58 protein-coding genes (1 of these 58 running past the window's edge) are annotated in these 57,671 nt (G+C 40.8%); 39 read left to right on the top strand and 19 right to left on the bottom strand.

Translation table 11 applies throughout. The annotated features are described in order from the left end of the window. Together abc-f and LQ216_RS07245 are read left to right on the top strand one after the other, a co-directional pair. On the top strand, nucleotides 1-1,445 hold the 3' portion of the coding sequence (gene abc-f / locus LQ216_RS07250) for a ribosomal protection-like ABC-F family protein (RefSeq protein WP_230128406.1). Its footprint begins 442 nt before the window's first position; the window shows 1,445 of its 1,887 coding nt (coding positions 443-1,887); its start codon lies off the left edge, out of view; the stop codon is at nucleotides 1,443-1,445. Between the two features lie 114 nt (nucleotides 1,446-1,559). Then, nucleotides 1,560-2,738, top strand: coding sequence for an LL-diaminopimelate aminotransferase (locus LQ216_RS07245; protein ID WP_230128404.1), 1,179 nt, complete (start codon nucleotides 1,560-1,562; stop codon nucleotides 2,736-2,738). 34 nt (nucleotides 2,739-2,772) lie between these two features. Here the strand turns inward: LQ216_RS07245 and LQ216_RS07240 are convergent, their stop codons facing one another. After that, a complete protein-coding gene (locus tag LQ216_RS07240) occupies nucleotides 2,773-3,042 on the bottom strand; it encodes a hypothetical protein (RefSeq protein WP_230128402.1) in 270 nt (89 codons plus the stop codon). A 178-nt stretch (nucleotides 3,043-3,220) separates the two neighbouring features. Between LQ216_RS07240 and LQ216_RS07235 the strand changes: the two genes are divergently transcribed. Continuing rightward, on the top strand, nucleotides 3,221-4,405 hold the full coding sequence (locus LQ216_RS07235; protein WP_230128400.1) for an oligoribonuclease: 1,185 nt from the start codon (nucleotides 3,221-3,223) through the stop codon (nucleotides 4,403-4,405). Nucleotides 4,406-4,498: 93 nt separating this feature from the next. Here the strand turns inward: LQ216_RS07235 and LQ216_RS07230 are convergent, their stop codons facing one another. The 8 genes from LQ216_RS07230 to LQ216_RS07195 all read right to left on the bottom strand — a co-directional run bounded on the left by LQ216_RS07230 (nucleotide 4,499) and on the right by LQ216_RS07195 (nucleotide 12,250). Beyond that, nucleotides 4,499-5,356, bottom strand: a complete 858-nt coding sequence (locus LQ216_RS07230; protein WP_230128398.1) for a YihY/virulence factor BrkB family protein — start codon at nucleotides 5,354-5,356, stop codon at nucleotides 4,499-4,501. A gap of 164 nt (nucleotides 5,357-5,520) precedes the next feature. Continuing rightward, nucleotides 5,521-6,744: a cation:proton antiporter gene (locus LQ216_RS07225; RefSeq protein ID WP_230128396.1), complete on the bottom strand. Its 1,224-nt coding sequence runs from the start codon at nucleotides 6,742-6,744 to the stop codon at nucleotides 5,521-5,523. 2 nt (nucleotides 6,745-6,746) lie between these two features. Then, nucleotides 6,747-7,247: a cation:proton antiporter regulatory subunit gene (locus LQ216_RS07220; RefSeq protein WP_230128394.1), complete on the bottom strand. Its 501-nt coding sequence runs from the start codon at nucleotides 7,245-7,247 to the stop codon at nucleotides 6,747-6,749. A 56-nt stretch (nucleotides 7,248-7,303) separates the two neighbouring features. Continuing rightward, nucleotides 7,304-7,870: a tyrosine-type recombinase/integrase gene (locus tag LQ216_RS07215; protein ID WP_230128392.1), complete on the bottom strand. Its 567-nt coding sequence runs from the start codon at nucleotides 7,868-7,870 to the stop codon at nucleotides 7,304-7,306. A 194-nt stretch (nucleotides 7,871-8,064) separates the two neighbouring features. Beyond that, nucleotides 8,065-8,619, bottom strand: a complete 555-nt coding sequence (locus tag LQ216_RS07210) for a thioredoxin family protein (RefSeq protein WP_230128390.1) — start codon at nucleotides 8,617-8,619, stop codon at nucleotides 8,065-8,067. A gap of 158 nt (nucleotides 8,620-8,777) precedes the next feature. Then, nucleotides 8,778-9,785 (bottom strand): rod-share determining protein MreBH, encoded by a 1,008-nt coding sequence (mreBH, locus tag LQ216_RS07205; protein ID WP_230128387.1) that lies wholly within the window; start codon nucleotides 9,783-9,785, stop codon nucleotides 8,778-8,780. 169 nt (nucleotides 9,786-9,954) lie between these two features. Further along, a complete protein-coding gene (locus LQ216_RS07200) occupies nucleotides 9,955-11,220 on the bottom strand; it encodes an MFS transporter (protein ID WP_230128385.1) in 1,266 nt (421 codons plus the stop codon). Between the two features lie 145 nt (nucleotides 11,221-11,365). Beyond that, nucleotides 11,366-12,250, bottom strand: a complete 885-nt coding sequence (locus tag LQ216_RS07195) for a GNAT family N-acetyltransferase (RefSeq protein WP_230128383.1) — start codon at nucleotides 12,248-12,250, stop codon at nucleotides 11,366-11,368. A gap of 140 nt (nucleotides 12,251-12,390) precedes the next feature. Here LQ216_RS07195 and LQ216_RS07190 point away from each other — a divergent pair, with 140 nt between their 5' ends. Continuing rightward, nucleotides 12,391-14,037, top strand: a complete 1,647-nt coding sequence (locus LQ216_RS07190) for a M20/M25/M40 family metallo-hydrolase (protein WP_230128382.1) — start codon at nucleotides 12,391-12,393, stop codon at nucleotides 14,035-14,037. 50 nt (nucleotides 14,038-14,087) lie between these two features. On the opposite strand, the gene pflA is transcribed toward LQ216_RS07190, so the two are convergent. The 3 genes from pflA to LQ216_RS07175 all read right to left on the bottom strand — a co-directional run bounded on the left by pflA (nucleotide 14,088) and on the right by LQ216_RS07175 (nucleotide 17,544). Then, the gene (gene pflA / locus LQ216_RS07185; protein ID WP_230128380.1) at nucleotides 14,088-14,819 is read right to left on the bottom strand and encodes a pyruvate formate-lyase-activating protein; all 732 of its coding nucleotides are present in this window, start codon (nucleotides 14,817-14,819) and stop codon (nucleotides 14,088-14,090) included. A 50-nt stretch (nucleotides 14,820-14,869) separates the two neighbouring features. Next, entirely contained in the window at nucleotides 14,870-17,095 is a 2,226-nt protein-coding gene (gene pflB, locus LQ216_RS07180; RefSeq protein WP_230128378.1) for a formate C-acetyltransferase, read from the bottom strand. 296 nt (nucleotides 17,096-17,391) lie between these two features. Continuing rightward, the gene (locus LQ216_RS07175; RefSeq protein ID WP_230128376.1) at nucleotides 17,392-17,544 is read right to left on the bottom strand and encodes a hypothetical protein; all 153 of its coding nucleotides are present in this window, start codon (nucleotides 17,542-17,544) and stop codon (nucleotides 17,392-17,394) included. Between the two features lie 278 nt (nucleotides 17,545-17,822). On the opposite strand from LQ216_RS07175, the gene motA reads away from it, so the two are divergent. From motA to map, 6 genes are all read left to right on the top strand, one after another. Next, the gene (gene motA / locus LQ216_RS07170; protein ID WP_230128374.1) at nucleotides 17,823-18,614 is read left to right on the top strand and encodes a flagellar motor stator protein MotA; all 792 of its coding nucleotides are present in this window, start codon (nucleotides 17,823-17,825) and stop codon (nucleotides 18,612-18,614) included. Then, nucleotides 18,607-19,377 (top strand): flagellar motor protein MotB, encoded by a 771-nt coding sequence (gene motB / locus LQ216_RS07165; RefSeq protein ID WP_230128372.1) that lies wholly within the window; start codon nucleotides 18,607-18,609, stop codon nucleotides 19,375-19,377. Before motA ends, motB begins: the two co-directional genes overlap by 8 nt. A 48-nt stretch (nucleotides 19,378-19,425) precedes the next feature. Next, complete coding sequence (locus LQ216_RS07160) at nucleotides 19,426-19,707, top strand: late competence development ComFB family protein (protein ID WP_230128370.1); 282 nt, start codon at nucleotides 19,426-19,428, stop codon at nucleotides 19,705-19,707. 82 nt (nucleotides 19,708-19,789) lie between these two features. Continuing rightward, nucleotides 19,790-20,752: a spore coat protein gene (locus LQ216_RS07155; RefSeq protein ID WP_230128369.1), complete on the top strand. Its 963-nt coding sequence runs from the start codon at nucleotides 19,790-19,792 to the stop codon at nucleotides 20,750-20,752. Between the two features lie 203 nt (nucleotides 20,753-20,955). Continuing rightward, the gene (locus LQ216_RS07150; RefSeq protein ID WP_230128367.1) at nucleotides 20,956-21,471 is read left to right on the top strand and encodes a type 1 glutamine amidotransferase domain-containing protein; all 516 of its coding nucleotides are present in this window, start codon (nucleotides 20,956-20,958) and stop codon (nucleotides 21,469-21,471) included. 209 nt (nucleotides 21,472-21,680) lie between these two features. Continuing rightward, nucleotides 21,681-22,427, top strand: a complete 747-nt coding sequence (gene map / locus LQ216_RS07145; RefSeq protein ID WP_230128365.1) for a type I methionyl aminopeptidase — start codon at nucleotides 21,681-21,683, stop codon at nucleotides 22,425-22,427. Nucleotides 22,428-22,587: 160 nt separating this feature from the next. Here map and LQ216_RS07140 read toward each other — a convergent pair whose 3' ends face one another. The 4 genes from LQ216_RS07140 to LQ216_RS07125 form a co-directional block, all read right to left on the bottom strand. Then, a complete protein-coding gene (locus LQ216_RS07140) occupies nucleotides 22,588-22,830 on the bottom strand; it encodes a DUF2164 domain-containing protein (protein WP_230128363.1) in 243 nt (80 codons plus the stop codon). A gap of 16 nt (nucleotides 22,831-22,846) precedes the next feature. Further along, nucleotides 22,847-23,368, bottom strand: a complete 522-nt coding sequence (mobB, locus tag LQ216_RS07135) for a molybdopterin-guanine dinucleotide biosynthesis protein B (protein ID WP_230128804.1) — start codon at nucleotides 23,366-23,368, stop codon at nucleotides 22,847-22,849. After that, nucleotides 23,362-24,627: a gephyrin-like molybdotransferase Glp gene (glp, locus tag LQ216_RS07130; RefSeq protein ID WP_230128361.1), complete on the bottom strand. Its 1,266-nt coding sequence runs from the start codon at nucleotides 24,625-24,627 to the stop codon at nucleotides 23,362-23,364. Before glp ends, mobB begins: the two co-directional genes overlap by 7 nt. Before the next feature lie 161 nt (nucleotides 24,628-24,788). Continuing rightward, on the bottom strand, nucleotides 24,789-25,013 hold the full coding sequence (locus LQ216_RS07125; RefSeq protein ID WP_230128359.1) for a DUF1128 domain-containing protein: 225 nt from the start codon (nucleotides 25,011-25,013) through the stop codon (nucleotides 24,789-24,791). A gap of 225 nt (nucleotides 25,014-25,238) precedes the next feature. Here LQ216_RS07125 and LQ216_RS07120 point away from each other — a divergent pair, with 225 nt between their 5' ends. After that, nucleotides 25,239-25,652, top strand: a complete 414-nt coding sequence (locus LQ216_RS07120; protein ID WP_230128357.1) for a YtxH domain-containing protein — start codon at nucleotides 25,239-25,241, stop codon at nucleotides 25,650-25,652. Nucleotides 25,653-25,703: 51 nt separating this feature from the next. Then, nucleotides 25,704-26,540, top strand: a complete 837-nt coding sequence (locus LQ216_RS07115; protein ID WP_230128356.1) for a YihY/virulence factor BrkB family protein — start codon at nucleotides 25,704-25,706, stop codon at nucleotides 26,538-26,540. A gap of 222 nt (nucleotides 26,541-26,762) precedes the next feature. Here LQ216_RS07115 and LQ216_RS07110 read toward each other — a convergent pair whose 3' ends face one another. Next, on the bottom strand, nucleotides 26,763-28,685 hold the full coding sequence (locus tag LQ216_RS07110) for a heavy metal translocating P-type ATPase (RefSeq protein WP_230128354.1): 1,923 nt from the start codon (nucleotides 28,683-28,685) through the stop codon (nucleotides 26,763-26,765). Between the two features lie 257 nt (nucleotides 28,686-28,942). Beyond that, on the bottom strand, nucleotides 28,943-30,130 hold the full coding sequence (locus tag LQ216_RS07105) for an MFS transporter (protein ID WP_230128352.1): 1,188 nt from the start codon (nucleotides 30,128-30,130) through the stop codon (nucleotides 28,943-28,945). A 260-nt stretch (nucleotides 30,131-30,390) separates the two neighbouring features. On the opposite strand from LQ216_RS07105, the gene cax reads away from it, so the two are divergent. Together cax and LQ216_RS07095 are read left to right on the top strand one after the other, a co-directional pair. Beyond that, the gene (gene cax, locus LQ216_RS07100) at nucleotides 30,391-31,455 is read left to right on the top strand and encodes a calcium/proton exchanger (protein WP_230128350.1); all 1,065 of its coding nucleotides are present in this window, start codon (nucleotides 30,391-30,393) and stop codon (nucleotides 31,453-31,455) included. A 510-nt stretch (nucleotides 31,456-31,965) separates the two neighbouring features. Next, a complete protein-coding gene (locus tag LQ216_RS07095) occupies nucleotides 31,966-32,784 on the top strand; it encodes a YfkD famly protein (protein WP_230128348.1) in 819 nt (272 codons plus the stop codon). Nucleotides 32,785-32,983: 199 nt separating this feature from the next. Here LQ216_RS07095 and yfkAB read toward each other — a convergent pair whose 3' ends face one another. Further along, nucleotides 32,984-34,111 (bottom strand): radical SAM/CxCxxxxC motif protein YfkAB, encoded by a 1,128-nt coding sequence (gene yfkAB, locus LQ216_RS07090; RefSeq protein ID WP_230128346.1) that lies wholly within the window; start codon nucleotides 34,109-34,111, stop codon nucleotides 32,984-32,986. A gap of 152 nt (nucleotides 34,112-34,263) precedes the next feature. Between yfkAB and LQ216_RS07085 the strand changes: the two genes are divergently transcribed. The 25 genes from LQ216_RS07085 to LQ216_RS06970 form a co-directional block, all read left to right on the top strand. Then, entirely contained in the window at nucleotides 34,264-34,452 is a 189-nt protein-coding gene (locus LQ216_RS07085; protein WP_230128344.1) for an SE1561 family protein, read from the top strand. A gap of 205 nt (nucleotides 34,453-34,657) precedes the next feature. Continuing rightward, nucleotides 34,658-36,232, top strand: a complete 1,575-nt coding sequence (locus LQ216_RS07080) for a fumarate hydratase (protein ID WP_290369240.1) — start codon at nucleotides 34,658-34,660, stop codon at nucleotides 36,230-36,232. Between the two features lie 368 nt (nucleotides 36,233-36,600). Continuing rightward, nucleotides 36,601-38,268, top strand: a complete 1,668-nt coding sequence (locus LQ216_RS07075; protein WP_230128342.1) for a propanediol/glycerol family dehydratase large subunit — start codon at nucleotides 36,601-36,603, stop codon at nucleotides 38,266-38,268. Nucleotides 38,269-38,280: 12 nt separating this feature from the next. After that, a complete protein-coding gene (locus tag LQ216_RS07070; RefSeq protein ID WP_290369239.1) occupies nucleotides 38,281-38,859 on the top strand; it encodes a propanediol/glycerol family dehydratase medium subunit in 579 nt (192 codons plus the stop codon). 12 nt (nucleotides 38,860-38,871) lie between these two features. Beyond that, complete coding sequence (locus LQ216_RS07065; RefSeq protein WP_230128340.1) at nucleotides 38,872-39,306, top strand: diol dehydratase small subunit; 435 nt, start codon at nucleotides 38,872-38,874, stop codon at nucleotides 39,304-39,306. A 4-nt stretch (nucleotides 39,307-39,310) separates the two neighbouring features. Further along, nucleotides 39,311-41,149, top strand: coding sequence for a diol dehydratase reactivase subunit alpha (locus LQ216_RS07060; RefSeq protein ID WP_230128338.1), 1,839 nt, complete (start codon nucleotides 39,311-39,313; stop codon nucleotides 41,147-41,149). Then, nucleotides 41,146-41,478 carry a glycerol dehydratase reactivase beta/small subunit family protein gene (locus tag LQ216_RS07055; RefSeq protein WP_230128337.1) on the top strand — a complete coding sequence of 111 codons (333 nt, stop codon included), beginning with the start codon at nucleotides 41,146-41,148 and terminating at the stop codon, nucleotides 41,476-41,478. The genes LQ216_RS07060 and LQ216_RS07055 overlap by 4 nt, the downstream gene beginning before the upstream one ends. A gap of 18 nt (nucleotides 41,479-41,496) precedes the next feature. After that, a complete protein-coding gene (locus LQ216_RS07050) occupies nucleotides 41,497-41,934 on the top strand; it encodes a heme-binding protein (protein ID WP_230128336.1) in 438 nt (145 codons plus the stop codon). Nucleotides 41,935-42,076: 142 nt separating this feature from the next. Then, nucleotides 42,077-42,631 (top strand): cob(I)yrinic acid a,c-diamide adenosyltransferase, encoded by a 555-nt coding sequence (locus LQ216_RS07045; RefSeq protein WP_230128335.1) that lies wholly within the window; start codon nucleotides 42,077-42,079, stop codon nucleotides 42,629-42,631. A gap of 206 nt (nucleotides 42,632-42,837) precedes the next feature. After that, the gene (locus LQ216_RS07040) at nucleotides 42,838-44,079 is read left to right on the top strand and encodes a PocR ligand-binding domain-containing protein (protein WP_230128334.1); all 1,242 of its coding nucleotides are present in this window, start codon (nucleotides 42,838-42,840) and stop codon (nucleotides 44,077-44,079) included. 5 nt (nucleotides 44,080-44,084) lie between these two features. Continuing rightward, a complete protein-coding gene (locus tag LQ216_RS07035; RefSeq protein WP_230128799.1) occupies nucleotides 44,085-44,840 on the top strand; it encodes a response regulator in 756 nt (251 codons plus the stop codon). A gap of 157 nt (nucleotides 44,841-44,997) precedes the next feature. Continuing rightward, nucleotides 44,998-45,210 carry a hypothetical protein gene (locus LQ216_RS07030; RefSeq protein WP_230128333.1) on the top strand — a complete coding sequence of 71 codons (213 nt, stop codon included), beginning with the start codon at nucleotides 44,998-45,000 and terminating at the stop codon, nucleotides 45,208-45,210. A 110-nt stretch (nucleotides 45,211-45,320) separates the two neighbouring features. Continuing rightward, entirely contained in the window at nucleotides 45,321-46,106 is a 786-nt protein-coding gene (gene pdaA, locus LQ216_RS07025) for a delta-lactam-biosynthetic de-N-acetylase (protein WP_230128332.1), read from the top strand. Nucleotides 46,107-46,209: 103 nt separating this feature from the next. Continuing rightward, a complete protein-coding gene (locus tag LQ216_RS07020) occupies nucleotides 46,210-47,118 on the top strand; it encodes a DNA-3-methyladenine glycosylase (RefSeq protein ID WP_230128331.1) in 909 nt (302 codons plus the stop codon). After that, complete coding sequence (gene rlmD / locus LQ216_RS07015; RefSeq protein ID WP_230128797.1) at nucleotides 47,081-48,481, top strand: 23S rRNA (uracil(1939)-C(5))-methyltransferase RlmD; 1,401 nt, start codon at nucleotides 47,081-47,083, stop codon at nucleotides 48,479-48,481. Before LQ216_RS07020 ends, rlmD begins: the two co-directional genes overlap by 38 nt. Nucleotides 48,482-48,937: 456 nt before the next feature. Continuing rightward, nucleotides 48,938-49,294 (top strand): hypothetical protein, encoded by a 357-nt coding sequence (locus tag LQ216_RS07010; protein ID WP_230128329.1) that lies wholly within the window; start codon nucleotides 48,938-48,940, stop codon nucleotides 49,292-49,294. A 407-nt stretch (nucleotides 49,295-49,701) separates the two neighbouring features. Next, entirely contained in the window at nucleotides 49,702-50,340 is a 639-nt protein-coding gene (locus tag LQ216_RS07005; RefSeq protein ID WP_230128327.1) for a hypothetical protein, read from the top strand. Nucleotides 50,341-50,461: 121 nt separating this feature from the next. Further along, a complete protein-coding gene (locus LQ216_RS20480; protein WP_354958623.1) occupies nucleotides 50,462-50,740 on the top strand; it encodes a hypothetical protein in 279 nt (92 codons plus the stop codon). Further along, nucleotides 50,689-51,282: a hypothetical protein gene (locus tag LQ216_RS07000; RefSeq protein WP_354958621.1), complete on the top strand. Its 594-nt coding sequence runs from the start codon at nucleotides 50,689-50,691 to the stop codon at nucleotides 51,280-51,282. The genes LQ216_RS20480 and LQ216_RS07000 overlap by 52 nt, the downstream gene beginning before the upstream one ends. Nucleotides 51,283-51,515: 233 nt before the next feature. Continuing rightward, on the top strand, nucleotides 51,516-51,980 hold the full coding sequence (locus LQ216_RS06995) for a hypothetical protein (protein ID WP_230128325.1): 465 nt from the start codon (nucleotides 51,516-51,518) through the stop codon (nucleotides 51,978-51,980). A 526-nt stretch (nucleotides 51,981-52,506) separates the two neighbouring features. After that, entirely contained in the window at nucleotides 52,507-54,378 is a 1,872-nt protein-coding gene (locus tag LQ216_RS06990) for a P-loop NTPase fold protein (protein WP_230128323.1), read from the top strand. A 3-nt stretch (nucleotides 54,379-54,381) separates the two neighbouring features. After that, complete coding sequence (locus tag LQ216_RS06985; RefSeq protein ID WP_230128321.1) at nucleotides 54,382-55,101, top strand: hypothetical protein; 720 nt, start codon at nucleotides 54,382-54,384, stop codon at nucleotides 55,099-55,101. Continuing rightward, nucleotides 55,094-56,524, top strand: a complete 1,431-nt coding sequence (gene qatC, locus LQ216_RS06980) for a Qat anti-phage system QueC-like protein QatC (protein WP_230128319.1) — start codon at nucleotides 55,094-55,096, stop codon at nucleotides 56,522-56,524. The genes LQ216_RS06985 and qatC overlap by 8 nt, the downstream gene beginning before the upstream one ends. Then, complete coding sequence (locus tag LQ216_RS06975; RefSeq protein WP_230128317.1) at nucleotides 56,517-57,260, top strand: TatD family hydrolase; 744 nt, start codon at nucleotides 56,517-56,519, stop codon at nucleotides 57,258-57,260. The genes qatC and LQ216_RS06975 overlap by 8 nt, the downstream gene beginning before the upstream one ends. A 306-nt stretch (nucleotides 57,261-57,566) precedes the next feature. After that, on the top strand, nucleotides 57,567-57,671 hold a 105-nt coding region (locus LQ216_RS06970; protein WP_230128795.1), incomplete at its 3' end, for a transposase.

The raw sequence follows: 57,671 nt of genomic DNA, 5'->3' as shown, positions 1-57,671 counted from the left end.
ATGGGCTAAAAATAACAGCATTGCTGGAGGCACCTTTTATAAGTATGAGCGGAGGGGAGCAGACAAAGCTTTGTTTAGGGCTTATTCTGCTGCAGCAGCCTGATCTACTTTTATTGGATGAACCGACAAACCATCTCGATATCTCGGCAGTTGAATGGTTGGAACAATTCATAAAAGAATACGCGGGAACGGTGGTCACCATCTCGCATGACCGTTACTTTCTCGATGAAATAGCAACGAAAATCATTGATTTAGAGGATGGAGAAGTGACCATCTATCATGAAAATTATTCCGGGTTTGTGAAGGAAAAGGAAAAGCGGCTTCTGGAGGAATTTCAGGCTTACCAGGAGCAACAAAAGAGAATCAAAAAAATGAAAGAAGCAATTAGACGACTCCGAGAATGGGCTAATCAGGCCAATCCGCCAAATGAAGGCCTCCATAAGCGGGCGAGGAATATGGAACGCGCGCTGGAGAGAATAGAAAAGTTAAAACGGCCGATTTTAGAGAGAAAGAAAATGGGCTTGGAATTTGATGCAGCTGATAGAAGCGGGAAAGATGTCATAGTAGTGAAAGATGCGGCAAAATCGTTCGGCGGAAAACCGCTTTTCCATGATGCAAGCCTTCATCTTCAATATAAGGAACGAGCCGCGATCGTCGGGGATAACGGGACAGGCAAATCCACCCTCTTAAAGATGATCCGCGGTGAAATGACAGCGGACGTTGGGGAAATTCGGGTGGGAAGCAATGTAAAGGCGGGTTATTTGTCACAGCATCTTTATACAGCTAATGGTAACATGACTGTACTTGAAGCATTTCGGGACGAAGCGTTAGTCCCTGAAGGTGAAGCAAGGCATATTCTTGCCGGTTTTTTATTTTATGGTCCCGCGGTTTTTCGAAAGGTGGGGCAGCTAAGCGGCGGGGAACGGATGAGACTCCGTCTGGCCCAATTAATGCATCAGGATATTAACCTATTGATCCTTGATGAACCGACGAACCACCTTGATATCGATTCGCGCGAGGTGCTTGAGGATGCTCTGGAAACGTTTCAAGGCACCATCCTGGCGGTATCGCATGACAGGTATTTATTGAATAAGCTTTTTGATAAAACGTATTGGATAGAAGATGAAAAGCTCCATTATTTCACGGGGAATTACAGCTGGGCAAGGAAAAAGCTGAATGAAATAAAAGCAAAACAAGAAAGCGGCCAGGAATCGGTTAAACCTATTAAAAAGGAGCCTAAGGCGAAGCCTTCGTCATCGACTATTGAAAAAGAAATGGAGAGGCTGGAGGGTCAGCTGGAGGAAACCGAGAGAATCTTAGCGGAATTGAACGGAAAAATGGAAAAGGAAGATTCAATAAAAAAGTTGCAGAGCTGTTTTGAACAGCAGGAATCGATCGAACAAAGACGAGATGAGATTTATCGGGAGCTGGAAAAGTATCTGTGAATAAGTACCAGAAGAGGGATTTACCTCTCCGGTTTTAATAATCATGGTGTAATTTGGAATATTTATATAAAATGAGAGATGTAGGATATATGTTTTAGAGTTAGGAGAATGGTTATGAAAATCACTCCATCGGAAAAAATGCAGAAATTTACAACGGGTATTTTCACGGAGTTGGCTAATCGAAAACATGAGGCAATCAAAAGGGGAATAGACATAATCGATTTAAGTGTAGGTAGCCCTGATTTGCCGCCGCCTACAATCGTTGTGGATACTCTGGTCAAACACGCTAAAGACATAACCAAATACGGTTATACATTAAAGGGAACACCTGAGTTTCATGAGGCGGTTTGTTATTTTTACAAGCAACGTTATGCGGTAGATCTTGATCCGGGAGAGGAAGTGCTACAGTTAATGGGTTCGCAGGACGGGCTTGCCCATTTAGCAACAGCAATTGTGAATCCGGGAGAATATGTTTTGGTGCCGGATCCTGGTTATCCGATCTATGAAGCGAGTGTTTCCCTAGCAGGCGGAATCATCTATCCGATGCCTTTAACGGTCGAGAATAATTTTTTGCCAGACCTCGACCAAATTCCACTGGATGTTGTAAGGAAAGCAAAAATGATGATTATCAGTTATCCAGGCAACCCGGTAGCCGCCTTAGCGGATCAAACTTTTTTTGAAAAGGTAGTCAAGTTTGCCAAGCAACATAATATTTTGGTCATTCATGACTTCGCCTATTCCGAATTGATATTCGATGGTCATCCCCAAATCAGCTTTCTGTCGATTCCTGGTGCGAAGGAGGTTGGAGTTGAATTCAATTCTCTGTCCAAAACATTCAATATGGCGGGCAGCCGGATTGGCTATGTTGTGGGCAATGTTGAAGTGCTGAAGATCTTGGGTACTTTGAAATCACATATTGACTATGGGGTTTTTTATCCAATCCAAAAGGCCGCGGAAATGGCACTTACTTCCGATTTCTCGATACTTAATGATCAGGTGAAGGAGTATGAAGTTCGTCGGGATGCTTTGGTGGCAGGACTGGAGAAAGTCGGATGGCATGTTCCTAGGTCGTCTGCGACCATGTTTATTTGGGCTAAGATTCCTGATGGTTGGAGGTCGCGTGAATTTGCCTTTCAATTGATTGAACAAGCAGGAGTAGCAGTCGTTCCTGGAGATGCTTTTGGGAAACAAGGCAAAGGCTATGTCCGAATAGCGTTGGTTCAGCCTGCTGAACGTCTTAGTGAAGCTGCTGAGAGAATTCAGGGATTTTTTCAGAAAAACGAGAAACTTTGAAAAACCGGCAGGGAATTTCCTGCCGGTTTCACTTTTAGCTATACGATTCAATCGCCTGGTCAATCGCCCGGTATGCTTGACCAAACGCGCTGGAGGAAGCTACATCGCCGCTAATGTCCAGCTCCCGCTGAGCATTCTGTGCCTGTGTAACCGACCTGATTATATTTTCCAGCATTTCTTTTTTTGTACCGGCGGTCTCCTTTGCTTCCTCGAGGACCTCGATGCACCTGGCCAGATCATTGGAACTGGGATGATCGTATGTGTATTCCAGTATTTCTTTAGCCTGCTGTAAAAGCTCTTTCATAAACTACCTCTCTTTTCTTTTCTTCAGTAATAGTCGTCATTATTGTGGACATCTTCATGCTGTTTATTCGAAATCTCCAACAATTTCCCTTAAAATAGAGCGGAGAATAACTTTGACAAGTTAAATAAAGCTTTACAGGGAATATTACTATATATTCGTGATTGTAGGGGGAATTCATATGTACCGACTTTTATCTCATAATGATTTGGACGGAGTGAGCTGTGGTATCCTGGCAAAATTGGCGCTAAAGGATAAGGTGAATGTCAGTTATCATTCCATATCAGGACTTAATCACCAGGTCGAAGTATTTTTTGAGAAGGGAAATCAAGACATAGAGCTGTATATTACCGATATATCCGTTGATGAAGATAATGAAAAAAGGATTTCTGAATTTGTTACAGCGGGTGGAAAGGTGAAGTTAATTGATCATCACAAATCGGCAGAACACCTTAATCAATACCAATGGGCTTCGATAACAGTCATGCAATCTGATGGAAAACAAGCTTCGGCGACATCGCTTTTTTATGAATATTTGCTTCAAAACAACCTACTTGTCCGTTCTTCGATTTTGGATGATTTTGTCGAGCATGTCAGACAATATGATACTTGGGATTGGGATAAAAACGATAATTTTACCGCTAAGCGGCTAAATGACCTTTTCTCGATGATTTCCATTGATGAATTTGAGGCCAAACTAATTAAAAAACTTACAGAGAATACAGTATTCTCATTTGATGAGATTGAACAAAAGCTTCTGGAAGTCGAAGAAGACCGCGTCGAAAGATATATCCACAGAAAGAAAAGAGAGGTTTATCAAATGAGCATAGGCAATCATTTGGCTGGAATCGTCCATGCGGAATCCTATCACTCTGAGCTTGGAAATGAACTTTCCAAAGAGTTTCCATACCTTGATTATATAGCCATGGTCATGGTCGGGAGCAAGCGCATTTCACTCCGGACTATCCATGACGAAGTGGATGTATCCGAGGTTGCTGCGAATTATGATGGGGGAGGCCATCAAAAAGCATCCGGCTGTAATTTAACACCGAAAGCCTTTGGGCAATTCGTGGAGAAACCCTTCCATTCCGAACCGTTGAAACGGGATGCTTTTAACAATAGATATAATCTGAAGGGGTCTGAACAAGGCTGTTTATACAAAGGGAAGCATGACGAGAATATCTTTGTTTATCATGAGGCAGACAAGGGCTGGTTTATTGAAATGAATGAAAAGAAGGAAAATCGGATGTACTCCTCTTTCGCAGATATCGAAAAACAGATCAAGCGAAAATACTTCGCCTATCTGGTCAGGGATGATAAATTTGTCGATTATTTATTGAAGCATTTTAGTAAGGTGAAGAAATAACAAGAATGAAGAGAGAAAGCTGGCGTGTTTCACCTACTGTAATTTCAGCTGCTTCCATAAGAAAACCCGGCGATCGCCGGGTTTTCTCTTTACTTAAGTCGATATGGTTGGCGTCTTTCTGCTCGTTCTCGTGGTCGGGGTGGATTGTCTGTGGACAATCGCGTTAATTTCTCCACCAATGACGAGTGCCAGCCCGGTTAAATATAACCAGAGCATCAGTACAATGACGCCTCCCAAGCTTCCATAAGTGGAAGAATAATTTCCGAAATTAGTAATATAAAAGGAAAATCCCAATGAAATCAACTGCCAGATGACGGTTGCTACAATTGCCCCCGGAATGACCTGTTTAAACGGATAATGCTTGTTTGGGGCATAACGGTACATCACAGCCAGGACAAGAGAGATGACGACGATGGCAATGACCCAACGCAAGATGCTGAACAGGATTTCCATACTGTCGGGTACCGGGATGATCATTTTTACATAGTCTAAAATGACTTTTCCGAAAACCGGGAGCAAGAGCGCTACAACAAACGCCACGGTTAAACCAAGCGTTAGTAAAATGGACAGCAATCTTGCTTTAATAAAGCTTCTTGTTTCTTCCACATCAAAAGCGACATTCATCGAGTGGATAAATGCGTTGATCCCATTAGAAGCAGACCAGAGGGTACCAAGGATACCAAAAGTCAGCAAGCCACCGTTCTGTTCACTGACAAGCTTGATAATATCCTCCCTGAATACTTCAGTCGTTTCAGAAGGCATGATATTCTCCAAAAAGTCCAGTGCTTCCTGAGGTTGGATTGACAAATAAGGCAGGATAGAAAGCAAGAGAATTAGCATTGGAAAAAGTGCGAGTATATAATAATAAGCCTGCTCAGCCGCCAACCCCGTGGCTCGGTCCTCTTTTATCTCCCTGCCCAGCTGTTTACCTATTGATATCAATTTATTCATCTTTTAGCATCAACTCCTGAGTAATTACTATGTACCCACTCTTTTCCCATAAGCTTGTCACGTTAACCCTATGTTTAATCAATTCCTTTAATTACCCAAGATTATTCTTAAAATGATAAAAGGGACTGAAGCCCGAAAACTATACGGGCCAGTCCCTTAGAAAATCAGCCGGATGCTCTTTCTTTAACCTTGGCTGGTTTATTGCTCCATTTAAAAATTTTATCCAAGTATTTATAGATGGTCTTTGATTCCCTTGTTAAAAGCGGGCCTAGAATGGCAAGGATTAATACGTAAAGAGCGGAAAATGGTTTCAATACAGGCATTAAACCGCCGGCGATGCCCAGGTTGGCCATAATAATTGAAAACTCGCCCCTTGAGACAATCGTCAATCCGATATTGGTGGATGCTTTATGGGATAAGCCTGCCCGGCGGCCCGCAATCAAACCTGCGGTAAAGTTGCCAATAATCGTCAATATCACCGCTCCTACTGTCAACCAGACTGCACCGCCAAGCGAAAATGGATCAATGCTCAGGCCAAAGCTGAAGAAGAAGATGGCGCCAAAGAAGTCCCTGAAAGGGATGACCAACCGCTCGATTCTGTCGCTGTGTTCCGTTTCGGAAAAGACTAAACCGAGAAGCAGAGCACCGATTGCTTCAGCGACATGTATCGTTTCTGAAAAACCGGCAATAAAGAACAGCGAGGCAAAAACGACAAGGATAAAAATCTCATTTGAAGAAATATCCAATAGTTTATTTAAAATAGGGGTAGCAAATCTTGCAACGATGAAGAACAAAAGCATATATCCGAGAGCAATAAGGATAGAGATAATCGCCCCGCCCAGAGTGGCAGCTTCGCCAAGGACCAATCCTGAAACGACAGAAAGGTAAACGGCAAGGAAGATATCTTCAAACATAATAATCCCAAGGATCAGTTCGGTTTCTTTATTACCCGTTCTTCTCAAGTCGACAAGAACTTTGGCGACGATAGCGCTGGAAGAAATCGTAATGATTCCGGCAACGATTAATATTTCAAAAAGGGGAAAGCCCATTAGATAAGCATATAGGAGACCGAGGCCGAAATTGATTAAAATGTAAATGGTTCCTCCGGTAACAATGGATCGGCCTGATTTAATCAGTTTTTTGATGGAAAATTCTAATCCGAGATAAAAGAGGAGGAATAACACACCGATTCGGCCAAGAAAAGCAATGATTTCTTCGCTTTCAATGAATCGAAGGTCGATTATCCCAAATGTTGGCGCGTGAGGACCTACGAGCATCCCGAGAATAATCAGAAACGGGATAATCGAAAAATTGAGCTTTCCGGCGAGTACTGCCGCGATTGCTACCAATACTAACGCTGTACCGACTTCAAGAACTAAGTGATCCAATCCTAATCACCTCTTTCATTGGTGAGCAACTCTTTTATTAATTTTTTCAATTCCTTTCGCTCGCCTGAAATCACCATTGTATCACCCGTATCAATAAAGGATTCCGGTCCAGGACTGAACTGCTGCTTTTTCGTATTTTTCTTTATGATGGCAATTACGGTCACATTATAATTGTTTCGGATATCGATATCACCAATCGTCTGGCCGACGGCTTTAGCACCCGGTTCAACTTTAAACCACTCAATCGCAAGTCCTTCCAAAGCCATTTCAATCGTTTCCAGGGCTTGCGGCTTATAGACCATCCCGCCTAATATCGCCGCCACTTGACGTGATTCAGAATCATTAAAAACAACGCTGGAGATGCTTTCCTCCTGATCGGAATCGAAATGGTATATTTCTCTTCGGCCGTCATCATGAATAACAATGACAACCTTTTCTTTACTTCGAGTGGTGATTTCAAACTTTTGGCCAATGCCGGGAAGCTCGCTTTCTCTAATATTCACTATAATTCCTCCTTGAAAATATATTTTTGGAATGGGAGTAGAGCTTTTTGGATTTTCTACAAATTCACATCAATAATCGTCTGGATGCCTTCATCTTTTGAAATTCCAAGATATTTTAATGTTTCTGACGGGGTTGAGTGATGGTAGTATTTTTGAATCAGGGAGAGGGCAACACCTTGTTTATAGGCATGAAAACCGAATGTTTTCCGCATCGAGCTCGCGCCGAACCTCCCGTCGATTCCTAATGCGTCAACAGCCTGGTGAATGATTCGATGCGCCTGCTGGCGCGTTATCGGTTTTTTGGTCTTGGCGGAAACGAATAAATAATCTTCCCTTTGAAGTTTGGACGTTTCAAGGTAATGAGAAAGAGCACTTTTCGCTTTTGCATTCAGGTAGACCAGCTTTTCGGGATGATGGTCATAAGCGGGTAAGCTGAAAAAGTTTTTAATACTTCCTTTCTCATCGAGAACATCGCATACTTTCATTTCTAATAGTTCATTTATTCTCAGACCGGTATTGATGCCGATTACAAAAAAGAGGAGGTCTCTTTCCGAATGATTCTTTAAATACTTTTTTATCGCGTTTATTTGCTTGATGTCTCTGAAGGCTTCGACATAATCCAAAGAAAATCACTCCCATGACAAATGTTACATAATTCAAGTATAACATATATTTATGTAACATCAAACAACAAGAACCTTATTATTCATTATTTAGAATTAACCATGCTAATTTAGCATCCGCCAAAGCTTCGAAAATATTTATGAACAAAAAAAGAGTTCTATCATAACGATAGACCCTCTTTTAAAAAATACTCTTACCCGATGGAGTGGATGATATCTTTTTTGATATGATCCCATAACGCTTCGTCTTCAGTAAAGCGGCTAGTGAGCGACTCAACGAATAACTTAAAAGCTGCATCATGGCTCGGATCTTCTTTTGCCGGCATATTGCTGCGCAATCCATCAACAAATGATTGGACTTCTGGAGCCCGTGGTCCCCATTTTGCAACTTCTTTCCCATCCTGATCTATAAAGATGAAAATAGGGATCGAACGGGCCTTCCCATTCGTTAAATACTGATCCATTAATTCAAGATTTTCATCGCGAATCAAATAACGGATCTCCATATCGGCTTCCTCGCCAATCCTCATCAAGATAGGCAGATTAACCATAGCATCCCCGCACCAGTCTGCAGTAAGGACGATGGCGCGCAGGTTTTTCTGCTTTAAAGAAGCAAGCTCGGCTTTATCCCGTTCGTTCAGCTGGAATCTATCATAAATCAATTCCAGGCTTTCTTTGTGGGTTTTCATTTCGTTAATATAAAGATCCTTTGTCATGCCTTTATCAAACCAGTTGTTAAGTGAACTCATTGCGCATTCCTCCGTGAAATCTTTTTTCTCATCACTATCATAACTTGAGCTGGCACAGCCTTGAAAGCTTTTTGCCTTAAAGATATCCTGTTCTTGCAGAATTTAAAAAGACTTTCGCCACTTGGGCGAAAGCCTTTTTAATTTTCTCTATCTCTATTTTACTTAGCAGCCTTCTGTAATTTGTGAATAACCTGCAGGGAACGTCCGGTTCCGATGGCAACGGATTCTAGCGGCGATGGAGCGATGTGGACCGGTACAACGATTTCATTGATTAGCCAATCCTGGATACCGTTCAAAAGCGCTCCGCCTCCTGTCAGTACAACGCCATGATCAACGATATCACCGCTCAGTTCGGGAGGAGAATCCTCCAGTGTAGACCGGATTGCTTCAAGAATGTGAAGCAACGATTCTCGGATCGCTTCTTGAATTTCATCAGAATGAAGCTCCACCGTCTTTGGAAGTCCGGTCACTAAGTCACGGCCCCTAACTTCCATAGACTGCCGAGGATGATCAATTAAAGCATAACCGATTTCCATTTTAATCTTTTCAGCTGTCCGTTCACCGATAAGGAGATTATATTTTTTTCTAACGAACTGGATGATATCTTCATCCAATTGATCTCCGCCAATACGGATCGAGTTGCAGGAAACAACTCCTCCAAATGAAATGATGGCTACTTCCGTTGTGCCTCCGCCAATGTCTACAATAACATTTGCAATCGGCTCATCAACAGGCAAATCGGCACCAATCGCCGCCGCAATAGGTTCTTCGATTAAGTGAACGTGCTTTGCTCCGAAATTTCTGACCGCGTCAAGGATAGCGCGTCGTTCAACCGAAGTCGATCCTGATGGTGTGCAGACAACGACGGTTGGCTTCCGAATTGAAAAACCAAGCTTTTTGCTGGCCTTCTTCATGATTTGTTTGAGCATCTGGGTTGTAATATCATAGTCGGCAATTACGCCATCCTTTAATGGGCGGACTGCCACGATATTTCCCGGCGTTTTGCCGATCATGCTTTTTGCCTCGGCGCCGACTGCCAAAACTTTTTTTGTTTCAGTATCAATGGCCACAACCGATGGCTCATTTAAAACAATTCCTTTGTTTTTACTGTATACAAGTGTATTGGCAGTACCTAGATCAATTCCTATTTCTGTATTTGATAACATGTATTGTCACTCCTTCGTCAGGTTTGACCCCCATATTAAGTATTCTACATAAACTTGTCGATTTGTGGGGGTAGGAATTTGTGGAAATTCCCCACTTGTTGAAAAATTTCTCAGGAACGACTGAATCAATTAACAAAGAGAATTTAAATGATTCAAACCATTTATGCCATTATACGGCCTGATTTATCTCAAACCTCTTGAACATAACAGCAAAAAGAACCGAGCTCAAGCAGGCAAGAACACAGAGAGTGACAAAGGTCGAAAAGTAGCCCATCCATTCTGACATAGGTATGGCTAATGGGGCAACCATTCTTCCTATCGTATAACGCAAGCTTGCCGCTGCGAAGTATTGTCCGCGCATGTTATCCGGGGCCAGTTTGGAAATGAATCCCTGTTGTATGCCGGCTGTCATCAGTTCTGCAAAAGTGAAAACTGCCATCGCAAGGATAAGCCCCCAAATCCAACTGGTGAGCCCAAACATGAGCATGGATCCGCCATATATGAAAGAGGAGAGGACGAACACATTTTTTTCTTTATAGACGGACATCCATTTCGTGATGACAATGGTCAGTAGCGCAACCAGGAATCCGTTTTCGGCAATCAAAAACCCGAAAATTTGTTCTCCTTCCAAGTCCAACGACCAGTCAGCTATAGCAAAAAGGGTTTGTGGCTCAATGGTTTCCTTCACATAAACAGGAATCAGCAACTCAAGCTGCATAAAGGTTTGGGCAACTAAAACACCTGCCAAAATGAACAGCAAAAAGGTTTTATCCTGGAGAATGACCTTGTAATCCTGCAATTGGTGGAGCAGGAAACGAAGCCAGTTCATATTGTCTGCAGACACTGCATGTGCTTTATAGGCTGGCGATGTTTCTGAAATCCACTTATAAAGAACGAATCCTAATAATGCATTTAGAACACCGGCCGCCAACAGGAGTTCAAATCGATGATCCGCATAAAATATCCCGCCCAATATCGGTCCGATGACGACGGCAATATTGGTGGATGTGTAAAAAATAGCAAACACGCTGCTGCGGTCTTTTTCACTAACGACATCAGCAACCATTGCCTGGCTTGCGGGCCAATATAATGAGCCGAAGATGCTTACAGCGGTAAAACAAACAAAGCCAAGTAACGGGGAATTGTACCAGGGGGAGCTTGCATAAGCAAAAACCAAAAAGGATACACCCTGGCCGATTGACGAGATAACCATCATTTTTTTTCGTCCAAAGCGATCAGCAAAAAAACCTCCCAGCAAATTTGCTACAACTGAAAATACTTGTGAAAAAACAAGCAGCAAACCAGCCGTCGTCTTTCCGAAAGATTCCGTGAAAAAGATAGCCAGGAAGGGGAAAAACATCCAAAATGTGATGTTTACAAGCGATTCTCCACCTAGCCGGACTTTTAGATTATTGTCCCAGTCTTTAAGACGCATTATAATTCCTGCTTTCTTTTATTTTCCAAATAAATCATACCTTTATACATCCGTTTTAAACAAGACAATTTCATGAAAAAAGTTTGGAATTCAAGCGGAATGAAAACAGTGTCGGATTTACAAGATATTTCCCGGAGAATATCTATTAAAACTCTGCGGTTAATGGTAATTTAAAAGAGCCTCCAGCGAGTTCCATGCTGAAATCACCCCGTACCATTAATTTATTATTTGAAGTAAAGGGCTTTGCTTCTAAATCTAGACAGCCGAGCAAATCCGGTTGGAAATACAATTCAATCTCGGAGAACGTTTCCGGTATCCGTTGGACAATTTTATTAAGCTCAAGTCGTTTGCGGCTTATTATGTCATAGAGCTTTAATGCTTCTCCATTTATCTCGGCCACAATAACAGTCTCTAGCTCCTCACAGTAATAGAGTTTTTCATGGAAGTAAGGATTGTACATATTTAGGTAGAAAGAAGATTCGTATGACAACGGAAAAAATAGATGGCTAGTAGGCTCCCTTGTCTCAAAGAGGTTTCGTAAAACCTCTACATCATTTTCATCAAAAAAATTTAATTTTCGAAATGGACGCTCCTTTTTAACAGCAACGGTACTGGAAGCAGCAGTGAAATAATGCTCCTGAATGACCCGGAAACCAAATGGTGTATATAAATCAGGTTTGTCGGTATACAAAAAGGCGACTTGTGCCTGCTTATCCAAATCGGTAAGCATGAGTTGAAACAATTGCTTCATTAAGCCTCTGCCTCTGTATTCCGGATCTGTCATGACCGATTGGATGCCCGCGCCTTTTATCCTTTTTCCTTCGATCAATAAAGGCATAGCGAACATGGACACATTAGCGACAGCTTTATCACCATCAAAAAATGTGTAAGGAGTATAGTCCGGGTTCCAAAAGCCGCTTGCATAAAAATCTTCTAGAATGCCAGCCTCAATTCCAAAAACTTTCTCAAAAAGCAGGTATAACTTTTCTCTTGTTGAATCGTCAGTTGAGTAATACGTTAATAGATTCATGGTTTCTCCTTTGCGTTTCTTCATTTAAGTTTCATTATAAAATGAATGAAAAGAAAATTATATGTCTTTAAAAATGATTGTTTACAAATCTATTGATGTGTCACAATATATAGAAAAACGAGTTGCGGGGTGAACAAGAAATGGGGAAGGCTGCCCACTGGAATAATCGTGAAAATATCCTGTCATTAATTAAACGGCTTGTGAGAGTGCCAAGCATTTCCGGCACAACAGGGGAGAATCAAATGGCGGACGAGCTTGTTTCCATCTTGAAAGAAATTCCCTATTTTCAGGAAAACCCAGATTTGATTTTTGAGAAGAATATAACGGGAGATTCGTTGAATAGAAAATCCGTTGTTGCTTTACTGAAAGGGAAGAAAGGGAAATCTGCTAAAACTGTCGTATTATTGAGTCATTTTGATGTTGTTGGGGTGGATGATTACGGTCATTTGAAAGACTATGCTTTTGATCCCGATCAATATACGGAGAAATTAAAAGATACAATCCTTCCAGATGATATTCGGGAGGAACTGGATTCAGGAAACTGGCTGTTCGCCAGAGGGATTATGGATATGAAGGCGGGTCTTGCCCTGCAGATTGCGCTGCTGTCGGAATTAGGAGAGGATCAGAACTTTGAGGGTAATATCCTGCTTGTGTCGACTCCTGATGAGGAAAGGAATTCTGAAGGGATGTTTGCCGCAGTTGAATGCTTAAGCGAGCTGAAGGAGCAGCACGGTCTCGAATATAATCTATGCATTTGTTCAGAGCCCTCCTTCTCCAGTTATCCGGGGGATCAATCTAAATATATTTATCTCGGATCGGTAGGCAAGCTGCTGCCGCTTATATTCTGCAACGGCAGGGAAACACATGTTGGCGAGCCGCTTGAAGGTGTTAATGCCACGTGGATGGCTTCGGCATTCACAGCAAATATGGAGCTGTCGGAGCTGTTTCTCGAAGAGTCGGCCGGGGAGCAAAATCCGCCGCCGACCTGTCTGAAACTCACTGACTTAAAAGAGCATTACAATGCCCAGACTCCTACGCAGGCGTATGTGCTGTATAACGTGTTAACATTGCGGCAAACACCTGCGGAAATATTGGAGAAGCTGAAGTTGGTAGCGGAAGAAAGTTCGAAAACGATTCATTCAAAAATGAGCAGGATGTACAAAGATTCGAGGGGAGAACCAGTACGTGATTTAAAGCCAAAGGTCTTGACGTACTCGATGCTTTATAATCTTGGTAAAGAGCGCTTTGGAGAAGAGTTTGAGAGTGAGATGGCCGGTATACTCGAACAGGATACGAACGCTGAATTCGATTACCGCCAGCTGACTGTGGAAGTGGCGAAAACCATCAGCAGCTATTTTCAAGATATGGCGCCTTTTTATCTCATCATGTTTGCTCCGCCATATTACCCCCATGTTTCCTTGCAAAAGGACAGCGACAGGGATGAAAAGGTGCTATCAATCGCCGAGGCCATCATCGATGAGGCCAAGGATACGTACAATGAAGAGCTGAAGCTAAAACAGTTTTTCACCGGATTGTCTGATGTCAGCTACTGTAGGCTAATGGATGCCGATCGAGTCATCCCTTCGCTCGTTAGCGAAATGCCTTTGTATGGGAAAAAGTACAAATTGCCGCTTAAGGAAATAGAAGCATTGGATATCCCAACCATAAACCTGGGACCATACGGCAAGGATGCCCATAAAAGGACGGAGCGATTAGAGCTTACATTTTCAACCGAAACAGTGCCTGAATTGTTAAAGTATGCTCTGCGTACGGTGCTTGATTTTTGAATAATAACAAAAGGCCGTTCGAATATGAACGGCCTTTTGCGTTTTTATATTTAATTCGCTACATTCAGCAGTTGATAGGCTTTGGTAACCGCTTCTTCTGAAGGTGGTTCAACATCTTGAAGCGGATATTTTAGACCAAGTGCTTCCCATTTATATACACCAAGTTTATGGTATGGCAGGATTTCGACTTTCTCCACGTTCGTCAGCGTGTGGATGAATTGTCCGAGCTTCATCAGGTCTTCCTCACTGTCAGTGATACCAGGAACCAGCACATGGCGGACCCAGACAGGGATTTGCTTATTTGATAGATGCTTGGCAAATGTAAGGATATGGTCGTTATATTTGCCTGTCAGCTTACGGTGTTTTATCCGGTCAATATGCTTAAGATCGAGAAGAACAAGGTCAGTATATTTAAGCAGTCCATCAAGTTCTTGTAAAAATGCAGGGGTATCTGAAAAACAGCCGCCTGACGTATCCAGGGCAGTATGGATTCCAAGCTCTCTGCATTGCATAAAAAGCTCTTTTACAAACGGAATTTGCAGCAGTGGTTCGCCGCCGCTCACCGTGATTCCGCCGCCGGATGCCCGAATGAAAGGAAGGTACGCTCTCAAGTCATCGATCATTTCTTGCGGTGACATACTTTTTCCTTTTCCAATGCCCCATGTATCGGCGTTATGGCAATATTGGCAACGCAGGAGGCACCCCTGGGTAAAAACGATATAGCGAATGCCCGGTCCGTCAACTGTTCCGCATGTTTCTACTGAATGTATATTTCCGTTCATAATGATACCCCTCCCGCATCTCTCCCTGGAAAAGGCGGAAGAGATGTCTATTATAAGCTTTCATGGAATGTACGGTTGATTACGTCAATTTGTTGCTCCCGTGTCAGTTTAATAAAGTTTACCGCATAGCCGGAAACCCGGATGGTCAACTGAGGGTATTTTTCAGGATGATCCATTGCGTCCAGCAACGTTTCACGGTTGAAGACGTTTATGTTTAAGTGATGTCCTTTTTTCTCAGAATATCCGTCCAAGATAGCGGCAAGATTGTTTTGCTGAATTTCATCTTCTTTACCTAACGCTTTTGGAACCATAGAGAACGTATTGGAAATACCGTCCAGTGCATGCTTGTAAGGAAGCTTGGAAACGGATGCTAGAGAAGCGAGCGCTCCTTTCGTGTCTCTTCCATGCATCGGGTTTGCCCCTGGCGCGAATGGTTCACCGGCGCGGCGTCCATCGGGAGTGTTCCCTGTTTTCTTGCCATAAACGACGTTTGAAGTAATCGTTAGGACAGACATCGTATGAACGGAATTGCGATACGTAACATGTTTGCGAAGCTTTGTCATAAAGTGTTCGACAAGATCAACAGCGAGACTGTCCACTCGTTCATCGTTATTCCCGTATTTAGGGAAGTCGCCTTCTGTTTCAAAGTCGACGGCGATGCCGTTTTCATCGCGGATCGCTTTTACTTTTGCATATTTGATGGCGCTTAAGGAATCGGCCACAACGCTTAGCCCGGCGATGCCTGTAGCCATGGTGCGCAGAATCTCTGTATCATGCAGCGCCATTTCAATACGCTCGTAGCTGTATTTATCGTGCATAAAGTGAATGACATTCAATGTATTGATGTACAGCCCGGCTAGCCATTCCATCATCGTGTCGAATCGTTCCATCACTTCGTCAAAGTTAAGGTATTCGCCTGTGATAGGCGCAAGCTTCGGTCCAGCCTGGATTTTCTGCTTTTCATCGACCCCGCCATTGATCGCATAGAGCAATGCTTTCGCAAGGTTCGCGCGGGCTCCAAAGAACTGCATTTGTTTCCCTATCCTCATCGCGGATACACAGCAGGCGATTCCGTAATCATCGCCATATTCTTCAATCATGATATCGTCATTTTCATATTGGATTGAGCTTGTTTGGATCGACATTTTCGCACAATATTTCTTAAACTCATCAGGCATGTTCACGGACCATAAGACAGTCAGGTTCGGTTCCGGTGCCGGACCTAAGTTATCCAATGTGTGAAGGAAGCGGAACGAGTTTCTCGTAACCAATGTCCGACCATCAATCGCCATGCCTCCGATAGATTCGGTTACCCAAGTAGGGTCTCCGCTGAACAACTCATTGTAATCCGGTGTTCTTGCGAATTTTACTAAGCGGAGCTTCATGACGAAATGGTCTACCAGCTCCTGCACTTCTTTTTCGTTAAGTGTGCCTTCTTTAAGATCGCGTTCGATATAAATATCTAGGAAGCTGGATACCCGTCCAAGGCTCATCGCGGCTCCGTTTTGTTCCTTGATGGCAGCCAAATAGGCGAAATACAGCCACTGGAAAGCTTCGCTCGCGTTGGTTGCGGGTCCGGAAATGTCATATCCATAAGAAGCAGCCATTTTTTTCAATTCGTTAAGTGAACGGATTTGCTCCGACAACTCTTCTCTAAGACGAATCACATCTTCAGTCATCGTTTTAGAAGTGCTGGCTAACGCTTCTTTCTTTTCTTTAACGAGACGGTCAATCCCATAAAGCGCCACTCGGCGGTAATCGCCGATGATTCTGCCGCGGCCGTAGGCATCCGGAAGTCCGGTAATAATCCCGACCTTGCGCGCAAGCTTCATTTCTTCCGTATAAACATCAAAAACTCCCTGATTATGTGTTTTGCGGAATTCTGTAAAAATCCGTTCCACTTCTTTATCCAGTTCGTACCCATATGATTCCAGCGATTGCTGGGCCATTCGGATTCCGCCATATGGCTGTAATGAACGCTTGAACGGCTTGTCAGTTTGGACACCTACCACTGTTTCCATATCTTTGTTCAAATAGCCTGGGCCGTGGGAGGTAATGCTGGAAACAATTTCTGTATCCATATCCCAGACACCGCCATTTTCACGCTCTTGCATGGTCAAATTCATAACCTGCTTCCACAACCTGCTTGTCGCCTCTGTAGGGGCTTCCAAGAATGTGTCATTGCCGGAATATGGCGTAATATTCTTCAAAATGAAATCCCTTACGTTTACTTCTTTTTGCCAGTTTCCATCTAAAAAACCTCTCCATTGATTCATAATCCTTACCACCTTTTTAAATAAAAGTAATAAAACAGTTTCGGAAAATTCAATGTAACAGTTTACACTTTTATCATACTGCTTTTTAGAAATAGTGGGAAAGAAGATTGTGAAAATTTTGTGAAAATTGAATAGTACCAAGATTATTTAGAAGGTAAGTTGCCGTTTTATTTGGTGGAGAAGAACGTAGATGGAAGTTGAATTAGAGAACTGTACTACTATTTGTATTAGGAACTGTTACATCTCGCTCCTGTATTAAAACAAAATCCAGGACCTCGATTGTCCTGGATTTATTTCTATTCTTTAATCCTATTTTTAAATGCTTCCAGTGCAACCATATCTGGTTCTTCGTGTTCCCCGATATGGGCTTTCTTAGGTGACGTGCTGTTTTGCGGAAAATCTCCTGGATGCCCTTTTTTTCGGGAATTAAAATGCTTGCCTCTGCTCATGAAATCCTCTCCTTTAATAAGTTGATTTAATGTTAGTTTGGCTAATATGAAGACAGATTATGTTCATGAGGTCTCAACCAATTCGTGTTTATAAATTAAACAAATTATTTGAATAGCTTTCTTTTCAAAACATTCCAATCAGGGGATGTTTTTCTTTTGGTTCCTATGAACGGGCCAATTTTAAATTCTTTTGTTTAATTTATTGAAAAATCCTCATTTTTTTTCTTTTTCTTCCGATATAACAAAGAGATTAGAAAATTAATGAATGGGTGAGTTGTATGGATAAAGCATCGATAATTGGGGTTTTGCTTGGAGTGATTGCGGTTGGAGTGGGGATGGTTATAAAGGGTGTAAGTCTTTCATCACTCCTCAATCCTGCGGCGATATTAATTATCATTCTTGGAACAATAGCCGCTGTTACAACAGCCTTTCCAATGTCAGAGCTGAAAAAAGTTCCCAAGTTATTCAAGATTCTCTTTACAGAACGCAAGCTTACGACACCAGAGGAATTGATTAAAACCTTCTCTGAATGGGCAGTTGTCGCGAGAAAAGAAGGGTTACTTGCCTTAGAAGGCATAGCCGAACAAGTAGAGAACCAGTTTTTGAAGAATGGATTGAATCTGGCTGTTGAGGGCCAAAGCGCGGATTATATACGAGATATATTAACTGAAGAGATCGATTCAATGGAAGAAAGACATCGGTCAGGTGCTGCCATTTTTTCTCAGGCAGGTACATACGCACCGACATTGGGGGTATTGGGGGCCGTACTCGGACTGATTGCCGCCCTTAGCCATATGGATGACACCGCTGAACTTGGCAAAGCCATTTCCGCTGCATTCGTTGCAACATTATTAGGGATATATACGGGATATGTTTTGTGGCATCCATTTGCCAATAAGCTCAAGCGAAAGTCACAAGAAGAAATACTATTGAAGCAGATGATGATAGAGGGGATCCTTTCGATTATTGAAGGGGAAGCTCCACGGACAATTGAACAAAAATTAACTTCTTATTTGCCGGCTGAGCAACGGAAAAAATGGCTTGAAGGCAGCGTGAAGCAAGATGGCTAGGCGAAAGAAACAAAAACATCACGAAGAACATATGGATGAATCGTGGCTGGTGCCGTATGCGGACATCTTAACTCTTTTGCTGGCTCTGTTTATTGTTTTATTTGCCTCCAGCTCAGTGGATGCGAATAAGTTCAAGCAGATGTCTAATGTATTTAGTGAAATCTTCAGCAGTGGCACTGGGGTAATGGAAAATCAGAGCCCGGTTAGTAATGATAATCCGTCTACCTCAAAAGAAACAGAACAAGCTATAAACGAGCAAAGCGCAAATCTCGGAAAGCAAGAGGAAAAGGAATTAGCCAAAATTCAGCAAAGAGTGAATCAATATATTCAACAGAAACAGCTTCAAGACCGATTAGGCACATCATTAACCGGGGAAGGTTTGCTCGTTACCATCCGTGATAACGTCCTTTTTCAATCAGGAAGCGCTGATATTAGGCCAGAAGACAGAATCATTGCTCAAGAAATTTCTGAATTGCTGGTAATGGACCCGTCGAGAAGCATTGTCATTAGCGGTCACTCTGATAACATTCCTATTCAAACCAATCAATTTGATTCGAATTGGGATTTGAGCGTGATGCGTGCTCTCAATTTTATGAAAATCATGCTTGAGAATGAGAAACTTAAGCCGGAGTGGTTTAGTGCAAAGGGATATGGAGAATTTAAACCAGTAATTTCTAATGAGACCGATAAAGGGCGTGCGCAAAATCGCCGGGTAGAAATTCTAATAATGCCAAGAGGAGTAGATGACGGGCACCGTCCATAAAAGGATGGTGCCTGTTGGTATACTCTCCTGGATCTGGAAGTGAAGAAAATGCAGAGAACTAATATAAATGTGATGGAAGAAATCGTTGATACGCTCGTAAACGAGTTGATGTCAAGCGAAGAATACCAAATGTTCTGTAGCTGCGAGAAATGCATAAAAGATATTAGTGCATTAAGTTTGAATAATCTTCCAAATCAATATGTAACGACTGATGAAGGAAGAAAACGAATGAATGAACAGTTGAATACTGAGGAAAACAGAAAATGGATTAATAAACGAATCATTAATGCCATTCATGTAGTGGGCAAATATCCGCAGCATGATAGGTAATGTCTCGTTATTTTTGAATGTATAATTGACAGCCGCCGGGAAATATTACTCTTTGTTAATAAAAAAATAAGGAGTGATACACATGCCATACGGTGCTCACGAAACAATGGAAGTCCATGAAATATTAATGGAGAAAATTAATATGATCACGCACTTCAATTTTTATGCGACAGAAACACAGAATCAGCAATTGATTGATATGATCATTCGGCATCAGCAAGAAGAGATTCGTTCATATAATGAAATCGTCTCATACACGCATGATTACACAAGCTTTAAGCCAGTACCACCTAACACGAATATTAGAGAAATTCAACCACAGGAGATACGGTACGGTTTAAACAATCCCCCACAGGTTACACCTGAGGTTGATGCAATGTTGAAAGATTCGGAAATTGCAACAGCCATGCTCTGCTGCCATAAAAATGCAGCCAGGAACGGGATGTGGGCAACGCTCGAATGTGCCGATCCAAACCTAAGAAGCATGCTGTTGAACAGTGCTGCGAATTGCTCGAATCAAGCATACGAGGTTTTCTTATTTATGAATGAACAAGGGCAATACCAAATCCCTACCCTGAAAGACCATACGGCAAAGACGTTTATTCACAGATATCAACCCGCAAATGAAGCCCTGCAGGCCCAATATGGCATGAAGCCTGGCCAAGGCGTGGGGAATCAAGGCCAAAATACAGGGTTTGCAAGCCAGAATGCCGGGTTTGCCAACCAGAATGCAGGATTTGGTCAAAATGCCGGGTTTGCTAATCAGAATACAGGACTTGGTCAAAATGCCGGGTTTGCTAATCAGAATACAGGATTTGGTCAGAATGCCGGGTTTGCTAATCAGAATACAGGATTTGGTCAGAATGCCGGGTTTGCTAATCAGAATACAGGACTTGGTCAAAATGCCGGGTTTGCTAATCAAAATACAGGACTTGGCCAAAACACCGGAATCTCGGGCCAAAATAAATCTACCGCCGGTAATGCCGCAAGTACAGCTTCTTCACAAAGCATTTTATATGGTGGCAATCAAGGATATGTAAGATAACTCAATGATCGTTTTTCTATAAGGAAGCAGGATTAAGAACTTGCTTTTGAACTGACAAACCACCTACTTTCGAAGTTGGGTGGTTTGTTGTCGTTATACCTTCTTCCTGCTCTCGGATTGATATTTCACGTTTATAATTCGAGGCAAAGGGAACAAAAAGAAGGTGAACATTATTAAATCAGCGATGAGGAGATGGATATAAGATGGGCAAGAAGATAGCTTGTGTAGTGACAAACATGTTTGAGGACTCTGAATACTCAGAACCGGCAAAAGCTTTTCAAGAAGCGGGACATACTGTGGTAGCGATTGAAAGAGAAAAGGGCAAAACCGTTAAGGGAAAAAATGAAGAAGTCACAGTAACAATTGATGAAAGCATAGACAATGTTACCCCTGCTGATTTTGACGCATTATTCATCCCGGGCGGATTCTCGCCTGACCTGCTTCGGGAGGATGAGCGCTTCGTAACATTTGCCAAAACATTCATGGATGAGAAAAAGCCAGTATTGGCAATCTGCCATGGCCCACAGCTGTTGATTACGGCGAAAACGCTGGAAGGACGCAGCGCAACAGGCTATAAATCGATCAAAGTGGACATGGAGTACGCGGGTGCAAACTACAAAGACGAAGAAGTGGTAGTTTGCGGAAATCAGCTTGTCACAAGCCGGGATCCGCATGATATCCCAGCATTCAACCGCGAATCTTTAAAATTGCTTCAATAAGCTAATAAGGGGATTCCGGCATGGCCGGAGTCTCTTATTTAAACTTTCTCTTTCCCCGATTTTAAGGCTTGCCAGTGGCGCGTTTCTTTATATGTATATCACCCCATCCATTTCTCCTACATAGAAATACATCAATCCTTAAATATTCAAATCCTTGCTCATTTGAAGTAGAATAGAAAAATAGAATGTAAACAAAGGAAGTGTCACGATTGATCGTATTGAAGTCACAACGCGAAATCGAGGCTATGCACGAGTCTGGTAAGATCTTAGCAGCATGCCATAAAGAAATCGCGAAATTAATTGCGCCTGATGTTACTACATGGGAAATTGAAGAATTTGTCGAAGCTTTTCTAAAAAAAGCGGGTGCCAAGCCTGAGCAAAAAGGATATAAGGGCTATGAATATGCCACCTGTGCCAGCATCAATGAAGAAATCTGTCACGGATATCCGCGGAAAGCTCCATTGAAAAACGGTGATATCGTAACCATCGATATGGTTGTAAACTATAATGGTGCTCTTTCCGACTCAGCCTGGACCTATAAGGTGGGCGACATAACAAAGGAAACAGAGCATTTGCTTCACGTTACTAAGGAATCTCTATACAAGGGTATTGAACAATCTGTTGTTGGCAATCGGATTGGCGATATCGGCCATGCGATCCAAACATACGTGGAGTCAGAAGGGTTCTCTGTCGTACGGGATTTCATTGGACATGGAATCGGTGCGGTCATTCATGAAAAACCGGAAGTGCCTCATTATGGGCTGCCTCATAAAGGTGCGCGGTTAAAAGAGGGCATGGTGTTTACGATTGAACCAATGGTCAATGTCGGTACTTATAAATCCGTAAGAGATGCAAACGGCTGGACAGCTTCAACTGACGACGGCAAATATTCCGCCCAATATGAACATACCATCGCGATTACGAAAAACGGTCCATTGATCCTGACCGAACAATAAGAAAAAAATCCAATGGCACCACCATTGGATTTTTTTCGTTTTGATATACGTTTCGTTTGAATCAAGACGATTTTCGTTTAAATGATCCATCGTTTCGTTTACATCATCCAGATGATCGTTTAAATGATGATTGCTCCATTGTCCAGAAAGTCTTTTCGGATCATTTTATCGGGCGCTCAAGTGAAGTCAGGTCCTCATCCATTATCATGATTCGATCCTCGACCACGGCTTTTGCATCTTGGATTCCTTTGTTATAAATGAACGGGGCGATATCCTCCAGGATGAATTCAAGGTGATTTTCGGCAGCCAGCTCTCCAATTTCTTCGCCAGTTTCCCGGTAAATATATTCCTGGATGCTGCGTATCATTGCGGTCTTTTGCGCTAATGAAAATTTTAAAAACATGAGACACCTCATTTTCTTAAGTGTTTTTTTGTTCAAGAAACCAGTTGAAAAAACCATCCGAATTAATCTCGAACAATGGTAGCTGCATATCCAAGAGTTCTACTGTTTTCATCATCTCCGGCCAGCAGATGACAGCCTGGATGTTCTCAAGCGAATTTAGTAATTCCAGGTCGCTTTCCTGCTTAATGATAAGCGCCTTGGGAAATGGTTTGTTTTTATAGCCTTCGATTACAATAACATCAGGATGAAAATCGTGAAGGATTTCCAAAAGCTTTTCCGTAGAATCCTTTTGCTCGCAGGTCAGGGAGGCGTGAAGCTGTATCGTTCCATTTCCCTCGACCAGGGCTGCGACAGCTCCGGCCTGAAAATGGCGGGCAGAATCCTTATCTGGAAGGTCAGGTTCACCGCCATGTCCGTGATGCTTTAAAACAGATACAGTCACCCCGGCTCTTTTTAAATGATCAATCAACTTGATGACGACAGTTGTTTTGCCGGAATTTTGATAACCGGTGATTTGAAACAAAAACGGCTTTACCACGGCCAAACGCTGCCTTCCTGATTCTCAAGGAGAAGGACTTCTACTTTATCGCCTTCCTCGAATCCCCGTGTGCCGCCGGGAAGAAGCGTCAGTGAATCGGATGCAGCAAGGCTGGTGATAATGTTCGATTTATCCTTGCCACTTGGAACGACAGTCAATTGTCCGTCCTGAAAACTTAATTTGGTACGGACAAACCGGCTAAACGGATTCGCTTTCTTGAAATCGGCTCCCAGTTTCGCCTGAACCTTTTGAAGATGCGGTTTATCGGAGAAGAGCATCGTCCTTACAATCGGCCTGACAAATAGCTCAAATCCAACATAGCAGGCAGACGGATTGCCGGATAATCCAAATAAAATTTTGTTTTTAAGCGCTGCGATTGTCGTGACACTGCCCGGGCGCATCCCGACTTTATTAAAAAGAACCTCGGCGCCTAGCCTCTCATATATATCAGGCAGCAAGTCAAAATCGCCGACAGACACTCCGCCGGTTGTGATCAAGATATCCACTTTGTCCAGTGCCTTCTCGATGGCCTCGAGGCTTATGTCAAGCGTATCGACTAATTTGCCGAAATAAAGGACTTCAGCCCCTACCCTGTTGATCTGTGAAGAAATCATATAGGAGTTGCTGTTTCTGATTTTCCCCGGTTCAATCGGGTCAGTAACATCCAAAAGCTCCGATCCGGTAGCAAACAGGCCAATAACAGGCTTTTTGGCCACAGGAACTTGATTATAGCCAAACGTCGCAAGGATCGCCTTTATCCCTGGGTTGATTGCGGTCCCTTTTTTTACAAGAACCTGTCCTTCCTTGGCATCTTCCCCTTTAAAGGAGACATTTTCGCCTTCCTTTACTGAACGTTTAAAACGAATGTATTTCTTTCCGTCTTTTTCTATATCCTCGGTAAGCTCAAGCATGATGACGGCATCGCATTCTGCCGGCATCTGCGTTCCTGTCATAATCCGGGCAACCTGAAACTCGTTTACAGGAACCGAGGGAACCATTCCTGCGCCCAGCTCTTCCACGACTTCAAATTCAAGCGGGTTCTCTCTGGAAGCTTTTGTTGTGTCAGCTGACCGCAATGCAAACCCATCATAAGGGGAACGGTCGAAATGAGGGACGTCATGAGTGGCCACGATATCTTCCGCGAGAAAACGCCGGTCGCACTGATCAATGGACACCCATTCTGCCTCGCCCTCCAGCTTTTTGCTCATCACTTTTGTCACTGCTTCGGAAACACTGATAGGCGTTCTACGCTCCACCATATCATTCACTCCAATCACTTAAGAATAATCGTATGTATTTAGTAAAGAAAAGCTATTTAATTTCATTTAAAAAACTATAACAAAATCACAAGCTTTATGGTAATGATACAGCTAGGAAAAAGAAAAAAACAGACAGTGGGCTGCCTGAATTGTACGTATCTCTATTGGTTCCTTAGCTTGCCAAGCTCTTCGGCAATTGCCTGCATTTCACTTGGACTGAAATTATTTTTCTTCATGACCATTTCATAAATTTCGAATAATTCTTCGTACATTTCGGAATTGAAGTGTCCCGATTTAATGGCACCAATGTTCATGACCTTCAGCTTTTCTTTTATGGCTTCAACGATGTATTCCACATTCTCAGCTGAATTTTTTGTTAAGTCCATATGTTTTCATCCTCTCAGAATCAGGTATATTCATCTTTTCATGATTGCCTGTATAAGTCAATGAAAACCTGACAAGAGGGCCATGGACAATATCGTTAAAAAGTCCAACCATAAGATTTTAGGTTTTGACCAATACTATAAGGGGGGATAATCAGCACAAGTCCTCTTTAGTTGACGATAACCTGAGATCATCTAATTCGATAATCGAAAGAGGAGGAACCGCATATGAACAACTATAGCACAGCAACAAGAAGCAGATTCACGCAAGCGTTGATTATAGGCGCAATTGCCGGAGCGGCGATCAGCCTGTTCGATAGGGGCACGCGTCGTTCTGTCATGAACAGCAGCAAACGATATGTGACGGATGTGAGAACAATGGTTACCCATCCTAACAGTGCGCTGGATCAAGTTACGGAAGCGACAGCCAAGCTCCGGACGACGATAGAAAATATCTCGGAAGACATTGCGTTTATCACGGCGCGTGTTGAGGAAATGAAAGATATCCCACCACAGGTGGCACAGATGGTAAAGGAAACGAAGGACGCATTCGTTTCCGACAATGGCGTACACCATGTAAACCATGGCATCTATCCGGCAAACCAAAGCAGTTATGTGGTAAGTCAAAACGTTCAACACTAATGAGTCATGAACGGCAAGCTCAAAGATTGATTTAACAGAGGGGGGGACCTCATGGCAGGAACAAAAAAATGGCTGAAGCGATCCTTTTTTGTAAATTTAGTGAAACGGGTGCACGAGGATGATGTAGCAGGACTAGCTGCACAGCTCGCTTATTTTTTTCTGCTGTCATTATTTCCGCTTCTGCTGTTTATCATCTCGCTGCTGCCGTATTTGCCATTATCTGAGCAGGATATATTGAACGTGGTGAGCAGCTATGCGCCGCCAGAAACGATGCAACTCATCGAGAAAAATATTGAAGAAGTGATGAGGGGAAATGGAAAGCTGCTTTCCTTTGCGGTCATTGCAACGATATGGCCAGCCTCAAATGGTCTGAACGCGATAATGCGGGCATTCAATAGAGCATATAATGTTAAGGAAAACAGGCATTTTATTGTCGCAAGGGGAATGGCAATCATCCTGACCCTTGCGATGATATTTGTTTTTATAGTAGCCCTGCTGCTGCCTGTATTCGGAAAGCAAATCGGCTTGTTTCTGACAGCTAATTTTGGCTTTTCGGATGAATTTATCTGGATATGGAATACTTTTCGCTGGGTGATTAGTTCATTGGTTGTTTTTTTTGTGCTGACAATGTTGTATTGGCTTGCCCCAAATAAGAAAATGAGCTGTCTAAGTGTATTGCCGGGATCCATTGCAGCGACCATCGGATGGAGCTTGGTTTCTCTCGGATTTTCTTTCTATGTGTCCAGATTTGGCAACTATACGACAACTTATGGCAGTTTGGGGGGCATTATCGTGCTTATGATCTGGTTTTATCTGTCAGGCTATATCATTTTAGTCGGTGGAGAAATAAATGCCGTCCGAAGTGAACGTACAAAACCCGATTGCTAAAATCCCTACACTTACCTTCTTAAACGAGCTAATACCGGAGAAACTATAAATGGGTGGCTACCATTTAGCCCAAGCTGAGTAATAGGGGGAGTTCTATATGGCAAAATCAAAGCATAAAAGCAAAAATAAAAAACCAAAGCATAAAACGTCCGGGTCAGCTAACGGATCCAACGGATATCATTAAACAAAAAGGCACCTCTGCCATTCAGAGGTGCCTTCCGCTTAATTTCTCAGTAACCGCAGGCTGTTTAGTATGACCAGGATCGTGCTTCCTTCATGGCCGATTACTCCATAAGGGAGGTCAAGGAACTGCAGGAAGTTCGAGGCGATCAGCAGCATGATAACCGAAATGGAGAAAATGATATTTTGTTTAATGATTCTATTCATTTTTTTTGAAAGCTTGACTGCCTCAGCTATTCTCGGCAAGTCGCTTTTCATAAGCACAACATCTGCCGTTTCCAGGGCGACATCAGTACCTTCACCCATGGCAATCCCGACAGAAGCCGTTGCAAGAGCAGGGGCGTCGTTGATTCCGTCACCGACCATCGCTACGGTACCATAGCGCTGCTTTAAGCTCTTTATTTCGTCAACTTTCATAACAGGAAGGCATTCCGCGATATATTCATCGATATGGCTTTCATCGGCAATGGCTTTTGCTGTTTTTTCGCCGTCGCCAGTGAGCATGACCGTATAAATTCCTTCTTGTCTTAGTGCCTCGATAGCAGAAATAGTTTCTTCGCGTACTTGGTCTTTCAAGGTGAGGATTCCGGCAATTCCTTTGTCGTCTCTTGCATATACAATTGTTTTCCCCTCGACAGCCAACGAAAAGGCAATGCCCTCCTGAAAATCTTCCGCGTCTTTGCGTCCGACAAAATCGGCCTTGCCGACCTTCCACTGAATATTTCCGATCATAGCCTGAACTCCGTAACCTGAGATATCTTCCATTCCTTCAGGCTTTACAAGGTCTTTATTGTTTTTCGTCTTGGCATAGCGGACAATGGCCGTCGCAAGCGGATGGTTCGAATAATTCTCAATGCTGGCAATATGATAAAGGAAATCTTCCTCGGATAAATCTTGCCTGATTTTGACATCAGTCACTTCCGGCTTCCCTTTTGTTAACGTACCTGTTTTATCAAAGGCAATCGCTGTCAGATTTCCTAGGTTCTCCAGGTGAACGCCGCCTTTGAACAAAATTCCATGACGTGCCCCGTTAGAAATCGCCGATAAAGTGGCCGGCATAATGGATGCCACAAGGGCACATGGTGAAGCTACAACAAGCAAAATCATCGCCCGGTAAAAAGTTTCGGTCCAGCTCCATCCGAACAAAAAATGGGGCAGGAGCATCATTAATAGAACGACGAGCAGCACGATTTTCACATAGGCTCCTTCAAATCTTTCGATGAATTGTTGGGAAGGCGATTTTTCGCTTTGAGCCGTTTGTACAAGCGTAATGATCTTTTGAAAAAGCGTCTCACTGCTTGGCTTTGTGATTTCTACGGTAATCGTCCCGCGCAAGTTGACGGTCCCTGCGAATACTTCGTCTTTGACCGATTTGCTTACCGGTAAAGATTCCCCTGTAATCGCTGCTTCATCCAGATTCGTTTGGCCTTCTGTAATCATCCCATCAGATGGAACGCGTTCCCCTGGCTTTACAAGAATGAAATCACCAACCTGCAGCTGCGCGACCGGCACTTTTTCTTCCATCCCATTCGGGAAGACCCGGAGTGCTTCCTCCGGTTGAAGATCCATCAACGCAGAAATTTCCTTATGGCTTTTATTCATCGTATAGGTTTCTAAAGCACCACTGACGGCAAAAATAAAAATTAATATCGCGCCCTCCGTCCAATAACCGATAATGGCGGAGCCAACTGCCGCAAGGACCATCAGCATTTCGACATTCAATTCTTTATTTTCAATCGTTTCTTCGATGCCTTCCTTCGCTTTTGCGTATCCCCCAATAACAAAGGCAAGCAAATAGGAAACAATTGATGCGGACTCCAAATCATTTTTTGACAAAATCCAGCCTGCCAAAATGAGTACCCCGCTAAAAAGGGCGGCGATCAGCTCGATATGCGGTTTTATCTTCTCAATGGAAAAAATATTGTCTTTCTTTTGGCGGGTTAATGCTTTTGTTTCTGCAGTCATGTGTTTCCCTCCCGAAGTGTTTTCATCTATCTGTTAATTGAGAGTGATATTCAACATCAATTCCCTTAAAATGACGAAAGCTGCCATCGGGAAGCCGATGACAGCAATTTAACCTGTTCAATAGTTATAGAATTTAATTTTGATATTTTTATAATACCATATTATTCATAAAAATGCGATTTTGCTTTCTCTTATTAATAAGGACTTTCTGGCTTCCATAATTTCAAATTATTCTGTTTCTATCTGTATAAGTGCAACTAAGCCAAATCTTCGTTTAAAGGCTTGCCAATCGGCGAATTTTCTTTAAAAAGGGCAAGGGAAAAGAAAATAAGCAAAAGCATGATGCTTATGGCGAAGAAAAAACTGCCGCCCTTTAAATATTGGATAACCAATCCCCCGATAAATGGTCCGCTTATGCTGCCAAAGCTAAAGAAAATTCCGCATAGCAAGTTCCCGGTCGGCAGAAGATTTCTCGGAACAAGGTCCGCCATATAACTGATACCGAGTGAGAAGGTGGAACCGACCATAATTCCAGCTAGAAGGAAACATATGAATAATCCAATGGCGGAAGCGTTCAGAAAACCGGCTGCCAGGAAAATCAGCGATCCCGAGAAAAGAATACACAATAATATTTTTCTTCGTCCGTACTTATCACTCATCATTCCGAGCGGAATCTGGGAAATCAAGCTCCCGGCGGAAAACGCGGGTATGATGATGGAAACCATGCTCAAATCGATTCCTGAACGAAGCGCATATACAGGAAAATTCCCGTTTAACGAGGCTTCCAGGAAGCCATATCCAAAAGGCGGCAGAAATGCGACCCAGGCATATTTGCTAACATTGGAAAAACGTCTTATCGTTCCAAAGAACGATGATGTTTCAATTTCATGGTCATGTTCAGGACGTTCATTTTTTAGTAGAAATACAGGCAACCAGGTAATCAAACTCATAATAGATGTAAGAATGAACGGAAGTGCTTCATTTATTTCGATAAGTTTGGTCATCAATGGACCTATGGCAAAGCCCAGGCTGAAAAATAAACCATAAACCGAAATATTACGGCCGCGCTTATGTTCCGGTGAAATCGCCGTGATCCAGGTTTGCGTCGCAAAATGAAGCGCATGGTCACCAATTCCGATCAAAAGCCTTAATACAAACCAAAACCAAAAGGACTTCCAGACAGGAAATAGAGCTAAAGAAATAATAACGGCAAGACCCCCAAAGAGAATCATCGGTTTATAACCAAATCTTCGGAGAGGCGGCTCCATAAAGGGGGAAGCCAATAAAATCCCAACATATAAACCGGTTGCGTGAAGGCCGTTCAACGATGAACTGACCCCGTCATTTTCAAAAATGACCGCAATCAATGGCAGGAGCATTCCCTGTGAAAAACCAGAAATCCCGACCATACTGACAAGTATCCAAAAGAGTAATCGTTGATTCATTTTTTATTTTCTCCCAATAATAAATTCTCCTTTGTTGATGTTACATGGAAGAGGGAGGATTAGGCAAGGGATAATCGGGTATATGTTCATCAAGCTCAGTTGATTTTTGTTCTTCTTTTCATTAGGAGGAAAATAATGTAACCTGATATTATCGGAATTTTTCGGAAGGGGGACTGTTTGTCGATGTAATAATTAATCTCCCGTGCTTCATAATAAATAATAATGAACTTATATTACTTTAGGATTGTGAGGATGGACAAATGGTAAACAAAATATTTTTGGGTTTAGTGATGGTGGGAGTACCTCTATCAGTTATCGGTTCTGTACTGCATTGGTCAACTATCCTTATGTTTGGTATTTACTGTTTAACAATTATCGCCTTGGCCGGCTTTATGGGCAGAGCAACCGAAAGTTTGGCAATAGTTATGGGACCGCGAATTGGCGGACTTTTGAATGCCACATTCGGTAATGCTGTAGAGTTGATTATCTCCATATTTGCTTTAAAAGCCGGCTTGGTAGGTGTTGTGCTTGCTTCTCTTACCGGATCGGTTTTAGGTAACCTGCTCTTGGTAGCGGGCTTGTCTTTTTTCGTGGGAGGATTGAAATATAAACGGCAGAATTTTAACGTATATGATGCAAGGCATAATGCCGGGCTGTTAATTTTCGCGGTTATCGTCGCCTTTGTGATTCCGGAGGTTTTCTCTCAAGGAATGCCTGAAGGTAAAACAATGTCACTTAGCATAGGCATTTCGATCATTTTAATCGCATTATATCTTGCGGCATTATTCTTTAAGCTAGTATCACACCGCGGGGTTTATCAAAGCACAGAAAAGGGCGCTGCCGAGGCGCATCATGAAGAAGAGCCGGAATGGAGCAAAGGCAAGGCGATGGGTGTTCTTGCAGTGGCTACAATCGCTGTTGCCTATGTGTCGGAAAACCTTGTTCATACATTCAGCGAAGTAGGAGAAACTTTCGGGTGGTCTGAATTATTTATCGGGGTAATCATCGTGGCGATTGTTGGAAACGCAGCTGAACATGCATCAGCCATTATCATGGCTTACAAGAATAAGATGGATATTGCGGTAGAAATCGCCGTGGGATCTACCCTTCAGATAGCCATGTTTGTTGCGCCGGTCCTGGTCTTGATATCCCTATTATTCCCGACTGCGATGCCGCTTGTCTTCACGTTGCCGGAATTAATTACCATGGTGACAGCTGTATTTCTAACAGTCATTATTTCGAATGACGGGGAGACGAATTGGTTCGAGGGACTTACCATGTTAGCTGCCTATCTGATCATGGGTATAGGGTTCTATTTATTATAAAAAACATAAAAAATGACTCTGCGTCGCTTGATGCAGAGTCATTTTATCTTTCATTGGCAGATAATAAAGTATAAACTTTCTTATCTGCATAAGGGCAACTACGCCTCTGACTTCGACTTTCAGGCTCGTCAATCGGCGAGTTTGCTTTAAAAAGTAAGTACATATATTCATCCAAAATTATTATCATTCTTCAGAGGTTCAAACGATTCAATAATTCTAGAAAATTCACCCGCCTTTATCATTAGGATCCAATAAGCGAAACCATCGTTCGTAAAACTTTTGGGGTCGTAAGGATTTAATCGATAGACCTACCTCCTTAACAGTATGAGATGAACGATTTCGCCTCCTTTGTTGTAGGTTATATTAAGTATAATACATAAATGTAAAATTGTAAATATTCTGAACCTTTAAAAAGTAAAATATTTTTCCAGCATTGATTTACGTATAAAATAAGGCTTTCCGTTAAATCTAATAACAAATTAGATTATCTCGTAAAAGGAGTGCAACATCATGAGACGCCTTGTATTCTTGTTAGCAACCCTGTTATTGGCTGTTTTTTTACCGGACACCACCGAAGCCACCCCTAAGTCAGCAGAGGATAAAGCGCCGGCGGTTTCTAAAGTGAATGTACCGCCAACAGTATTGAATATCACAAAAGAAAATACCTATCCAAACCCGACACAGGATCTGCCATTATTGCAGCCTAGTGAGCTTGCAACGCAGTTAATTGATTCTTCAGATACGAAAATTGAAAATCCTGAACTCATTCATATGCTGAATGAATCAAACATTGCAAAAGCACCACTTGCATTTGGATATCGAGCCACCGTTTATTTGGGACACTGGGCATTGAATTACCAATCGACAGAAACGTCTCCAAATTGGGAGTATCAAAAAATCAATACGAATTATTTTGATAACCGTGGAACAAACGTGCCTTACAAAATCCACTATGTTCAAGAAGCGCAAAAAACAATTCGAGGCGGTCTGACTGCCAAGATTCCGGCATCCGAGGATGTCCAAAAAATGATGCTGTTAAAGGCAACCGAAAAAACGAACCTGCCACTCGCTTTTGAAACGATTGTAGGCGCGGGTACCAAAAAAGATCAGGTTTATAACATTCCTGCGAACAGGCTTGGATATTTGCATGCCTATTCGTCGGCCGTTAACGAAAAAGGCAAAGTGACTTATGGAGAAGTTTATTTAATCCTGAAAGGGAATAAACGTACTCTATCTGTGAAAAATGTAACTTCCCAGGGCATTGGTGCCTGGATTCCTGTTCAGGATCTGCTATCTTTCAGCTTCACTGCGAGCAATACGCCAAAATAAACACAACCCGGCCACAAAAAATGGCCGGGTTTTTCATGGGACAATCTTGAGAACGTCGATTTCTGTTTTCGTTTAAGTGACTGGTATTTTCGTTTGAATCGACCGATGTTTCGGTTAAATCATAATGATTTCCGTTTGAATCAGGGATCCTCTTATTGGAAATTTATAAGAACGGTTCAAACTCATCATTTTCTTGATTTTAAATATTCGTTTTTCTTTCATTGAAATTGGTTTCGGGATAGTAAGCATTTTTAACAAGCACGTTCGGACCGAGACATTGAACGGAAGGACAATGGCAGTTCAATTGCATGGCAAGCTTGGAATCCATCCAAGTCTCGTATGACGCTTGAAGCGGTCGGTCGACAATATTTCCGAGGGATGGTGCATCGCCAAAATCGGTAACAATCACTTCACCGGTAAAAATATTGACATTCAAGCGAGAGCGCCCATCGGGATCATTTCTTACGGTTACTTTTTCGGTGCCATACAGCCGTTTAAGAAGGTGCAAATCTTCTTCGTTATTGCTGCATGAATAGAACGGTAATGTCCCGAACAGCATCCAATTGTCCTTGTCACGGATATCGAGCAGATGATGGATAGCATTTCGCATCTCATCTAATGATAGGGTTTCGAGGTTCGATGCCCAATCACTGGGGTACATCGGATGAACTTCATGGCGTCTGCAGCCCATTTCTTCAACGATTTGCCGGTGGATATGCGCAAGATGCGGAAGCGTCCGTTTATTCAGCATCGTTTCAGCTGACACAAGTACACCTGCAATGGACAAAGCACGGGAGTTTTCAATCATTTTTTCAAATAGCTTCGCTCGCTGTTCACGTGTAGGCTTGCGTTCCATCATCGCAAATCCGCCATCAATAAAATCATCGAGAGTTCCCCAGTTATGGGAGATGTGCAGAACATCCAAATAAGGAATGATTGCTTCATATCGCTCCAAATCCAATGTTAAATTAGAATTGATCTGGGTACGTACGCCTCGCGCGCGCGCGTACTTTAAAAGAGGAGCCACATAATTTTGCACCTGTTTCTTCGAAAGCATCGGCTCGCCGCCTGTTAGACTCAATGAACGAAGTGATGGAATCTCATCTAGCCTTTGTATTAAAAGGTCCAGTGGAAGCGCATCGGGATCCTTTGGCTGAAGTGTATAACCGACAGCACAATGTTCGCATCTCATATTGCATAAAGTCGTCGTCGTTAATTCAATGTTTGTAAGCATAAGTTTTCCGTACTGTTTGATGTCCATATATGCTTCCCATGGATCGTGCTCAGGGGAAATCGGTTTTAATAGGTCGTTTTTTGTATATATCATTATATGTAAACTCCTTATTGTGGCTTAAGGCCCTCACTCATTATCGGAAAGCAGCCTGACAATGTCAATGTGCGAGCACCAATTTCTAAGGATTTAGTTGCACTATTTCTTATGTTTCGTTAGGATAATAAGGGTTGAAAGGAGTGAAATTCGTGGGGAAATCGATAACGAATAAAGATGATCAATTAATATATCTAAAAGAACGCCTATCCATGTTCATGGAGGTTATTGACAACATCGAGCCAGAACATACAGGGCTGGAAGATATAGACCGTTTAATCAGCCTGATTGATGAGTTAGAAATAAAAGTAGAACAATTTAAAGAGCGCAAAGCAGAATAATTTGTTTTCCATTTTATGATTGTGAACGGGAGAACATGCTGGAAACCTTGTTTTAGATACAGGGTTTTTTATTTTTGTTCTCTTGTAATCGGTTACAGCAGATATCTTTTCTAATCAAAGGGTTAGGAGTATAATGTAACGGGAAATGAAAAATTTTGATTATTCTTTTTTTATGACTTTGGTGAAGTTAGAGGGGGAAGGAACCATGAATATTCAGAGATTTCAAGAAAGCATGTACAACCTGATTGTTGAAACGTCAACGAATCTGCCAAAGGATGTTCGCAGAGCAATCAAGGGTGCAAAAGAGCGTGAAAATGCGGGAACCCGTTCCGCCATGAGCTTGTCGACGATTACCCAAAACATCTCGATGGCAGACGATAAAGTATCCCCGATTTGCCAGGATACAGGACTGCCTACATTCAAGATCAAAACACCGGTGGGGGTTAACCAGCTTGAAATTAAAGAAGCAATCAAACAGGCCATGGTCCAGGCAACAAATAATGGCAAAATGCGCCCAAACTCGGTTGATTCGTTAACAGGAAAAAACAGCGGCGACAATCTCGGTCTTGGCCTTCCGGTCATGAAATTTGAACAATGGGAAAAAGATTACATAGATGTACGGCTTATCTTAAAGGGTGGCGGCTGTGAAAATAAAAACATTCAGTACAGCCTTCCTTGCGAGCTTGATGGACTGGGTAAAGCTGGCCGGGACTTGGATGGTATCCGCAAATGCATCCTTCACTCTGTCTACCAGGCACAGGGACAAGGCTGCAGCGCCGGCTTCATTGGCGTGGGGATCGGGGGAGACCGTTCTTCCGGATATGATTTAGCGAAGGAACAATTATTCAGAAGCGCAGATGACGTGAATCCTCACGAAGATCTTCGTAAGCTTGAAGAATATATAACGGAAACAGCGAATGAACTCGGAATCGGCACAATGGGCTTCGGTGGCGAAACAACTTTGCTCGGCTGCAAAATCGGTGTCATGCATCGGATTCCTGCCAGCTTTTTCGTTTCTGTCGCCTATAATTGTTGGGCTTTCCGCCGTTTAGGGGTAAAAGTGAATCCGGAAACCGGGACAATCAACGAGTGGCTGTATCAGGAAGGCGATAAAATCGATTTCGCTGCAGAAGCGGAAAAAGAACTGGCCGCTGTTGAAACGGCTGCTGCCGTTGAAACTGCTCCCGCAACGACAAATCGTGAAGTCGTATTGACTGCTCCGATCACAGAAGAGAAAATCCGTGAATTAAAGGTGGGCGATGTCGTTCACATAACGGGTATGATGTACACAGGCCGTGACGCCATCCACAAATATTTATCAGATCATGATGCACCGGTTGACCTGAATGGACAGGTTATTTACCATTGCGGACCGGTTATGATGAAGGATGAAGCAGGCAAATGGCACGTAAAAGCTGCCGGACCGACTACATCGATTCGTGAGGAGCCATACCAGGGTGATATTATGAAGAAGTTCGGCATCCGTGCCGTAATCGGAAAAGGCGGAATGGGACCAAAAACCCTTGAAGCGCTTCATGAACACGGCGGTGTCTATTTGAACGCAATCGGAGGAGCCGCCCAGTATTATGCGGACTGCATTAAATCAGTAGAAGGCGTGGACTTAATGGAATTCGGCATTCCGGAAGCGATGTGGCACCTGAAAGTGGAAGGATTTACGGCTGTCGTGACGATGGATTCCCATGGAAACAGTCTCCACAAAGATGTTGCGCAAACCTCACTTGAAAAACTGGCACAATTTAAAGAACCTGTATTTAATTAATTTCATAGCTTCTCAATAATAAAAAAGCTCAGGGCATTATCAAAGCATGTTCCTTATCTCGAGGATATGCTGACGATAAATGCCTTTTTTTTGATTAGCATAAAAAGGTGAAGAAAATGCTAATGAATGTAATGAAACTCTAGAGACAACAAAATATCAGAAAATTATAATAAATAGTGATAGTAAGGGAGGTAGGTGATGAAAATTCAGGCATTCCTTAAGAGCGAGAGTAAATATCGTTCAGTAAATTCACTAGAGAACTAGAAGTAAATAGAGAATTTATATGCTCTACTAACTAGTAGAAGAAATCACGTATTCTACAAATACTTTTTTATACAAATAATTTATAGAAAGAGGGATACGTCTGCATGCTACGTTCAAAACGATTTGAAATTTTAGAAGACAGACCGGTTAATAGTGATGGATTTGTAACAGAATGGCCCGAAATGGGATTTGTCGCTATGTCTAGTCCCCATGATCCCAAGTCCTCTGTCAAAGTGAAAGATGGCAGGATCATAGAATTAGATGGTAAATTACGAGATGAATTTGATATGTTGGATCAATTTATTGCAGATTACATGATAGATGCTAGCGTAACTGAACAAGTAGTAGCTCTAGACAGCGTCGAGATTGCCCGAAAACTTGTGGATATCAATGTGTCCCGGGGAGAGATTTTAGAATTAAGTAAAGGGCTTACTCCCGCAAAAGTGCTAGAAGTGCTTAATCATATGAATGTTGTTGAAATGATGATGGCTCTGCAAAAAATGAGAGCCAGGAAAACACCTGGAAACCAATGCCATGTCACAAATGTACGGGATAATCCGGTACTTATGGCTGCAGATGCTGCGGAAGCGGGTCTTTACGGGTTTGATGAACAAGAAACAACGGTTGGCGTTGTCAGGTATGCTCCTTTTAATGCTCTAGCCTTACTCGTGGGTTCCCAAACAGCCAGGGGAGGGATCTTAACGCAGGATTCTTTAGAAGAAGCAACGGAACTCCGCCTGGCAATGCTTGGATTAACCTCTTATGCAGAAACGATTTCCATTTATGGCACGGAACCTGTTTTTATTGATGGAGATGATACTCCCTGGTCTAAATCATTTCTAGCCTCTGCCTATGCTTCACGCGGTGCGAAAATGCGTTTTACTTCGGGTACGGGTTCAGAAGTACAAATGGCCGGTGCCGAAGGGAAATCAATGCTTTATTTAGAAATTCGCTGTGTCATGATGGCCAAAGGAGCCGGTGTACAAGGTCTGCAAAATGGGTCGATTAGCTGTATAGGCATTCCGGCTTCTGTACCGAGCGGAATTCGCGCCGTATTAGCGGAAAATCTGGCTACGACTCTGTTTGATATGGAAGTAGCCTCTGGAAATGACCAGACCTTTTCACATTCTGAAATCCGCAGAAGTGCAAAGATGCTTACCCAAATGCTTCCGGGTACAGACTTTATTTTTTCCGGATTTAGCGCTGTACCGAACAATGAGGATATGTTTGCCGGATCGAATATGGATTCCAGCGACCTCGACGATTACTTAATTATTCAGCGGGATATGATGGTGGACGGCGGGTTAAAACCGGTCGATGAAGAAAGCGTTATTGAGGTCCGTTATCAGGCGGCGAAGGCAATGCAAGCTATTTTCGAAGAGCTTGGATTCCCGGTCATCACAGATGAAGAGGTTGAAGCCGCTACTTATGGCAACAGCAGCGAGGATATGCCTCCTAGAAATGTGGTCGAAGATTTGAAATCAGCTGAGCGAATTTTGCGTGACGGCATATCAGGATTTGACATTGCGTTAATTTTGGCGAAACGCGGCTACAGACAAACAGCGGAACGAGTTTTTAATATGTTGAAACAAAGGGTAGCAGGCGACTATTTGCATACATCAGCGATTATTAATAAAGATAATGTCGTGATAAGCGCGGTTAATGATGAAAACGATTACCAAGGGCCCGGAACAGGTTATCGGTTAAGCGAAGAAAGATGGGAAGAAATCAAAGGAATCCGCCAGGCCATCAGTCCAAAAGACTTTGATTAAGGAGGAATTGAGATGTCGACAGCAACGTTTACTGTTGAGATGAAATTAACCGAAATTGGACCTGCAACAAAAGGAACAAATCCAAGAGAGGTCATTATCGCTGTAGCTCCTGCTTTTGGAAAAGAAATGAACAAAACAATTGTGAAAATCGATCATGCTCTCGTGCTGCGTGAAGTTATTTCCGGGATTGAAGAGCAAGGGGCGGTTCCGCGGGTAATACGTAGCTTGCGTACAGCTGACTTAGCTTTTATGGCTCACGGAGCAGCGAAAATGAGCGGTTCAGGGATCGGTATTGGACTGCAATCGCGCGGCACGACAGTCATTCATCAACGTGACTTAGATCCACTTAGCAATTTAGAGTTATTTCCTCAATCTCCATTAATTACGTTAGAAACATACCGGGCGATTGGGCGGAATGCAGCGATGTACGCTCTAGGAGAAAGCCCGAGTCCTGTACCAGTCGTAAATGATCAAATGGCCCGTCCAAAATACCAAGCGGCGGCGGCTCTGCTTTATTTAAAAGAGTGCCAGTCCATTATTAAGGACCATAAGCCGGTTGAATTAAAAGCAGAATTCCTAATTAAGGACTAGGAGGAGAAGCAGATGGAAAATCAAACAAAAACATTAACCAGAGAAAATTATCCGCTCGGTTCAAAGAGTCCGGATTTGTTATTTACGCCTACGCAAAAATCCTATAAAGATTTGACATTGGATGCTGCATTAAAGGGAGAAGTAACAGCGGCAGATTTGCGTATCAGTCCGAAAACGCTTGAAATGCATGCGGATATTAGTGAAAGTTTAGGAAGAACTCAGCTGGCGAAAAATTTCCGCCGGGCAGCCGAAATGATCAGTATATCAGATGCGCGTATATTGGAGATCTATAATGCTCTGCGTCCTAACCGTTCCACCAAAGAAGAACTATTAGTGATAGCCGATGAATTAGAAACGAAATATGGAGCAATCGAAAATGCCGGATTAATTCGTGAAGCTGCGGATGTATATGAGAGACGTGGCCGATTAAAGAAACTAGAGGACTGAAGGAATGGCAACGAAAATTTTAGTCGGTGTCGATATTGGCAATTCATCGACTGAGGTAGCGATCTCAAGTGTTCATAGTGGGCAAGCCCGTTTTCTGTCGCAGCACTTAGTCAAAACAACGGGCATAAAAGGGACTACAGATAATGTAAAAGGGATTCGCCTTGCATTAAGTGAAGCAGCCAAGAAGGCAGGCATTAAACTAACGGATATTAATCTTATTCGCTTGAATGATGCTGTTCCGGTTATTGGCGACTTAGCGATGGATCTGATTAGTGAAACGATCATCACTGAATCTTCAATGATCGGCCACAATCCAGATACTCCTGGGGGAGCTGGAATAGGTGTGGGAACAACCGTGTTAATTGATCAATTATCTGAGTTACAGAAAACAGATGAAGATTTTATCGCGGTCATTCCTAAATCTTTCGACTATGAATGGGTGGCCCACCGGCTAAACGAAGCAGCAAGAAAAGGAATAACGATCACTGGAGCGATTGTTCAAAAAGATGACGGCGTATTAATACACAACCGTCTAAATAAAAAAATACCAATCGTCGATGAGGTATCTTTGATAGAAAAAGTTCCTCTAAACAAGCAGGCTGCAATTGAAGTCGCTTTACCCGGCCATGTGATTCGTACCTTAAGCAATCCATACGGCCTTTCCACCGTCTTTCAATTAGATCCTGACCAAACGATCCAGATCGCGCTAGTCGCAAAAGCATTAGTAGGTAACCGCTCGGCGGTTGTAATCCGCACACCCCAGGGAGAAGTGGTAGAACGGAAAATAGAAGCGGGCCATGTCATATTAATAGGTTCCAATAACCAGCAGCTGGAAGTTTCCATTAATGATGGAGCAGAATCGATTATGAGTACGTATGACAAATTGGAAGAGTTGATAGACGTCCAAGGTGAAACCGGGACGAACGTCGGAGGCATGTTTAACGGTCTGCGCCATGACCTAGCAGAGCTCACCGGACAATCCCCAAGCGAGATCAAGATCTCAGATTTTCTTGCTGTTGATGCAGTTATTCCAACTTCTATTAGCGGATCGATGGCTGGAGAGCTTTCCATGGAAAGTGGTGTTGCTTTAGCCTCTATGGTTAAGACCGATAAAGTACCCGTCCAAAGAGTAGCTTCTTTATTGGAAGAAGAAGTTGGAATAGCAGTTGAAATCGGCGGTGTTGAAGCGGAGATGGCGATACTAGGAGCCTTAACTACGCCCGGTACACGAAAACCAATTGTGATTCTCGATATGGGCGGGGGCTCAACTGATGCAGCCATGATGAATGAAGCGGGCAAAATCACCTCAAGCCACTTAGCAGGTGCAGGTGATATGGTCACGATGTTAATTAATTCAGAATTAGCGTTAGCAGACAAGGAACTGGCCGAAAAAATAAAAAAATATCCACTAGGCAAAGTATTAAGTTTATTCCATATGCAGCTGGAAGACGGAACGATTTTATTTTCCGAAAACCCTTTTCCCTCGTATACATTTGGGAAAGTAGTCATTAGGGAAGAGAATGATTTAACTCCTTTAACAACTAAAGCTTCTATGGACAAAATTAGGGAGATAAGACGTAGTGCTAAACGCAGAGTATTTGTAACAAATGCACGCCGGGCTTTAAAGCGTATCATTCCAACAGGCAATTTAAAGCATTTGTCTTTTGTTGTCATGGTAGGGGGATCTGCACTTGATTTCGAAATCCCGCAAATGTTGACAGAGGAATTGGGCAAGTATGGCATTGTAGCAGGCTTTGCCAATATACGCGGCACTGAAGGACCTCGAAATGCAGTGGCGACCGGTCTAGTGCTGTCGTCTGTCAGGCAAGAGGTAGTAAAATGAACAAACGCGAAATATACATTCCGATTTTATATCATCATTGTCATTCTCGTGGTGAGATTGAGGAGATATGTGCTGGTTTGGAAGAAGAAGGTGTTCCGTTCTCGCTTCTTGCGCGGGATAGGACAGGAAGTTTTATTGAATTGGGAGCAGAGGCAGCGGCCATGTCCCCGCTTCAAGTGGGTATCGGTATTGGTGAAGATGGAAATGTATGTGTGCATCATGAGAAATTAAATCAGAAAGAACCATACTTACAAGGTAGCATTCAAAGCGGGCGTGGGCTAGGCAAGAATGCAGCACGATTAGTAAAAGGGTTGCCATTATCTTTGTAAAAGGGAGCGGATGTGAACATGGTACAAATCAGTTTGGAAATAGCGAAAAAGATGATTGAGAGTGCAGAAAAAAAAGCAAAGGAAATCAATGTTCCAATGGTTATTAGTATTGTTGACGAAGGAGGGAATTTCATAGCCTGCCACCGCATGGATGATGCTCTATTGGTCAGTGTGGATATCGCTCAGAACAAAGCATGGACTTCTGTAGCAATGAAAATGACAACCGCTGACTTAGCTCAGGCAGCAGGTGTGGGGAAGTCCCTTTATGGAATCAATACAACTAATAATGGCCGGGTTGTTGTGTTTGGCGGGGGGATCCCGTTGCGTAAAGATGAAGAAATCATTGGTGCTGTAGGAGTGAGTGGCGGCTCGGTTGAAGATGACATACGCGTAGCTCAGGCTGCAGCCGATTTATTGCTGAATGAGTCAGAATTAATCTCTAGTGGCTCCAAATAAATGGAGCGGGTGATTTTTTTAAGAGATGAACGTATTTAATAGGAATCTTATACCCTTAGGAACCAGTCTGTTGATGATTTCTGGTTCCGAGGGTTTCAGCTGTTTACAGTATTATTACCATTAAAAAAAGGGAGATGTATCAATGAAAGTATACACAAAGTCCGGGGATAAAGGGGAAACGAGTTTAGTGTATGGAACAAGAGTTTCAAAGGCATCACTTAATGTGGAAGCTTACGGAACATGTGATGAAGCGAATTCAATGATAGGTTTAGCCTTTTCCTTCTTACCTGAAGGAGAACACTGGAAGACGCTAAAGAAGACGATACATATCATTCAAACAAAGCTATTTCACGTCGGAGCAGAGTTATCTACTCCCGCAGGAAAAAAAGTAAGTTGGCCGATTAAAGATGAGGATGTTGTTTTTTTAGAAGAGGAGATAGACAAGATTGAAAAAGACCTTCCCGCGTTGACTAATTTCATTTTACCCGGAGGCAGCCCGATCGGTGCTGCACTCCACAGCTCTAGAACCATTGTACGAAGAGCCGAGAGATGTGCGATTGCACTTAATAAAGAACAGCCTGTAAACCCGGTTGTAATCAAATATTTGAACCGGTTATCTGACTATTTATTTGTCCTTGCCCGATATGTAAATCTGCAGCTTTCAACGATTGAACCAACTTTACATGAAAATGAATAGTTTAATAAAAAAAAATTAACGATTTCTCTTAAGATGTTTGACCCTTTATTGCTTTGTTTGACCACTAGAACCCAAAGGTATTAATTAAGAGTAATAACTAGAATCTGAGACCGGAAGGATTTTATGCTCATTTGGCGAAAGAAATAGGTAAGATGATGTAATTCAGAGGAAACCTTATAAAAAAAATAAAGGATATGGAGGTAGGCATGACTATATTTACATTGCGTAATATAGTAAATGTTGAGGTTTTACAGGAAATCCAAGAGCGGTTCTCAGATGCAACAGGCTTTGCAGTGATTATTGCGGATGAACAGGGAATACCTGTCACCAGACCTTCTAATTTTACAAATTTTTGCACCCAAATCCGCTTATCTGAACAAGGGTCGCAATGCTGTATAGCTTCAGATCGCAAAGTGGGGTTAAACGCAGCTGAACAAGGTAAACCAGTCATACATTATTGCCATTCGGGCTTGATAGATATAGCAGCATCGATTGTTCTGGACGGCAGACATCTTGGCTCTGTTTTGTGCGGCCAAGTCTTGTTGCAAGGCCATGATGAAGAGCGGCTGGAACAAATTCGTGAGAAGTCGAAACAATTACCAATTGATCAAGAGCTCCTGCAGCTTTATTTTGAGAAAATCAAATTCATTAGCCAGAAGCAGATTGAAGCCGCAGCTCAGATGCTTCAGATGGTTGCCAATTATATAATTAAAGTAGGAGCTAATTATCTGGCACAAGAAGAGCTGCATGAAAAAAATCAAAAGCTAATGGAAGAGCTGCAGAATCGTGTAGAACTGGAGAAACTATTGCAGGAAACACAATTAAAGGTATTGCAATCACAGATAAACCCACATTTTTTATTTAACACATTAAATACCATTGCACGGCTGGCCTATTTAGAAAACGCAGAACAGACCCAAAATGTGACGTACTCTCTTGCCAAGATAATGAGATACAGCCTGCGTAACACCGACGGGATGGTTACATTAAAGGAAGAATTGGATTATATAACACATTACCTAAATATTCAGCAAAATCGTTTCCATAACCGAATCTGTTTTGAGCAAGAAATAGAAGCAGATGTGGAAGCAATTAAGATTCCGATTTTTACTATACAGCCCATTATTGAAAACGCTATCATTCATGGGTTTGAGCCTCAGGATAGTAAAGTCGATATTAAAATTTCCGGTTCTTTAAAGGAAAACAAAGTATTTATAGAAGTATCTGACACGGGAGAAGGCATTCCGGAAGAAAGGCTATCCACTATCCTTTCTGGCGGAAGAACAACAAAAAATAGCCATACTACTGGAATGGGAATGACTAACGTACATAAAAGACTCCAGCATTACTTTGGAATAGAGTACGGTATTACAGGCATTGAAAGCAAAATTGGCGTGGGTACAGTCGTTCAGATTACAATACCTGGTTCAGGAGGTGTTCTGAATTGAAGCTAATGATTGTGGATGATGAACCTTTGGAAAGAAAAGTGTTAACGATGATTATTAAGAAAGAGCAGTTTGGGATAAGTCAACTCTTTGAGGCGAAAAACGGGTTTGATGCAATCGGCCTTGCTAAAGAAAAGCAAATGGATATCGTGCTTATGGATATTAAAATGCCCGTTATGGATGGATTGAAGGCCGCGGAGCTTATCAAAAGGGACGTACCTGATTGCCGAATAATTTTTCTTACGGCACATGATGAATCCAACTTTGTCCATCAAACAATAAAAATGGGAGCGAATGATTACTTATTAAAACCTGCTCATCCAAATGAAATCAAACAGACATTGATTAAATATATACCGATGGTAAATCAGCCTAAAAAAGAAACATTTACATACAGTGAGAATGAAAATATCATCAAAATTATCAAATATATTAAAAACAACCTTCATTCAGATTTACATTTAGATACTTTATCAGATTTTGTTTATCTGAACGGGCAATATCTCTGCAGACTATTTAAAAAAGAAACGGGCTACACAATCTCACAATATATTACTGCCTGCCGCATGGAGAAAGCAAAGCATTATCTTAGCTACAGCCAGAATAATGTAATGGAAATAAGTGAAAGATGCGGTTTTTCAGATGCCAATTATTTTGCGAGAGTATTTAAAAAATACGAAGGGATTACTCCCTCACAATATCAACAGCAATCTCTGATGGCAAGGAAGAAACGAATTAATACATTCGGTAATTTTGTCATGTAACGTAGGTGAAATGCCAACATGCCTAGATCACAAAGTCGACTTGACAAATTATCTATATAGGAAGAGCGGCTTAGCTCTTTTGGGAAAAACATAAAATCACTGCCCTCACAGATATAGTTATCAGTACATACATTATTACTGAGGGGAGGGATTGATTATGGAAGGCAAGTTCAACTCTTTATTCTTTCTTGCTATCTTAGCTGGTTTTGCGTTACTGGTTCTATTAAAAGATTTTCTTACACCAGCTGTTGCAGGATTTGCATTATTTGCCCCGCTTAAACCATTGCTATTCTTCATTGCCGTTTTAGTCATCATCGTTTTTTCGTTGTTTATCATTTGGAAAGCGCTTAGAGCATTATTCCAAAAGTAATATTGGGCTCCCTCAGTAAAAGGGCCAAACTTATCAAAAGGATGGCCCTTTGTATATTTTTCCCCAGTTTTCAAACAATAAAAGCAAAAATGAAAACAGGAGGATAGAATATGAAAAATCTCGCACTCCTGCCTTTGGTATTCATGTTGCTTTCAAATACAGTATCAGCTGAATCAAATTCACCTTATGGCTGGGGATTTAACAAAGGTAAAAACGGAATGGCTGCCGAGGCTGGCCAGAAGCTGGACGAGATGATTAAAAAATACGGAGCTGTATATAAGGGAGATTCCACGAAAAAAGACATTTATCTTACCTTTGATAATGGATACGAAAACGGCTACACCGGTAAAGTGCTGGATGTGCTGAAAAAGCAACATGTCCCTGGCGCTTTTTTCGTAACGGGACATTATTTAAAAACAGAACCTGAACTAGTGAAGCGAATGGCCGCGGAAGGTCATATCGTCGGAAACCACTCCTGGCACCATCCGGATATGACGGGGATTACAACCGAAAAGATTCGCCAGGAGCTTGAAATGGTCAGGGAGAAAACGGAAGAGCTAACAGGACAGAAAACAATGAATTATCTGCGCCCGCCCCGCGGGGTATTTAGTGAAAGAACAATGGCCGTGGCTAAAGAAGAAGGCTATCTCCACATATTCTGGTCGCTGGCATTTAAGGATTGGCAAATCGACCAGCAAAAAGGAGCGCAATATTCGTACAATGAAGTCATGAGGCAAATCCATCCGGGAGCCATTCTGCTGTTACATACAGTATCGAAGGATAATGCGGATGCACTAGACTCGATTATCACAGACTTAAAAAAGCAGGGATACTGCTTCAAAACTCTTGATGATTTAATGATCGGGCAGCAGTTACAGGAGCGGATGCTTTATTAAACTGGAAAGATGGTGTCCCCGAAAAAGGACAACCATCTTTTTTTAAGTAATATTCCGGAAAACATGCTATAATACGTGGAAAACTGCAAAGGGAAGGGATATTATGTGGACGGAAACGCTTGAGGTTCAAGGACCTTATAATTTTGATCTGGTTCTGGACCGATTGCTACTTGATCCTCTTCATGTAGTCGACACAGAAAAAAGAACAATCAAGGTGCCGCTTTATATAGAAGGAAAACCTGTAGTCATAGACGTGCAGAGTAACGGAACGACGCACAAACCTGAATTTATCATACAAGGAAAGCTTGAGGAAACAAAAGAACAAACGATCCAAAGGTTAAAAAAAATCTTCCATTGGCATCAACCGTTGGGTGAAATTGCCGCGCATTTCGAGAATTCTGATTTGATGGAGATTTTTGAAACACATCACGGTACGGCGATTGTATTGGATTTTGACTATTACAACTGTCTTGTAAAGAGCATTATCCATCAGCAGTTGAACCTCGCTTTTGCCTACAAGCTGACGGAACGTTACGTGAAAACGTTTGGGTTCCAAGTTGATGGAGTGTGGTTTTACCCAACACCTGAACGTGCTGCGGAACTTAAAGTGGAAGAACTGAGAGAAATTCAGTTCAGCACAAGGAAAGCCGAATATATCATCGGCCTCTCAAAAGAAATTGCAGATGGAGCTCTTGATTTAGATGAGCTTTCAAAACAAACGGATCAGGAAATTATCGACAGGCTTGTCCAAATCAGAGGGATAGGGAAGTGGACCGCCGAAAGCTTCCTGTTATTCGGTGTCGGGCGGCCAAATCTGTTTCCAAAAGCCGATATCGGTATCCAAAAAGCGATTCAAAAACTATACGGTCTGCCGCAAAAGCCGACCATCGAAGAAATGGAGACGTACAGCAAAGACTGGGCTCCATTCTTAAGCTATGCTTCACTATATTTATGGAGAAGCATTGAAAAACGGAGTGAAAAAGATGGAAAAACAGCAAGATACGAAGCTTGAGGTAAAGCAAACCTTTCCTTTAACAATAAAACGCCTCGGCATTAACGGCGAAGGAGTCGGCTATTTTAAAAGGAAAGTCGTCTTCGTACCCGGGGCTTTGCCTGGCGAAGAAATAGTTGCGGAAGCGACAAAAGTAGAAACGAAATTTTCGGAAGCGAGAATCAAAAAGATACGTAAGCCATCGCCGCATCGCGTGGCGCCGCCATGTCCGGTCTATGAAGTATGCGGCGGCTGTCAGCTTCAGCATTTACGCTACAGCCAGCAGCTGGTCGAAAAGCGCGACATTGTCATTCAATCAATGGAACGCTATACACGCTTCCCGATTGAGCCCCACCAGATTAAAGAAACGATCGGCATGGAAGACCCATGGAACTACCGGAACAAAAGCCAATTTCAGGTCGGCTTAAAGGACGGGAATGTCATCGCCGGTTTATACGGATTGAACTCCCACAATCTGATTGATCTCCCTAATTGCATGGTCCAGCATCCTGCCAGCAACAAAGTAACAACAACAGTGAAGCAAATTTTTAAGGATCTGAACATTTCAATCTATAATGAAAGAAAGAAAAAAGGCGTCGTCCGGACGGTCATCACAAGGGTCGGCTTTCAAACAGGCGAGGTGCAGGTCGTCATCGTAACAAACACGGATGAGCTGCCGAAAAAGGATTTAATTATTAAAGCAATCAAAGAGCGGCTACCTGAAGTTAAATCACTTGTTCAAAATGTAAATAATAAAAATACATCGGTGATCTTTGGTGAAAAAACGGTACATTTGGCCGGTGAGCAGGTGATCAACGAAACGTTGGGCGACCTTTCGTATGAGCTATCAGCCCGAACGTTCTTCCAGCTGAACCCGGTTCAAACGGTAAAGCTGTATGATGAAGTGAAAAAAGCCGCCGCACTGACAGGCAAGGAAAAGGTCGTTGACGCCTATTGTGGCGTAGGAACGATTGGACTTTGGCTCTCAGATGGGGCAAAGGAAGTACGCGGCATGGATGTCATTAAAGAATCGATCAAAGACGCCCGCAAAAACGCCGAGCGCCACAACCGCAAAAATGTAAAATATGAAGTCGGCAAAGCCGAGCAAATTGTCCCAAAATGGATCAAAGAAGGCTGGAAGCCCGACGTCCTCGTCGTCGACCCGCCAAGAACCGGCTGCGACGATGGCTTGCTGCAAACGATTTTAAAAGTAAAGCCAAAGAAAGTCATTTATGTATCATGCAACCCGTCAACACTCGCGAAGGACCTGCAAACATTAAGCAAGCTGTACAAAGTCGAATACATGCAGCCGGTTGATATGTTTCCGCAGACTTCACATATTGAGGTGGTTACGGAGATTAGTTTGAATGTAACCCCCAAATAAACCCGTGCTTTTTAAAATAAAGTCGAAGCAAAATTAAAATAAAGTTGTGCATAAGGTGTGGAAAAACGCGTGAGAAATCCTTATTCCTCATGCCTTTACCCCTGTTCTTACGCACGACTTTTTTTTATTCAAAAAATAAAGGTGTGGTAAAAAAGCGAATCAAAAAATGGAGAAAAAGAGGGGGGAGTGAATGACTTTATTTTAAATGGAAAAAAATGTGAACGTAAGAATGCGGGTTGGAGGAGGGCGTTTTGAACGACTTTATTTGGTGGTAACATAGTACAGGAAAAAGGTTAAATCATAATCGTAATAAAAATGAATTGATATTAATTTTGCACTTTTTAAGGGGAAAGGATAAAGGGTTTGTATAGTATAACTATCAAGTAGAATTAATTTAAATACTTGTAGTGGGGTGAATGATGTGAATAGCTCTAAAAACAAGACTTAGGAAATACATTGAAAGAAATGGGTTTAAATACGGTACTTGATGTTGGAAGTGATACATTAGCAGACATAGGTAAAGAGTCATTTACCAGTATGTTGGCAGATATTGCTGTAGATACAGGAGCATCGTTAATACCTGGCTTATCAGGAGTAATTGTGGGATATAAACGTACAAGATTTGAGAGGAATATTAAAATATTTGCAGAAGAACTTTTTAAGAGACTAGATGAAGTTCAAAGGAATATGAAAGATAAAACAGATGAACAAAAAGAACAAATTGATAAAGTATTAGGATATGTAATAGATTACGTAATTGACGAGCAACAAGAGCAAAAAATCCAGTTAATTGTTAATGGATTGTTCACTTAACAGAGTATGAATCTTTTACTGAAGATTTTCTGCTTACATATTATGATGTTTTAAAGGACTTAAGAATTGTTGATATTTCAGTGCTAAGAATATATTATCAGTATAATCAAATAGACCAGCTTTTAGAAACCTATCAAGATGTAATGGAGAGACATGGAATAAGTTACGAACAGTACAATCCTGTTAGGAATAACCTATTAAGCTTTTTTTTAGACTTGGATAGATAATGTTCTGGCAATATAGAAATATGAATATAAAAACATTATCCCCATAGCAAATTTGCAATGGGGAATTTTTACCTTTACCTCACATATTTTTCAATTTTATTCTGCTTACATTCTAGTGTATTACCAGATAATAGCATATAATTTTAGATAACAAAATGACAAATTAAGAGGATTGATTTTATGGAAAAACAGTATCTCAACCTAATGCAATATTTTGAAGGATACGTAAGGAATTACCGAAGAATGAATTTTTCTCACTTACATAATCGGTCAATGTTTACTAAAAGGGAAATCGATTATTTTGATAATCTAGGTCAAATGCTTGGTTTTGATACATTTATAGAAGATTCTAAGTTTGATAAGGTTAAAGGACGTTCAAGACCAATGGATTTAGCCTGGTGGAAGTATGATGTACGATATAGTGATGAACAATACCAATACCTTGCCCTTCATTTAGAAAGAGAAAATGTATGGAATAAAGATGTTGATACAATTGAAAAGCTGTTTTCTCGGACAGAAGAAGGATATATTCCTCATAATGTGATTGGGGTACAGTACATAGAATCGCCAGAAAGAATTAATTACCTAAATGACTTAATTATCCTAAAGAATGTGATTCAAAATTCGAATGCTCTAATGGTTTATCGTTATTATGACAACAAACTGGAATTAGAGCGAGTTTGTGCAAATAGCTTTACTCCACAAGGATTAGATGAAGTAAGATTGGCTATCTGTAAACAGGATGAAACGGGGAGCTGGTTTATGGCATTTGAAGAGGAATATAGTCCTTTTCGTGAAGAAATGTTTAGCACAAAATAGGGAACTTGAAAACGAAATAATAAGTGATTTAAAGGATAAAGGAATTACATCAATATCGAACTTCAATCATATTTCTATTAAGGGTTTATTTTAGGTCAAGTAAATAGGATGTGGAATTTAGATGCTTTCTCTTGAAGAATATATTTCAAAAAGAAAAAGGGAAGATAAAATAAACGAATATGATATTGATTCCAGAATGGAAAACATGAGAATTTGTGTTAATTATGTTTTTGAATATTTTAACCAGTATTTGAATATTGACGAAATGGAACAAAAAACATTTTTAAATGAAGAACGTTTAGAAAAGTTCAGTAAGCAACTGGATATGTATGAAAGTGATATGAATGGTTGGTTAATATCTATGATGTGCATGAAAAGCATATACATCGTTCTATTATAAGTTATTTGAAAAAAGATGAACTTTTTTTTCTGTACAATTCAGAGAATGAATTTAGAAGTTGCTCTTATGATTGCTATGCTCAACTTATTAAAAAGAATTCATTTTTAAAAGGGCAGACAGAGATGCTATTCCTGTTTATAACAGATTACCATAGAATTCAAAGTGAAAAGGCTAATACTCCATCAGTATTTTTGACTGAGGATATAAACGAATGGTTAGAAAATACTTGGAATAAATACAAAGTGAATATTTGGGCTTTTGTTTCTGATTATTTAGTACGTTTTTCTGATGATGACTCCTTATGGCCATCAAATCATAAAATTAAAAGCAATGAAAAATGGCAACCATATTTTTATGATTACAGGCAAAAAACAAACCCATTTAATTTAAATACCCTCTACACCAAAATTTCAAAGAAACCGTTTATAAAAGGAAAAAAGCAGTACCTTGAAATAATAATGATGTACATATGGTTACATGATATATGGGGAGACAAAGAGAACTATTGGGAAGAATACCGAACTAAGATTATTAATAATTAATAAAATTTATTTTCAACAGCTTCTTAGTATAATACTAAGAAGTATAAGTCTTCCATGTTAACTTTGATAGCTACAGGTGGAGCATTGCGAAAACATATGGTAAGTAGACTCATGCCAAGTTTATGGTGTATATAAAATTTTGCAAGAAACTAAATGAATCATTGGTACTTAAAGGATTACATGAAAAGATGAAAAAGGTAGTCATTTACTTTTTATAAAAGGGTGAAGAATAATTGAACATGGTTGTAGTGTTTGAAGAACAGGTTATTAAAATAACAGAACAAAAATTGAAGCAAACTGTAGAAAAGTTAAAAGAAGATGCACATCTTCAGCGGAAATTTAGGGAGTTGACTGATTTATCATCAACACTGGAAAAACTTAAAGTTATTTTAAAAGATTTTAGTATGAATAAAGAAAATAGGGATAAATGGACAGCCAAGAGAAATAAACTTTTAGAGAAACATGATGAAATATATTCTGAATTAGAATCTGAAGAATTTGAAAATTCATGGATAATGACAATCATTAAATATGAAATGGAAAATCTTAAGAAAGTTGTAGATGATGCAAGGGAAGATGCATACAAGAAACATTTTGGGAAAATCAGTATCGAGGATATTGATATAATGGACAACCGTTGGGAACTCGTAGGACAACAAATAAAACAAGCAAAAGATAATTATATTAAAGGCAATTGAAGGTAAATTGAATGCTTCAAGAAGCCTATTCCCTTTCCCCTACCTCTATGTTATCGGCAAATAAAGTAGGTAAAATAACTTGTAAAATGTTCAAACATAATTGTAACCAGAGCACGGGCGGGAACTGGATTTTTCTCCAGTTTCCCTCGTGTTTTTTGATTTTAAAGGCAAGAAAAATACATGAGAAAGGAAGGACAAAATAAGAACATAAATTGGAGAAAAATCCCTGAAAATCAAGGTTTGTAAAAAGAAAGTAGGAAGAAAAAAGCGAAAAAAGTTAGGAATTACAAGGGCATGAGGAAACGATTATATTTGACAACTACATCAAAAAAAAATTTAAATCGTTTATATTAAGCTAAAATAAATAAAGCGACCAATAGGGTAGTGGATACTAATTAAAACAGGTTGTCATTTTATATAGGAAATATTTGAAATTAAGTAGTAAAAAAGGGACAATAGAAATATAAGGAAAAATGACTAAATATTTTAAAGAAAATGATATTTATATAGTGGGGTGAATGATTTTATGTGGGCTGATGATGCTTCAAAAATTGATATGCTTGCCTATCGGCCATATGCAGACTTGATTACTGAAATCGCTGTAAGTGAAAGGATGAACCCATTAACCATAGGCTTATTTGGCAATTGGGGAAGCGGGAAATCAACATTACTACATTTAATAGAAGAACAAACTTCTTCTCATGCAGATAAGAAAATTGCTGTGGTCAAAGTAAATGCATGGATGTTTGAAGGCTATGAAGATGCAAAAACTGCTCTAATGGAAGCGATTTTGCAAAGCATGAAAGAAAATCAAACCTTTTTTGAAAGCTCTACAGATAAAATTAAAGGTTTAATGAAAAGAGTTAATTGGATGGGGGTAGGAAAAACGGTTTTAAAGCAGGGTGTTCCATGGGCTATCAGTGGAATGACAGGGTTACCTCCATTAATAATGATGCCAAACGCCTCTGATTTTAAGAGTCCAGAAAAGGTTCAGGAACAAATTGAGAAAACGCAAAAATTGACAAAGGAATATATGGAAGAAAATCCGCAAGAAAATATCGTTGAGAATATTCGGGGATTTCGTGAGGATTTTGCCAATCTTATTGAAGAATCATCTGTAGATAATCTCATAATTCTTATTGATGATTTAGACAGGTGCAATCCCGACCGAATCGTTGAGACACTTGAAGCAATAAAATTATTTTTATCTGTTGCAAGAACTACTTTTATAATTGCTATGGATGAAAACATAATCTCATATTCTATTAAAAGAAAATATCCTCAATTAGATATTGAAGGAATAGATGTTTCGGTTGATTATATTGAAAAAATTGTTCAACTTCCTATTAGAATTGCAGAATTAGCTGAAAGTGACGTTAAGAATTATATGTTATTACTTATTGCCGAAATGTTTTTGGAAGAAGATTCGATAAATCAACTAATTGAAAAATTAAAAGAAAAAGGAATTTTTATTAAGGGTGAAATAATTTCTGGAACAGAAATAATAGCTGTAGTTCAAAATGAAATATCAGTGGAAGGGGCAAAATATAAAGAGAGTACAAATCAAGAGGAATTTGAAGAACAAATACAGATTTTTAATAGTATAGGTAGTATTGTTGCTTCTTCATTAAAGGGAAATCCACGTCAAACTAAGAGATTTTTAAATACCTTTTATATAAGGAAAAGGCTTGCAGAAATTCAAAAAATTGATTTCAATCTTTCTATTTTAGCTAAATTAATGGTATTAGAATACTTTGATAGCGATTTATTTAAAGAATTATTCCAATGGCAATTTGAACATAGTGGAACTCCAATACAACTAAGTATGCTTGAAGAAAGAATATTAAACGGAAGAGAAGAAAGTGTATCTCCTCAACTCGAAGAGATAATTAAAAACACAGCGTGGTCGGGGGAAAAGGTTAAGAGATGGATTGGAACAGAACCGAGGTTAGCTGGTGTAGACCTGTCACCTTACTTTTATTTAGCAAGGGATTCAGTTGCAGATAGAAGATTATTCTCAACAAACTTGAATCAAGATGAAAGGAAGTATATTAACCAGATATGTAACCTTGAAGCAAACAAGGCATTGCGTAGAAAGAAAATAGAGCAGATGCTTGAAATGGATGAAGTTACGAGAAATGAAATTCTAAAGGGTGTTTTAGAGAGGTATCACCAAGATAAAAAGCAGATAGAGACTTTAATTGAACTTTATAATATTCTACCTCAATATAAGTCTAAAATTTTTGAAGAATTTAAGAAGATTAAAGCTGAAAACGTGACTTTAACTGAAATTCTACTTTTCCAGCAATTGGACTCTGATGTGTTCCAAGCATTGAAAAAATATTATATAGAAGAGAAAAAAACAGATAAAAAACTTTGGGATATAGTGGGAGAATAAAGAATGGGTACATCAAAAGGTTACTTACCACCAACAGGATATCTATGGCCAGACGTAAAAAGAGATGTTACAAAAATGGTAAGGGATAATTTCTCTCCTTCATCAGTAGATAGGGCTGTTTCGAGTTTTGCGAAAGCATTGAATAGCTCTGGAGGTTCTGGTTCAAATGCAGGACGAGCAATCCAATCAAGTGGGAAAGCACTTAGTTTTATTGATTCTGTAAGAAAGTATGGATTCACTGAAACATTAGACCGATTAGGTTTATCCCATTTGAAAAACGAAACACCTGAAAATGTTCGTTCAGGGCTATTGAAATATTTTAGTGATAGTGGGAATGAATTTTATGACAACATTTCCACCCAAAGTATGAATGAGTTGATGAGAGAGCTCTTTAAAGGAATAAATGATGTCAACGAGTATGAAGATGTATTGAAAACATTAGACACAGGGGATTTTATTCGAGAGTTCATTATTAAGTTCATACAAAATTGTTTTTTTGCCAATTTTACGGAAAAGCTCTTGAGTTTATTTGACACCTTAGATAAATATGAAGTTGCAGAGAAGAACGTAAAAACACATATTAGAAACACAATTGAAAAGAAATATTCGACAAAGAAAATTCAAGATATAGATTGGAATGGTCAAGAAGGAAATAAAATTATTAACGATACTTATAAAAGAGCTCTTGAAATCTTGTCTGCTTGGAGTGAGATAAATGACTAATGTATGGATTAATAAGAATAATGACGAGTTCAATCCAAGTGGTTCAACTGAAGAGAAATTCTTTTTGTTCAATTTATCCGACAAGAAGAATAAATCCAATGTCAAAACCGATATGGAACAGTTGTGGAGAAGGTTTGGTTTAGAAAATCTATCAAATGTAAATGAAGACTTTCTCATTATAGCTTCAAGTATATTTTGTGCTGATAAGAGAATTCCACGTAAAAACTTTTCTGATAACTGGACAAGAAATATGAGGTTGTTTATACCTGTTTTGGAATTGGAAAAATGGAATATGGTAAAGAAAGAGCTCGAAAATACAATTGGCTTTTTAAGTGGGGACAAATGGACATTTGAGTTTCGGGCTACAACTTCAAGATTCAGGGGCGATAAAAAGAACACAAAAAACCTCATTTCCGCTGAAAAGTATGATTCAGTTAGCTTGTTTTCAGGAGGGTTAGATTCCTTTTGTGGGGCATTAACACTCTCAGAAAATGAAAAGAATACTCTTTACATTGGCTTTAGAGAATACAACCTTTTGACTAACCGACAAAGGGAATTATTTGATTCAATAAGAGATTCATACAGTGAGTTAGATAGTGAGCTACTTTTGTTTAATGTAAATCCATTTGCCCCCTTACAAAGAGGCGAAAGAATCGAAAAACTTCCAGGAGAGAGCACCAGCCGAAGTAGGTCATTACTATTCATTGCAGGTGCAATGTCCGTAGCTTCAGTTATAGGAAAGGAAACACCAGTTTATATACCTGAAAATGGATTCATAGGTGTAAACGTTCCTCTTACTGATAGCAGAACAGGGAGTTGTAGTACAAGGACTACACATCCCATTTTCATAAATTCATTGAATAAAATTTTTAAGAAAATAGGTATAGAAAATAGAGTATCAAATTTTTATTGGAATAAGTCAAAAGGAGAAATATTAGAAGAACATAAAAATAATGCTGTTTTCAAACAGAAGAGTCATCGAACCCTTTCTTGTTCACATCCTTGCTTATCTCGGTATGATAAAAAGCGTAGCGATAAAGTTGTGACACCTTGTAATTGTGGTTATTGTTATCCATGCTTAATTAGAATGGCTTCCTTTACAAAAATAGAGCAGGATGAAACTTGTTATAACCCTTTATACCAATTAGGTAGAGATTTCATCTTAAACCATAATAATATTCAAGGAAGAGCGAGTGATTTGAAAGCTGTACTCTTTAGTTTAAAGCGGTATATTAAGCATAGGGATGATAGTGAATATATTAGAAGTCTTTTATTGAGACAGGGTCCATTGGTTAGCGAAGAGTTAGATGGGTACGAAAAGGTTTATCGTCAATCTATGGAAGAGTTAATGGAAATGATGATAAGTATTGATAACGGATTGATAGAATATGCTGGTATAGAGGAATTTGGAATTGATGAGTAACTTATCCGATATGCATATCCATATCGACTATTTTAAAAATTATACTCAGATGTTTTGCTCTTTTGATAAAAATAAAATATATGCTTTATTTGTTACTAACTTGCCAGAGATTTTTCAGAAGTGTAAAAATGAATTTCCAGATAGCAAGTATGTTAAATTAGGTTTGGGTTATAATCCTCAATTAGCTGGAAAGTACAAGTTCAATCAGTATCTATTTGATGCGATGCTTCCTTTTACAAAGTATGTTGGCGAAGTAGGATTAGATTATTCTAAGGAATTCGTTCATACAAAAGATGAACAACAAAGGGCGTTTGATTATATTTGTTCCCAATCGTCCAAAACGAAAAGAGTTATGTCAATTCATTCTCGGAAGGCAGAAGAGGATGTATTAGCAATGCTGTTAGATAACAAAGTAGAATATGCAGTGTTCCATTGGTTTTCGGGCAATAAAGAATTGATGTACAGAATCATAGAACAAGGGTATTACTTTTCAGTCAACTATTCTATGTTAGCTTCAAAGAAAGGTTTCGATATTATCAAGTCCATCCCTATAGATAGACTCTTAATTGAAACAGACGCTCCTTTTGGTAAAACATTTCTAAAAGGGAATCCATATAATTTGCCTGAAATTTATTATCAATTCTCGAAAAAATTAGAAGTAGAACAATTTGAAGAAATTATCTATAAAAATCTGGCAAGACTATTATTAAAACAAAGAGATTCTTTAAATGAATAATTTTTAAACAAAATAAAGCAGTGTCTTCTCAGAACAGAGAAATTAGCATGAAAGCGTGAAAATGTCATCTCAGAACGGAAAATCTGGAACGTTTTTTGGTAAAAGATAGATTGCGGAGCTTTTGGCGGTACGTGCCTCGAAAGGACAATTTTTAATGAGAAAGACTGTCCTTTTTGCTTTACGAAACAACCACCTTAAAATGATGATTGTCATTCTTATTTTGAAAAATTGGAACGGCTACACTTATCTAGACAGAAAATTCAAGGTCAAGTAGACTACTAATGCAATAGTTGAGGAGAATCTACGATGACTAAAAGAGAACGAAGAACGTTTTCAGAAGAATTTAAAAATCAAATGGTGCAGCTGTATCAGAATGGGAAGCCAAGAAAGGATATTATTCGTGAGTACGAT

Source organism: Bacillus sp. CECT 9360 (genome assembly GCF_918741275.1).
Classification (GTDB): domain Bacteria; phylum Bacillota; class Bacilli; order Bacillales; family DSM-1321; genus Peribacillus.
The sequence above is the reverse complement of the archived record's forward strand: the minus strand, read 5'-3'. Positions and strand labels throughout refer to the sequence as shown.

Coding starts and splice junctions, on each gene's coding strand:
- LQ216_RS07245 (WP_230128404.1), top strand. CDS start 1,560: ATGAAAATCACTCCATCGGAAAAAATGCAGAAATTTACAACGGGTATT.
- LQ216_RS07240 (WP_230128402.1), bottom strand. CDS start 3,042: ATGAAAGAGCTTTTACAGCAGGCTAAAGAAATACTGGAATACACATAC.
- LQ216_RS07235 (WP_230128400.1), top strand. CDS start 3,221: ATGTACCGACTTTTATCTCATAATGATTTGGACGGAGTGAGCTGTGGT.
- LQ216_RS07230 (WP_230128398.1), bottom strand. CDS start 5,356: ATGAATAAATTGATATCAATAGGTAAACAGCTGGGCAGGGAGATAAAA.
- LQ216_RS07210 (WP_230128390.1), bottom strand. CDS start 8,619: ATGAGTTCACTTAACAACTGGTTTGATAAAGGCATGACAAAGGATCTT.
- mreBH (WP_230128387.1), bottom strand. CDS start 9,785: ATGTTATCAAATACAGAAATAGGAATTGATCTAGGTACTGCCAATACA.
- LQ216_RS07200 (WP_230128385.1), bottom strand. CDS start 11,220: ATGCGTCTTAAAGACTGGGACAATAATCTAAAAGTCCGGCTAGGTGGA.
- LQ216_RS07195 (WP_230128383.1), bottom strand. CDS start 12,250: ATGAATCTATTAACGTATTACTCAACTGACGATTCAACAAGAGAAAAG.
- LQ216_RS07190 (WP_230128382.1), top strand. CDS start 12,391: ATGGGGAAGGCTGCCCACTGGAATAATCGTGAAAATATCCTGTCATTA.
- pflA (WP_230128380.1), bottom strand. CDS start 14,819: ATGAACGGAAATATACATTCAGTAGAAACATGCGGAACAGTTGACGGA.
- pflB (WP_230128378.1), bottom strand. CDS start 17,095: ATGAATCAATGGAGAGGTTTTTTAGATGGAAACTGGCAAAAAGAAGTA.
- LQ216_RS07175 (WP_230128376.1), bottom strand. CDS start 17,544: ATGAGCAGAGGCAAGCATTTTAATTCCCGAAAAAAAGGGCATCCAGGA.
- motA (WP_230128374.1), top strand. CDS start 17,823: ATGGATAAAGCATCGATAATTGGGGTTTTGCTTGGAGTGATTGCGGTT.
- motB (WP_230128372.1), top strand. CDS start 18,607: ATGGCTAGGCGAAAGAAACAAAAACATCACGAAGAACATATGGATGAA.
- LQ216_RS07160 (WP_230128370.1), top strand. CDS start 19,426: ATGCAGAGAACTAATATAAATGTGATGGAAGAAATCGTTGATACGCTC.
- LQ216_RS07155 (WP_230128369.1), top strand. CDS start 19,790: ATGCCATACGGTGCTCACGAAACAATGGAAGTCCATGAAATATTAATG.
- LQ216_RS07150 (WP_230128367.1), top strand. CDS start 20,956: ATGGGCAAGAAGATAGCTTGTGTAGTGACAAACATGTTTGAGGACTCT.
- LQ216_RS07140 (WP_230128363.1), bottom strand. CDS start 22,830: ATGTTTTTAAAATTTTCATTAGCGCAAAAGACCGCAATGATACGCAGC.
- glp (WP_230128361.1), bottom strand. CDS start 24,627: ATGGTGGAGCGTAGAACGCCTATCAGTGTTTCCGAAGCAGTGACAAAA.
- LQ216_RS07125 (WP_230128359.1), bottom strand. CDS start 25,013: ATGGACTTAACAAAAAATTCAGCTGAGAATGTGGAATACATCGTTGAA.
- LQ216_RS07120 (WP_230128357.1), top strand. CDS start 25,239: ATGAACAACTATAGCACAGCAACAAGAAGCAGATTCACGCAAGCGTTG.
- LQ216_RS07115 (WP_230128356.1), top strand. CDS start 25,704: ATGGCAGGAACAAAAAAATGGCTGAAGCGATCCTTTTTTGTAAATTTA.
- LQ216_RS07110 (WP_230128354.1), bottom strand. CDS start 28,685: ATGACTGCAGAAACAAAAGCATTAACCCGCCAAAAGAAAGACAATATT.
- LQ216_RS07105 (WP_230128352.1), bottom strand. CDS start 30,130: ATGAATCAACGATTACTCTTTTGGATACTTGTCAGTATGGTCGGGATT.
- cax (WP_230128350.1), top strand. CDS start 30,391: ATGGTAAACAAAATATTTTTGGGTTTAGTGATGGTGGGAGTACCTCTA.
- LQ216_RS07095 (WP_230128348.1), top strand. CDS start 31,966: ATGAGACGCCTTGTATTCTTGTTAGCAACCCTGTTATTGGCTGTTTTT.
- yfkAB (WP_230128346.1), bottom strand. CDS start 34,111: ATGATATATACAAAAAACGACCTATTAAAACCGATTTCCCCTGAGCAC.
- LQ216_RS07080 (WP_290369240.1), top strand. CDS start 34,658: ATGAATATTCAGAGATTTCAAGAAAGCATGTACAACCTGATTGTTGAA.
- LQ216_RS07075 (WP_230128342.1), top strand. CDS start 36,601: ATGCTACGTTCAAAACGATTTGAAATTTTAGAAGACAGACCGGTTAAT.
- LQ216_RS07070 (WP_290369239.1), top strand. CDS start 38,281: ATGTCGACAGCAACGTTTACTGTTGAGATGAAATTAACCGAAATTGGA.
- LQ216_RS07065 (WP_230128340.1), top strand. CDS start 38,872: ATGGAAAATCAAACAAAAACATTAACCAGAGAAAATTATCCGCTCGGT.
- LQ216_RS07060 (WP_230128338.1), top strand. CDS start 39,311: ATGGCAACGAAAATTTTAGTCGGTGTCGATATTGGCAATTCATCGACT.
- LQ216_RS07055 (WP_230128337.1), top strand. CDS start 41,146: ATGAACAAACGCGAAATATACATTCCGATTTTATATCATCATTGTCAT.
- LQ216_RS07050 (WP_230128336.1), top strand. CDS start 41,497: ATGGTACAAATCAGTTTGGAAATAGCGAAAAAGATGATTGAGAGTGCA.
- LQ216_RS07045 (WP_230128335.1), top strand. CDS start 42,077: ATGAAAGTATACACAAAGTCCGGGGATAAAGGGGAAACGAGTTTAGTG.
- LQ216_RS07040 (WP_230128334.1), top strand. CDS start 42,838: ATGACTATATTTACATTGCGTAATATAGTAAATGTTGAGGTTTTACAG.
- LQ216_RS07035 (WP_230128799.1), top strand. CDS start 44,085: ATGATTGTGGATGATGAACCTTTGGAAAGAAAAGTGTTAACGATGATT.
- LQ216_RS07030 (WP_230128333.1), top strand. CDS start 44,998: ATGGAAGGCAAGTTCAACTCTTTATTCTTTCTTGCTATCTTAGCTGGT.
- pdaA (WP_230128332.1), top strand. CDS start 45,321: ATGAAAAATCTCGCACTCCTGCCTTTGGTATTCATGTTGCTTTCAAAT.
- LQ216_RS07020 (WP_230128331.1), top strand. CDS start 46,210: ATGTGGACGGAAACGCTTGAGGTTCAAGGACCTTATAATTTTGATCTG.
- LQ216_RS07005 (WP_230128327.1), top strand. CDS start 49,702: ATGGAAAAACAGTATCTCAACCTAATGCAATATTTTGAAGGATACGTA.
- LQ216_RS20480 (WP_354958623.1), top strand. CDS start 50,462: ATGCTTTCTCTTGAAGAATATATTTCAAAAAGAAAAAGGGAAGATAAA.
- LQ216_RS06990 (WP_230128323.1), top strand. CDS start 52,507: ATGTGGGCTGATGATGCTTCAAAAATTGATATGCTTGCCTATCGGCCA.
- LQ216_RS06985 (WP_230128321.1), top strand. CDS start 54,382: ATGGGTACATCAAAAGGTTACTTACCACCAACAGGATATCTATGGCCA.
- qatC (WP_230128319.1), top strand. CDS start 55,094: ATGACTAATGTATGGATTAATAAGAATAATGACGAGTTCAATCCAAGT.
- LQ216_RS06975 (WP_230128317.1), top strand. CDS start 56,517: ATGAGTAACTTATCCGATATGCATATCCATATCGACTATTTTAAAAAT.